This is a genomic window from Streptomyces sp. NBC_00344 (assembly GCF_036088315.1).
Taxonomy (GTDB): Bacteria; Actinomycetota; Actinomycetes; order Streptomycetales; family Streptomycetaceae; genus Streptomyces.
Genome location: NZ_CP107997.1, coordinates 1 through 57,011, shown reverse-complemented (window position 1 = coordinate 57,011; position 57,011 = coordinate 1). Strand labels below are relative to the sequence as shown.

General features: G+C 66.9%; 56 protein-coding genes and 1 pseudogene (1 of these 57 running past the window's edge). 36 read left to right on the top strand and 21 right to left on the bottom strand.

All coding sequences use genetic code 11. The features are described 5' to 3' along the window. Positions 1–832, bottom strand: the 5' portion of a protein-coding gene (gene dnaB, locus OHS16_RS31970) for a replicative DNA helicase (RefSeq protein WP_443042814.1). 623 nt of this gene lie to the left of the window's left edge; only the first 832 of its 1,455 coding nucleotides appear in the window; it begins with the start codon at positions 830–832; its stop codon lies off the left edge, out of view. A gap of 18 nt (positions 833–850) precedes the next feature. Between dnaB and OHS16_RS31965 the strand changes: the two are divergent. Continuing rightward, a pseudogene (locus OHS16_RS31965) lies at positions 851–1,604 on the top strand (transposase family protein). Between the two features lie 537 nt (positions 1,605–2,141). On the opposite strand, the gene OHS16_RS31960 reads toward OHS16_RS31965, so the two are convergent. Beyond that, positions 2,142–2,753 (bottom strand): flavin reductase family protein, encoded by a 612-nt coding sequence (locus OHS16_RS31960; protein WP_328541126.1) that lies wholly within the window; start codon positions 2,751–2,753, stop codon positions 2,142–2,144. A 235-nt stretch (positions 2,754–2,988) separates the two neighbouring features. Next, the gene (locus tag OHS16_RS31955; RefSeq protein WP_328541118.1) at positions 2,989–4,230 is read right to left on the bottom strand and encodes an ISAs1 family transposase; all 1,242 of its coding nucleotides are present in this window, start codon (positions 4,228–4,230) and stop codon (positions 2,989–2,991) included. Positions 4,231–4,987: 757 nt separating this feature from the next. On the opposite strand from OHS16_RS31955, the gene OHS16_RS31950 reads away from it, so the two are divergent. Continuing rightward, positions 4,988–5,317: an acyl-CoA-binding protein gene (locus OHS16_RS31950; protein WP_328541117.1), complete on the top strand. Its 330-nt coding sequence runs from the start codon at positions 4,988–4,990 to the stop codon at positions 5,315–5,317. Between the two features lie 308 nt (positions 5,318–5,625). Continuing rightward, positions 5,626–6,186 (top strand): hemerythrin domain-containing protein, encoded by a 561-nt coding sequence (locus OHS16_RS31945; RefSeq protein WP_328541116.1) that lies wholly within the window; start codon positions 5,626–5,628, stop codon positions 6,184–6,186. Positions 6,187–6,313: 127 nt separating this feature from the next. Here OHS16_RS31945 and OHS16_RS31940 read toward each other — a convergent pair whose 3' ends face one another. Further along, complete coding sequence (locus tag OHS16_RS31940; RefSeq protein WP_328541115.1) at positions 6,314–6,694, bottom strand: hypothetical protein; 381 nt, start codon at positions 6,692–6,694, stop codon at positions 6,314–6,316. Between the two features lie 397 nt (positions 6,695–7,091). On the opposite strand from OHS16_RS31940, the gene OHS16_RS31935 reads away from it, so the two are divergent. The 4 genes from OHS16_RS31935 (at position 7,092) to OHS16_RS31920 (ending at position 12,330) form a co-directional block, all read left to right on the top strand. After that, complete coding sequence (locus OHS16_RS31935) at positions 7,092–7,961, top strand: helix-turn-helix domain-containing protein (protein ID WP_328541114.1); 870 nt, start codon at positions 7,092–7,094, stop codon at positions 7,959–7,961. 879 nt (positions 7,962–8,840) lie between these two features. Further along, a complete protein-coding gene (locus OHS16_RS31930; protein WP_328541113.1) occupies positions 8,841–10,298 on the top strand; it encodes an ice-binding family protein in 1,458 nt (485 codons plus the stop codon). Between the two features lie 123 nt (positions 10,299–10,421). Further along, positions 10,422–11,171: a DUF5819 family protein gene (locus tag OHS16_RS31925; protein WP_328541112.1), complete on the top strand. Its 750-nt coding sequence runs from the start codon at positions 10,422–10,424 to the stop codon at positions 11,169–11,171. Continuing rightward, complete coding sequence (locus tag OHS16_RS31920) at positions 11,161–12,330, top strand: HTTM domain-containing protein (protein ID WP_328541111.1); 1,170 nt, start codon at positions 11,161–11,163, stop codon at positions 12,328–12,330. Before OHS16_RS31925 ends, OHS16_RS31920 begins: the two co-directional genes overlap by 11 nt. Before the next feature lie 145 nt (positions 12,331–12,475). Here OHS16_RS31920 and OHS16_RS31915 read toward each other — a convergent pair whose 3' ends face one another. The 3 genes from OHS16_RS31915 to OHS16_RS31905 all read right to left on the bottom strand — a co-directional run bounded on the left by OHS16_RS31915 (position 12,476) and on the right by OHS16_RS31905 (position 14,172). Continuing rightward, positions 12,476–12,850, bottom strand: coding sequence for a thiol-disulfide oxidoreductase DCC family protein (locus OHS16_RS31915; protein ID WP_328541110.1), 375 nt, complete (start codon positions 12,848–12,850; stop codon positions 12,476–12,478). A 453-nt stretch (positions 12,851–13,303) separates the two neighbouring features. Further along, positions 13,304–13,747 carry a hypothetical protein gene (locus OHS16_RS31910; protein WP_328541109.1) on the bottom strand — a complete coding sequence of 148 codons (444 nt, stop codon included), beginning with the start codon at positions 13,745–13,747 and terminating at the stop codon, positions 13,304–13,306. A 164-nt stretch (positions 13,748–13,911) separates the two neighbouring features. Further along, positions 13,912–14,172 (bottom strand): hypothetical protein, encoded by a 261-nt coding sequence (locus tag OHS16_RS31905; RefSeq protein WP_328541108.1) that lies wholly within the window; start codon positions 14,170–14,172, stop codon positions 13,912–13,914. Between the two features lie 721 nt (positions 14,173–14,893). Between OHS16_RS31905 and OHS16_RS31900 the strand changes: the two genes are divergently transcribed. From OHS16_RS31900 to OHS16_RS31885, 4 genes are all read left to right on the top strand, one after another. Continuing rightward, positions 14,894–15,301, top strand: coding sequence for a tyrosinase cofactor (locus tag OHS16_RS31900; RefSeq protein ID WP_328541107.1), 408 nt, complete (start codon positions 14,894–14,896; stop codon positions 15,299–15,301). 17 nt (positions 15,302–15,318) lie between these two features. Next, positions 15,319–16,179, top strand: a complete 861-nt coding sequence (locus OHS16_RS31895) for a tyrosinase family protein (protein WP_328541106.1) — start codon at positions 15,319–15,321, stop codon at positions 16,177–16,179. Positions 16,180–16,988: 809 nt separating this feature from the next. Beyond that, complete coding sequence (locus OHS16_RS31890) at positions 16,989–17,642, top strand: hypothetical protein (RefSeq protein ID WP_328541105.1); 654 nt, start codon at positions 16,989–16,991, stop codon at positions 17,640–17,642. A 310-nt stretch (positions 17,643–17,952) separates the two neighbouring features. Beyond that, the gene (locus OHS16_RS31885) at positions 17,953–18,186 is read left to right on the top strand and encodes a transposase family protein (protein WP_328541104.1); all 234 of its coding nucleotides are present in this window, start codon (positions 17,953–17,955) and stop codon (positions 18,184–18,186) included. Positions 18,187–18,281: 95 nt separating this feature from the next. Here the strand turns inward: OHS16_RS31885 and OHS16_RS31880 are convergent, their stop codons facing one another. Next, positions 18,282–19,838, bottom strand: coding sequence for a zinc finger domain-containing protein (locus OHS16_RS31880; RefSeq protein ID WP_328541103.1), 1,557 nt, complete (start codon positions 19,836–19,838; stop codon positions 18,282–18,284). Between the two features lie 767 nt (positions 19,839–20,605). Between OHS16_RS31880 and OHS16_RS31875 the strand changes: the two genes are divergently transcribed. Further along, a complete protein-coding gene (locus tag OHS16_RS31875) occupies positions 20,606–21,274 on the top strand; it encodes a hypothetical protein (protein WP_328541102.1) in 669 nt (222 codons plus the stop codon). Between the two features lie 361 nt (positions 21,275–21,635). Beyond that, positions 21,636–22,778 carry a three-Cys-motif partner protein TcmP gene (gene tcmP, locus OHS16_RS31870; protein WP_328541101.1) on the top strand — a complete coding sequence of 381 codons (1,143 nt, stop codon included), beginning with the start codon at positions 21,636–21,638 and terminating at the stop codon, positions 22,776–22,778. 53 nt (positions 22,779–22,831) lie between these two features. On the opposite strand, the gene OHS16_RS31865 is transcribed toward tcmP, so the two are convergent. The 4 genes from OHS16_RS31865 to OHS16_RS31850 form a co-directional block, all read right to left on the bottom strand. Further along, complete coding sequence (locus OHS16_RS31865) at positions 22,832–23,578, bottom strand: DUF5131 family protein (protein WP_328541100.1); 747 nt, start codon at positions 23,576–23,578, stop codon at positions 22,832–22,834. A gap of 163 nt (positions 23,579–23,741) precedes the next feature. After that, entirely contained in the window at positions 23,742–24,299 is a 558-nt protein-coding gene (gene tpg / locus OHS16_RS31860) for a telomere-protecting terminal protein Tpg (RefSeq protein ID WP_328541099.1), read from the bottom strand. A gap of 111 nt (positions 24,300–24,410) precedes the next feature. Further along, a complete protein-coding gene (locus tag OHS16_RS31855; protein WP_328541098.1) occupies positions 24,411–26,069 on the bottom strand; it encodes a hypothetical protein in 1,659 nt (552 codons plus the stop codon). A gap of 391 nt (positions 26,070–26,460) precedes the next feature. After that, positions 26,461–26,733 (bottom strand): helix-turn-helix domain-containing protein, encoded by a 273-nt coding sequence (locus OHS16_RS31850; protein WP_328541125.1) that lies wholly within the window; start codon positions 26,731–26,733, stop codon positions 26,461–26,463. A gap of 175 nt (positions 26,734–26,908) precedes the next feature. Here OHS16_RS31850 and OHS16_RS31845 point away from each other — a divergent pair, with 175 nt between their 5' ends. Continuing rightward, positions 26,909–27,562 (top strand): HAD family hydrolase, encoded by a 654-nt coding sequence (locus OHS16_RS31845; RefSeq protein WP_328541097.1) that lies wholly within the window; start codon positions 26,909–26,911, stop codon positions 27,560–27,562. Positions 27,563–27,566: 4 nt separating this feature from the next. Then, positions 27,567–28,406 carry a DUF1932 domain-containing protein gene (locus tag OHS16_RS31840; RefSeq protein ID WP_328541096.1) on the top strand — a complete coding sequence of 280 codons (840 nt, stop codon included), beginning with the start codon at positions 27,567–27,569 and terminating at the stop codon, positions 28,404–28,406. 7 nt (positions 28,407–28,413) lie between these two features. Here OHS16_RS31840 and OHS16_RS31835 read toward each other — a convergent pair whose 3' ends face one another. From OHS16_RS31835 to OHS16_RS31825, 3 genes are all read right to left on the bottom strand, one after another. After that, entirely contained in the window at positions 28,414–28,974 is a 561-nt protein-coding gene (locus tag OHS16_RS31835) for a phosphotransferase-like protein (RefSeq protein ID WP_328541095.1), read from the bottom strand. Beyond that, positions 28,971–30,008: an AAA family ATPase gene (locus OHS16_RS31830; protein ID WP_328541094.1), complete on the bottom strand. Its 1,038-nt coding sequence runs from the start codon at positions 30,006–30,008 to the stop codon at positions 28,971–28,973. Before OHS16_RS31830 ends, OHS16_RS31835 begins: the two co-directional genes overlap by 4 nt. Before the next feature lie 182 nt (positions 30,009–30,190). Beyond that, the gene (locus tag OHS16_RS31825; protein ID WP_328541093.1) at positions 30,191–30,946 is read right to left on the bottom strand and encodes a GntR family transcriptional regulator; all 756 of its coding nucleotides are present in this window, start codon (positions 30,944–30,946) and stop codon (positions 30,191–30,193) included. A 379-nt stretch (positions 30,947–31,325) separates the two neighbouring features. Between OHS16_RS31825 and OHS16_RS31820 the strand changes: the two genes are divergently transcribed. The 19 genes from OHS16_RS31820 to OHS16_RS31730 all read left to right on the top strand — a co-directional run bounded on the left by OHS16_RS31820 (position 31,326) and on the right by OHS16_RS31730 (position 46,439). Further along, positions 31,326–32,141 carry a hypothetical protein gene (locus OHS16_RS31820; protein ID WP_328541092.1) on the top strand — a complete coding sequence of 272 codons (816 nt, stop codon included), beginning with the start codon at positions 31,326–31,328 and terminating at the stop codon, positions 32,139–32,141. 178 nt (positions 32,142–32,319) lie between these two features. Continuing rightward, positions 32,320–32,853: a WhiB family transcriptional regulator gene (locus tag OHS16_RS31815; protein ID WP_328541091.1), complete on the top strand. Its 534-nt coding sequence runs from the start codon at positions 32,320–32,322 to the stop codon at positions 32,851–32,853. Beyond that, positions 32,850–33,158, top strand: a complete 309-nt coding sequence (locus tag OHS16_RS31810; protein WP_328541090.1) for a hypothetical protein — start codon at positions 32,850–32,852, stop codon at positions 33,156–33,158. The genes OHS16_RS31815 and OHS16_RS31810 overlap by 4 nt, the downstream gene beginning before the upstream one ends. Next, complete coding sequence (locus OHS16_RS31805; RefSeq protein ID WP_328541089.1) at positions 33,155–33,292, top strand: hypothetical protein; 138 nt, start codon at positions 33,155–33,157, stop codon at positions 33,290–33,292. The genes OHS16_RS31810 and OHS16_RS31805 overlap by 4 nt, the downstream gene beginning before the upstream one ends. Positions 33,293–33,518: 226 nt before the next feature. Further along, positions 33,519–33,686, top strand: coding sequence for a hypothetical protein (locus OHS16_RS31800; RefSeq protein ID WP_328541088.1), 168 nt, complete (start codon positions 33,519–33,521; stop codon positions 33,684–33,686). 15 nt (positions 33,687–33,701) lie between these two features. After that, positions 33,702–34,019, top strand: a complete 318-nt coding sequence (locus OHS16_RS31795) for a hypothetical protein (RefSeq protein ID WP_328541087.1) — start codon at positions 33,702–33,704, stop codon at positions 34,017–34,019. A gap of 119 nt (positions 34,020–34,138) precedes the next feature. Then, complete coding sequence (locus tag OHS16_RS31790) at positions 34,139–34,507, top strand: hypothetical protein (protein ID WP_328541086.1); 369 nt, start codon at positions 34,139–34,141, stop codon at positions 34,505–34,507. A 56-nt stretch (positions 34,508–34,563) separates the two neighbouring features. Beyond that, entirely contained in the window at positions 34,564–36,765 is a 2,202-nt protein-coding gene (locus tag OHS16_RS31785) for a hypothetical protein (protein WP_328541085.1), read from the top strand. 124 nt (positions 36,766–36,889) lie between these two features. After that, the gene (locus tag OHS16_RS31780; RefSeq protein ID WP_328541084.1) at positions 36,890–37,381 is read left to right on the top strand and encodes a hypothetical protein; all 492 of its coding nucleotides are present in this window, start codon (positions 36,890–36,892) and stop codon (positions 37,379–37,381) included. Further along, entirely contained in the window at positions 37,378–37,608 is a 231-nt protein-coding gene (locus OHS16_RS31775) for a carbohydrate ABC transporter (RefSeq protein WP_328541083.1), read from the top strand. Before OHS16_RS31780 ends, OHS16_RS31775 begins: the two co-directional genes overlap by 4 nt. Positions 37,609–38,085: 477 nt before the next feature. Beyond that, the gene (locus OHS16_RS31770) at positions 38,086–39,858 is read left to right on the top strand and encodes an ATP/GTP-binding protein (RefSeq protein ID WP_328541082.1); all 1,773 of its coding nucleotides are present in this window, start codon (positions 38,086–38,088) and stop codon (positions 39,856–39,858) included. Between the two features lie 15 nt (positions 39,859–39,873). Next, on the top strand, positions 39,874–40,290 hold the full coding sequence (locus OHS16_RS31765; RefSeq protein WP_328541081.1) for a conjugal transfer protein TraB: 417 nt from the start codon (positions 39,874–39,876) through the stop codon (positions 40,288–40,290). Positions 40,291–40,408: 118 nt separating this feature from the next. Beyond that, positions 40,409–42,505, top strand: coding sequence for a chromosome segregation protein ParM (locus OHS16_RS31760; RefSeq protein WP_328541080.1), 2,097 nt, complete (start codon positions 40,409–40,411; stop codon positions 42,503–42,505). Positions 42,506–42,587: 82 nt separating this feature from the next. Next, positions 42,588–42,776: a hypothetical protein gene (locus OHS16_RS31755; protein WP_328541079.1), complete on the top strand. Its 189-nt coding sequence runs from the start codon at positions 42,588–42,590 to the stop codon at positions 42,774–42,776. Positions 42,777–43,134: 358 nt separating this feature from the next. Then, a complete protein-coding gene (locus OHS16_RS31750; RefSeq protein ID WP_328541078.1) occupies positions 43,135–43,671 on the top strand; it encodes a DUF6197 family protein in 537 nt (178 codons plus the stop codon). Between the two features lie 608 nt (positions 43,672–44,279). Next, positions 44,280–44,702 (top strand): ferrous iron transport protein A, encoded by a 423-nt coding sequence (locus tag OHS16_RS31745; protein WP_328541077.1) that lies wholly within the window; start codon positions 44,280–44,282, stop codon positions 44,700–44,702. A 405-nt stretch (positions 44,703–45,107) separates the two neighbouring features. Beyond that, entirely contained in the window at positions 45,108–45,764 is a 657-nt protein-coding gene (locus OHS16_RS31740) for a GGDEF domain-containing protein (RefSeq protein ID WP_328541076.1), read from the top strand. Beyond that, complete coding sequence (locus OHS16_RS31735) at positions 45,761–45,988, top strand: hypothetical protein (protein ID WP_328541075.1); 228 nt, start codon at positions 45,761–45,763, stop codon at positions 45,986–45,988. Before OHS16_RS31740 ends, OHS16_RS31735 begins: the two co-directional genes overlap by 4 nt. Before the next feature lie 100 nt (positions 45,989–46,088). After that, a complete protein-coding gene (locus OHS16_RS31730; protein WP_328541074.1) occupies positions 46,089–46,439 on the top strand; it encodes a hypothetical protein in 351 nt (116 codons plus the stop codon). Positions 46,440–47,015: 576 nt separating this feature from the next. On the opposite strand, the gene OHS16_RS31725 is transcribed toward OHS16_RS31730, so the two are convergent. The 4 genes from OHS16_RS31725 to OHS16_RS31710 all read right to left on the bottom strand — a co-directional run bounded on the left by OHS16_RS31725 (position 47,016) and on the right by OHS16_RS31710 (position 50,361). Then, positions 47,016–47,297 (bottom strand): hypothetical protein, encoded by a 282-nt coding sequence (locus tag OHS16_RS31725; RefSeq protein WP_328541073.1) that lies wholly within the window; start codon positions 47,295–47,297, stop codon positions 47,016–47,018. A gap of 194 nt (positions 47,298–47,491) precedes the next feature. After that, positions 47,492–47,830 carry a hypothetical protein gene (locus OHS16_RS31720; protein WP_328541072.1) on the bottom strand — a complete coding sequence of 113 codons (339 nt, stop codon included), beginning with the start codon at positions 47,828–47,830 and terminating at the stop codon, positions 47,492–47,494. A 204-nt stretch (positions 47,831–48,034) separates the two neighbouring features. Further along, complete coding sequence (locus tag OHS16_RS31715) at positions 48,035–49,210, bottom strand: ParB/RepB/Spo0J family partition protein (RefSeq protein WP_328541071.1); 1,176 nt, start codon at positions 49,208–49,210, stop codon at positions 48,035–48,037. Then, positions 49,207–50,361: a ParA family protein gene (locus tag OHS16_RS31710; RefSeq protein WP_328541070.1), complete on the bottom strand. Its 1,155-nt coding sequence runs from the start codon at positions 50,359–50,361 to the stop codon at positions 49,207–49,209. The genes OHS16_RS31715 and OHS16_RS31710 overlap by 4 nt, the downstream gene beginning before the upstream one ends. A 483-nt stretch (positions 50,362–50,844) precedes the next feature. Between OHS16_RS31710 and OHS16_RS31705 the strand changes: the two genes are divergently transcribed. Continuing rightward, a complete protein-coding gene (locus tag OHS16_RS31705) occupies positions 50,845–51,069 on the top strand; it encodes a hypothetical protein (protein ID WP_328541069.1) in 225 nt (74 codons plus the stop codon). A gap of 442 nt (positions 51,070–51,511) precedes the next feature. Beyond that, complete coding sequence (locus OHS16_RS31700; RefSeq protein WP_328541068.1) at positions 51,512–52,897, top strand: replication-relaxation family protein; 1,386 nt, start codon at positions 51,512–51,514, stop codon at positions 52,895–52,897. 221 nt (positions 52,898–53,118) lie between these two features. Here the strand turns inward: OHS16_RS31700 and OHS16_RS31695 are convergent, their stop codons facing one another. Both OHS16_RS31695 and OHS16_RS31690 read right to left on the bottom strand, forming a co-directional pair. Beyond that, positions 53,119–53,979 (bottom strand): hypothetical protein, encoded by an 861-nt coding sequence (locus OHS16_RS31695; RefSeq protein ID WP_328541067.1) that lies wholly within the window; start codon positions 53,977–53,979, stop codon positions 53,119–53,121. A gap of 46 nt (positions 53,980–54,025) precedes the next feature. Further along, on the bottom strand, positions 54,026–56,479 hold the full coding sequence (locus OHS16_RS31690) for a DEAD/DEAH box helicase (RefSeq protein WP_328541066.1): 2,454 nt from the start codon (positions 56,477–56,479) through the stop codon (positions 54,026–54,028). Positions 56,480–57,011 lie beyond the last annotated feature (532 nt).

Here is a 57,011-nt window from a genome sequence, read left to right as displayed (position 1 = left end):
ACAGGGCGCCGGTCAGGCCGTGCTTGATGGTGGCGGAGCGCAGGAAGTCCACGGCGAGGGTGGATTTGCCCATGGCGGGGCGGGCTGCGATCACGATGACCTGGCCGCCGTGGAGGCCGTTGGTGAGGCGGTCCAGATCGGTGAAGCCGGTGGGCACGCCTTTGGTGATCTCGCCGCGGCTGCGGGCCTCGAGACGGTCCATGAGGTGGGCGGAGCGCTCGCGGGGGCGGAAGCTGGCACTGGATTCGTCGATGGCCACAGCGGCGTTGAAGAGGGCGCCGGCAGTGTCGGTGAGTTCGTCTGGGTCGCCGTCGCTGTAGCCGAGGTTCGCGATGGCGGTGCCCGCTTCGGCCAGCCGGCGCAGGCGGGCCCGGTCGCGGACGATGTCCGCGTAGTACGCGGCGTTTCCGGCGGTGGGCACAGCCTGGGCCAGGGCGTGAAGGTAGCTCGGGCCGCCGATACGCGACAGGTCGCCGCGGCGGGCCAGCTCGGCGGCCACCGTGATCGGGTCGGCCGGCTCTCCGCGCCCGTAGAGACCCAGGACGGCGGTGAAGACCGTCTCGTGAGCAGGCCGGTAGAAGTCCGCGCCGGTGACGATCTCGATGACCTCACCGATCGCGTCCTTCGACAGCAGCATCGCCCCGACCACGCACTGCTCAGCATCGAGATCCTGCGGCGGCACCCGGTCAAAGGCCGGGGCGGGGCGGCCGGTGTCGTCGTACGGCTGAGCAGCAATGAGCTGTTTCCAACCTGAGGGGTGGTTGGACCGGTGGCCCCGGCAGGGGGCATGAAGAAAGCTCCTGGTAGACGGGTTCACGACCAAGATCACCAGTTCGCCAGGAGCTTTCGCGTGCTTGTCTACCCGTCCGGTATCGATCTGTCCAGCCGCACCCTGCAACACCTCTCCGCTCTCCTCGCAGGTCATCGCCGTCGGATCGGCTCCCGGTGGCGTCGCCTGACCTGCGGCCGACAGGCAATGCTCGTCCTGGCCCACCTGCGCTGCGGCGACACCTACGCCCGCCTCGCAGCAGGTTTCCGCATCGGGATCGCCACGGCCTACCGCTACATACGCGAGGCCGTCGACCTCCTGGCGGCCTTTGCGCCCACGCTGGAACAGGCCATGCCAACTGTCCGGAAGAAGGCGTACGTGATCCTCGACGGCACCGTGCTGCCGATCGACCGCATCGCCGCAGACCGGCCGTACTACTCCGGGAAGAAGAAGCACCACGGGATGAACGTGCAGGTCCTCGCCGATCCCGCCGGACGCCTGATCTGGGTCTCGGACGCACTGCCCGGAGCCACACACGACCTGACCGCGGCGCGGGCCCCTGGCATTCCCCGGCGCCCTCGCCGCAGACAACATCAAGTGCTGGGCCGACAAGGCATATCAGGGATCAGGCCCTGCGATCCGAGTCCCGATCCGTGGCAAGCACCTGCGCGGCTGGCGCCGACGTCACAACCGGGACCACGCGAAGATCCGCAGCCTCGGTGAACGCGCCATGGCGATCCTCAAGTCCTGGCGGCTCCTGCGGAAGCTCCGCTGCAGCACCACCCGGATCACAGCCGTCGTCCGAGCCGTCGTAGCCCTCGAACTCGCCGCCTGATCAAGATGGAAAAGGCTCACTGGCACCTCCACCGCGATCGCCGCCCATATCAAGACCCGCAGACCCCGCAACGCGCCCCGCTCGTTCATCCCTTGGCCCTCCAGCTTTTTGTTCAGCCAGGAATATCTCCGGCGTTATTCTTTCCCGCCACCCAACCATAGGCGCGCTCAACGCGAGCTATGCGCACCTCGTATGAGTCGTACCACACGTCACGACCAAGGCGCTGGACTCGGCGGTGTTCGAGATTATCGCGCCACATCCGGATCGCTCTTTCGTCCTCATAGTAAACAATCGTCTGGTCGCGCCCGTCCGAGCTCCGTGTCGTTTCGCGGCTTATATAACCGGGTATTTGTTCCGCAAGAGAAATCATCCTCCTCTCCGCCTCAATGTACCCGCTGGTATCTCGACCCGAAAGACGGGTGGTCAGTATCGCCGCATAATACGGCCGATCAAGTCTACCTTTATCTGTTCGAGACCTAATGATCCGCTCCATACTTTAGGGTGAACAGGCTGAAATTCGCACTCCCCTTTAGGGAACTATGGAAGTAGGGACAACCTCTGAGGCATGCCCCAACCACGCGCGAGGGACGAGGGTTGCAGGTTTTCACCACGTCCATAGTATTCGCAGAATTTCATGATCAGTGGATCCCATTTGTCAGCGTCCACATGGTTCCGACGATCAGGAACAAGTAGCTCCTCTTGTACATGGGCTCGCACTACTCGCGCATCGAAGGCCAACAGCCCGGAATCAGCCTCGCCAAAGGGGTGAATGCGATCGATGGAAGCCTCGAGCTGGATTGGACACTCAGCCACGCGCGGTGGTTCCACTTCATCAGAAGAAATGACAGTGAGTCCCGCTGCGCCGAATTTATCCGGCTCACATCTATAACCCTTCCGCAGCTTGTGCTGCGGAACATTAAGAGTCCCAGTAACAAGTGCCAAACGGTCGACTGCATCGACCAAGCTCGAAGGTACAAGATTGATCACGCACTCTTTGGTCCGGACAAGATTCTGAGTTGTCTTGGATGTTTCATCAAGTCCCAGCATGCAGGATTGGCCGACCCACCATACGGATGACATCGGAGCCAAATTCGGCGACCCGTCCTCATTTTGAGTGCTAATCATCACAACCGGTGTCCCGAAATACATTACTCTCGGCTCAATAGCCACGTGCATTCTTTACTCCACATGCAGGAATTACGGACGGAGGCATTCTCCAGCGAGAACTCGCGGAGCCTGTTCATACGTTGGCACTGCGGCTCGAGGACTGCTGGCGGGAAACGGACATCGAGGTGGCGACCTACTCAAGAGAAATCCCGGCAGCACTTTCGACACCCACATTCAAGATCCGGAAGGTGGTGCCGCCGTTCGGGGCAGGGCTTGATCAAGTTTCGTAGGTGTCTGGATTGTTGGTGATGCCCAGGATGGGGAGTGCTCGTTGGGGTTCGTCGCGGATCGCCCGGGTGGTTTTGGCGATGTTGTCGGCTCCGAGGATTTTCAGCACGCCGATGGCGAGGTTGCGGAGGGTCGCCATGGCCCGCGGTGCGGTTCCGGCGTGGACGGTGGAGGCGTCCTCAGCGAAGGTGACATCCCTGATGTAGTGCGAGGAGTTCTCCACTCCCCAGTGCCCGCGGATCGCGGCGGCCAGGTAGGCCGGGCCGGCCTGATGGGCGTCGAGGCTGGTGACGGCGTAGACACTCTCACGGGTCTCGCGCTGGCCGGTCTGCTTGCGGCGGCGGTGGACGCGGATGGCCAGGCGGGCGTGGGGAAAGGCGATCCCGCCGAGTTCGTCCGCGACGGCGCAGGTCTTGATCGAGCGGGACTCGCGCCTGCCGCGCCCGGTCCCGGAGGCTGTGTGCTGGACGGCGATGTCCCGCCACGGCAGGGCCGCGAGCTGGCTGTGAGCGGTCGGCTGGTTGGTCTTGATCACGGCGATGTAGTGGGCCTTCTTGGTCTCGACCAGCCAGGAGACGTTCGCCTTGACCGAGTGCAGGGCGTCGAAGGTGACAACGACGCCGGCCAGGTCCAGCGGTGCCAGGAGCGGTTGGAAGTGCGTGGTTTCGTTCGTCTTCGCGCCGACCTCCACCTGAGCGAGGGTCACGACGGTGCCGTGCGTGACCGCGGAGAGCAGATGCCGGTGCGTCGCAGTGAGACGGGCTGATCCCTTGAGTGCTTTGCCGTCGACAGCGATCACGCGCGGCCGCCCAGACGCGGAGGGCGACGGTGTCTGGGTGGGCTCGGTGGCGGCGCGGTGCCGGTCGGCCAGGTAGGCGCCCACCGCCCGGTCCAGGGCATCCCCGTCAACAGCCCCCAGCACACGGCCGATCGTGGCAGGCGACGGAGCGCGCCGCCATCCCAGAAGATGGCGCCGGATCCCGATCACTGTCAGCAGAGCGTTCGGGGCACGATGGCCCCACTCGGCGAGTTCGTCGATGCTCCTCGCTCCCGAGACGACCGCGCAGGCACACACCAGCAGGATCACGGTCAGCGAGTACCACCGGCCCCGCCGGGAGCGCGGGTCGGGCACCGAGTCGAAGTAGAGGCGCAGGTCAGCGATCCGACCGGCATCCAGCGGCCCCAGCTTCACCAGCACGGCGGGAATGGGAGAAGATACAGCGGCAGGCACGGGCCACCTCATGATCATCGGGCTTAGACACCACAATGATCACGAAGCCCGTACCTGCCCTGTTATGCACCCCAACCGGTCACAACCCGACCAGCCGCACGCCCCCGGAACTTGCAACCGCCCTGCCTTTCCACCCAGCGCGCTGCGAGCGGGTGGCCCGGGGCCGGGGAACGGGCGATGGCACGGCCTGATCACCGGCACCGCCACTGGGGTGAATCCGGCGGCGGGCCCCGTGACTCGCAGCGGTCCGGACCTGTTGCCCGGGCGACGCGTGCCTGCTGTCCATAGCCACGGAAGGCGCGTCCTGTGGGGCCTCCGACCTGCCCGGCCAGGAGGCCCCACACACCACGCCGCACGCCGGAGCGGCGGGCACGACAACCGCCCGGGCGGAGTAGCCCGGTCGCACCTTGGGGGAAGATACGACCGGGCGCGAACACCGCGCGGAGGCCATGTACCCGGCCGGCCTCCTGCAGGTTCAATCCTCAGCGTGCCACCCACGCAACGACCCCGCCACGCAGACGCAAGCGCGCAGACGAACAGGCTCCAGGGCAACCGTGAACGCCGCATCATTGAGGCAGGCGCAAAGTGTCTGGGCATGGGAGAGGCGATGACACTCCCATCGAGACGAGTGGACGGACCTTGAGGGACGTCCTCGGGGAGTGCGGCCCCGCCCTGATTCTCGTCGAGGAGCTCCGCGCTCTGGCCCCGCTCTGGCCATGAGGATGAACCATCAGGTGATCGACAAGAGGTGCTCACGGTGTCCGGGGTTTCGCAGGAACAGTTCAACAGGGCAGTAGAAATCATTCAGGAGCTGCCGCACGATGGCCCTCTCCAACCGAGCCCGGAAGAGGGGCTGTATCTCTACGCCTGCTACAAGCAGGCCACATCCGGCGACAACATGAACCTCAAGCCCGACCCCTTGGACCATGTGGCCACGGCAGAGTGGAACGCCTGGACTCAACTGGCGGGCACGCCCCAGGCAGAGGCCCAGAAGGCGTACGTGACGAAGACACTCGAACTGCTGAAACGGCACAGCAGCGACCCTGCCACCCGTCACCGGCTCGAAGAACTGGAAGCCACCACCTGAGCGACACCCCGGGCGGACCTCCATGTCCGGGCTGTGGAGAGCGGTCACTGACGCCGAGCAGCATCCCGCGGCGATCCTCGTGCCGCACCGGAGCGCGACGTACTCCTGCGAGATCAAGAGGCCGCTGCTTGAGCAACCTGGCCCGGCGTCGTCATCTCTCGAATCACCCGGCCTGCCGGTAAAACAAGCGCGGCGGGCATGACGGGGCGCTTGCCGCCTGGCCCAGGCGAGCCGCTGCGCGTGTTGAAAAGGCGCCCGGGTACCCGCTGTGGAACGGTGAAGACCACGCAAGCGGAGGGATTGCCCCTATGGGACACGGCGGAAATGTGATCGCGGAACTCACCACCGACCACCGTGAGGTCGACGAACTGTTCGAGAAGATCGAGGGCCAGCCGGTCGGCGACCCGCAGCGCCGGAGGCTGGTCGATGAGCTGACCATCGAGCTGGTCCGCCACTCCGTCGCCGAGGAAATGCACCTCTACCCGGCCGTGCGCGAGCACGTCGACGGCGGCGACAAAATCGCGGACAAGGAACTCTCCGACCACGCCGAGGTGGAACAGCACCTCAAAGACCTCGAAGGCCTCGACGCGGACGACCCGCAGTTCGACGACCTGGTGGCGAAGCTGAAGTTCGAAGTGAGCGCGCACGTGCGTGATGAAGAGAGCCGGCTGTTCCCCCTGCTCGCCGCGGCCTGCACATCCGAGGCACTCAACGAGCTGGGCGACAAAATCCGCACCGCGAAGAAGACGGCCCCCACACGCCCGCACCCCTCCGCCCCGGGCACCCCTCCCGGGAACAAGCTGCTGGGCCCCGGAGCCGGACTCGTCGACCGGGCCCGCGACCTGCTCACCGGCCGCGGCAAAAACTGAAGCCCCACCCCAGCCGTCAGACCGTGACGCCTCCGGCCGCCACCCGGCCGGACCAGGAACAGCGACAAAGGGAATCAGACCGCACGCGAGATGACGAGCGAGGCTCGCCGAATGCATCGGCGCAGAGTCAGGCGTCGTCGTCTGGGTCATCCAGATCGATCGCGATGTCGAACCCCGCTCGCAGCCGAAGCTTTTCACGCAGCGCCGCTGCCGCCTGGGCCCGCGTCACCGTCAGGGCGAAGTCATCAAATGCCCGCGCCTGAACCGCCTCGACGGTGACCACTACCAGGTCGCCCGGCGCCGCCGTCCGGCGCGCCACCGTGATCGCCCAGTCCACCGCGCACACCAGCCGCAACCGGTCATGCTCGGCCGCCCGCAACCGCAGCCGCTCTTCCCGCCGACGCCGACCCCACGCACACATCACACACCCCACCATCCGAAACACGGCGAACGCCCGCAAGCGCTGACCCCCTCCGTACAGGGAGCCGGGCGCCTTGTGATTGAGCACGATGCGGCAGCATCGGAGGGGTACCCGTACCCGTCTGTCCGTCGCGGCGGCAGGCCACCCTCCGCGTACTCGCGGATTCCTGCTCCCGCCCCGACAGTCGGTGAGCTCCACGTTTGGTCGATGGTTCTGGGCAGTACGTAGCGATCACAGGCCTGGAGATGTCGATGAGAACCAGCACCGTTGTGGACGCGCGGTGTCTCCGCCTCGGGTCTGTGGCGTGAGCGTCTGTTTCGCATTTCAACGAGGGCTCCGGCGCCGCTCGAGCTGGGCAAATGCCAGCGTAAGAATCTGTTTGTGCTGCCTGTGATCGCAACGGCATGGCACGTGTCCGGCAGCCCTTGCCCCATGGCAGCCTGCGGGTCCAGCACAACAACTTGAAACCGGAGGTACGCCGCGCGTGTGGGCGAAATCCAATCCCACCGTCAGGAGACGCCGTCTTGGAGCCGAGCTTCGCCGGCTCCGCATGGCCAGTGGGCTGAAGAGCAAAGAGGTGGCCGAGCGGCTCATGGTCTCTCAGCCCAAGATCAGCCATCTGGAGAACGGCAACCGCGCCACCAGCCCCCGCGACGTGCGTGACCTCTGCGCGATCTACGGAGTGATCGACCAACAGATCATCGACTCTCTGATGGAGATGGCCAGGGAATCCGGTGAGCGGGGCTGGTGGCACACCTATGGCGACCTCTCCGACAGCGCCTATATCGGCCTGGAAACGGACGCCTCCTCCCTTCACGCCTACGAGCCCATGGTGATCCCCGGCCTGCTGCAGACCCCTGCCTACGCTCAGACGGTCATCGAGGAAACGATCCCTCTGCTCACTGTCGAACAGGCCGCCACGCGCCTCAAGGTGCGGCTGCGTCGTCAGCACCGGATCTACGACCCTGCCTGCCCGCTGCACCTGCGGGTCGTCGTGGACGAATCGGCTCTGCGCCGCGTCGTCGGCAGTCCTGCCGTCATGCGCGAACAACTGGAGCACCTGAAAGCACTCAGTGGCGAGCCACACATCACCGTGCAGGTCCTCCCCTACACGGCGGGCGCCCACCCGGGCCTGTCAGGACAGTTCTCCATCCTGAGGTCCGCCGACATCCCCGACGCAGTGGTGTTCCTGGAGCGGTGCACCAGCGATCTCTTGCTGGAGAAGCCATCCGACGTGCAGCACTACAGCATGATGTACGACCACCTCCAGACCCAGGCTCTCGACCCTGCCAGCAGCCGCGACTTCATCACCGACGCCACCAGCACGTACATCGACGCAGCGATCCAGCCCTGAGTGCCTGGATTCGATCCCTGGCGAGCGTCTCCACCGCGATATTGGCACCCTCGCCTTCGGCAGCACAGGCTCACCATTCTCGGCTGCCAGTCGGCTGTTTTCCGGCGTGTCCGCCCCCGACGCCGCCGGTGTCCTGTGCCCCGTCACCGACCTCGCCGACGCCGTGCTCAAGGCACCCGACGGCAAGCGGCCCGCCCAGACGCCAACAAGCTCGGCATGCAGGGTAAGGACGCCCTCGCCGGGGTGACCGAGGCTGCCCCCGCCACGCCCGGCGCCGCACACCATCCGGGTCTCTCGCCATGGCCGGCTGGGGGACGGATCTGAAGGTGAAGGCAGCGGCGGACCTCCAGACCAAGGTCACCACACACTGATTCCGGAAGGCGGTCAAGGGGCCCCAAGGCAACCGTCGCCGCGGTCCAGAACACGATCACCGACCAGGAACGTCCTGGCGGCATCCAGCTCGCGGCGGCCTCCCGGCGACCAGTATTCCGGGCCTCCCGAAGCTGCCGACCATTCCAGGTGTACCTGCCCTTGCGACTCTCCCGGCCGCCACCCGCTCGCCTCAGCGCTCGAGCACCTAATTTCCGGACGACGGGGCCGCGCCGAATCGTGCGGCCCCGTCGTCACGCCACCCGCCGACCGGCTCCTTCCCCTGTACGGAAAAGCAGTCCAGGCCGCCATGTGGTGACGGACGTGACTCTGTCGCAACCGAGTCAATTTCTCATATAAATATATATATTCCCGACCTTGCTTTTATTCACCCTAATGCATTGCAATTCGTCGAAATTTACTGCGTAATATGCGGGGCGACAGAATTGGGGGTTTGGATATCCGAACTACCCGATCCGCTCTCTCGACGCTCTCAGGAGTGCACCTTCGATGACGTCTAATCGTTTGAACGCGACGCACCGGCGAAGACTGCCGATCTGGATCGCTGCGGTAGTCACTCCGCTGCTCGCCGTGTCTGTCGTCGCAGTGGCTTCGCCAGAGGCGAGTGCCATCGCGACCCCTGTGCCTCTGGGAACGGCGGACAGTTTCGCGGTTCTGGCTGGTGCGTCCGTCACCAATACGGGTCCTTCGGTGATCACCGGAGACCTCGGGGTAAGTCCGGGAACTGCTATCACCGGATTCCCGCCCGGCCTCGTGAACGGCGCCCAGTATTCCGCGGGACCTGTGGCTCTGCAGGCACAATCCGATCTGGTCGCGGCGTATAACGACGCGGCTGGGCAGGCCACAGACGGGGCGCTCCCCCCGGACGCCGGTGGGCTGACGCTGGTCCCCGGCGTCTACACCGCCTCTTCCACTCTCGGGCTGACCGGCACGCTGACCCTGGACGCCCAGGGTGACCCCGACGCCGTGTGGGTGTTCCAGGTGGGATCGGGACTGACCACGGCGTCTTCCAGCCGGGTCCTCCTCATCAACGGTGCCGCGCCGTGCAATGTGTACTGGCAGGTCGGTAGTTCGGCCACGCTGGGCACCGACTCCACCTTCGTGGGCAACATCCTGGCCCTGACCTCGATCGGTGCGACCACCGGGGCAAGCATTGATGGTCGGGCCCTGGCCCGTAATGGCTCGGTGACGCTGGACAACAACAGGATCACCCGGCCCACGTGCAGCCCCGGCACCACTGCTGGCACTACCGCGGGCACCACCACTGCGGGTACGACCACCGCCGGAACCACCACCGCCGGCACTACCGCAGGCACCACCACCGCCGGAACCACGGCGGGCACCACCGCTGGAACCACGGCGGGCACAACCGCCGGAACCACCGCAGGCACAACCGCGGGCACAACTGCCGGAACCACCACCGCCGGCACTACGGCCGGCACAACCGCCGGAACCACCGCAGGCACGACCGCGGGCACAACTGCCGGAACCACCACCGCCGGCACTACGGCCGGCACGACCGCCGGAACCACGGCCGGAACCACCGCGGGCACGACCGCGGGCACCACTGCCGGAACCACGGCCGGTACCACCGCGGGCACAACCGCGGGCACAACTGCCGGAACCACGGCGGGCACGACCGCCGGAACCACCGGCGGCGGTGGCTATCCCCCGCCGCACCATGGCCACGGCCACGGGAAGCCCGGTCACGGCTACGAGCACGGGAAGCCCGGTCACGGCTACGAGCACGAGAAGCCCGGTCACGGCGATGACCACGGCATTCCCGATAACAAGTACGGCAAGAACGTCAGCGAGTCCGCTAACGAGTATGCCAAGCACCTCGTATGGCAGGCGCGCGGCGAAGACAAGGAGCAGGGCGACCAGGGATACGGCGACCAGCCCAGCGACCAGGGTGATGACCAGGGTCAGGGTGATCAGGGATGGTGAGCCCGCAGAAGTGAGTGCTGCGCCGTCTAGGACGCGCGTAACCGCTTAGCGGGTTGGCGGCGTGTGGCGGAATCGGCATTGATTCCGCCACACGCCGCCGTAGTGGACTGCCAGGAAATACGGATGCAAACAGCCGAGTCAGAAAGTCCGGGTGGGGTTGTGCCGGGTGAAATGGAAACAGCAGATCTCAAGGAACGACAGCAAGCCATTGAGCCGGTGCCGGAAGAGCGCGATAAATCCGATGTGTCTGCAAGGCCGGCCGGACTGCAGGGTTCTTTGAAGACGGTAGCGGCGGTTGTCACTGGCCTGTTTGTAACGACCTCATTGGTCCATGTTCTTCTAGTGTTTTTATACGTCGCCCCATCAAATGCGGTGTCTCAGCGATACAGCCGCCAGGTCAACGCATGGGTCTACCCGCTGTTCGAGCAAAACTGGCGGGTCTTCGCACCGGATCCGGAGGCCGTCAACCAGCAGATCTCCGCGAGAACCGCGCACACCTCCGCCGACGGCAAGATGCACGTCAGTCCATGGTTCAATCTGACCGCCGTAGACGACTCCGCCGTCGAACACGACCCCTTCCCGAGTCACACGTCCCAGAACATGCTGCGCCGGGCCTGGTCCTCCTACCTCGACTCACACGGAGGAGACGACCAACCACGTTCAGCGCGCGCCCTGATGATGCAGCAGTACCTGCGCAATATCGCCGTGCAGCGCAGCGAGGCTCACCGGCGCGGCGCGATCGAGTCCGTCCAGCTTCGGGTGCTCATGCTGCACATCGCCGCGCCCGGCTCAACGAACAACACCAGCCGGAGCGCGCCGCCCGGAGAAACACGCTATCTGCCCTGGTGGAAGGTGACCTCTCATGACAACTGACCAGGCGCCCTGCGTTGCAGGCGCACCTCAGCGGGCCGCCGACCGGCCGGCCGGTGCCATCGCACAATGGCTCTTCGACCGGATCACGGCGCTCCAGAGCCTCCTGATCGAACATCCGGTGTCCCTGTATGCGGCTGCGGCGCTGCGGATCGGCTATGGATTCCTCTACTTGTTCTTCCTGTTGCGGGAGTTCCCGAACCGCGACGAGATCTGGGGTCCCGGGTCGCCCTGGACGCCTGGGCTGGCCAGGCAACTCTTCGGCCAGACGGGCTGGTCCAGCATCCTGACCCTGTCCGACAGCCGGCTCTACTTCGAGTTCTGCTACGCGGCCGCCCTGATCATCTCCGCACTGCTCATGCTCGGCTGGCGGACCAGGGCGGTATCGGTTCTCTTCGCCCTCATCGTGGCGTCATTTCACGCCAGGGCCATCTTCATGACGGACGGAGGCGACAATCTCATCCTCCTCATGGCCCTCTACCTGACGCTCACAGCGTGCGGCCGGCGCTGGTCCTTGGACGCGCGCAGGTCCAGACTGAAATCCCCGCCCGCCGGCCTCCCGCAGACGGATAGTTTCGGCTGCCAACTGCGCTACGCACGTGCCACGTTGACCACCGTGATGCACAACTGCGGAATGTTCATCATCGCCGTCCAGGTCTGCTTCCTCTACGGATGCGCCGGCCTGTACAAGGTCCAGGGCAGCTCCTGGGGCAACGGAACCGCTCTCCACTACGTCCTGAACCTGCGGCTCTTTCAGCCATGGCCCGCACTGTCACACATGGTGGACGAACACTCGGTACTGATCTCCATCGCCGCCTATCTGACGGTGCTGCTCCAGGTCTCCTTCCCTTTCGTGCTCTTCGGCAGGCTCAAATACCCGGTCCTGACCATGCTGCTGGGCATGCACCTGAGCATCGCGCTCCTCATGGGACTGCCCCTCTTTTCGGGCGCCATGATCATCGCGGATGCCGTGTTCCTTCCGGATCGTTTCTACCGAGCACTGGCACCCCTGTGGCAGCGCGCCTACCGACGCACTGGTGTGGGCAAAATCCGGCTTCAGCGGGGACTTGAACTGCACGCTTTTCCGAAGGCCCGGACAGACAAACTGGACTGCACGCCCACCCGAGACGGGGCAGTTGCGGGTCGGAAACACACACCGTAGGTGCTGAGATCGGCTCCGTGCGCCCGCACTTTCGACTCCGCGCGGCACGACTGCCCACTCTGTAGCAGTATCGCCAGCCCTGTGCGGCGAGCCGGACGCTCCACCAGTCACGGCCCAGGTGCCGCGCAGGGCAACTGCGCGGCACCTAACCCGGAGGGAGCGCACAGGACGGCGTACCGCCCGGCATGCGATCGCGGTTGTTCGCGACGATCCGGTAGACGGCGCGGGCCATCCAACGCAGTGGCGGAAGCCTGAGCAGCGCTCCCAGCACCGCCCAGCCCCTGCCCGCACTCAGAAGCAGCTTGGCAACGGCTTGTGCGCCGCCGTACACCGCTCCTGCGGGCGTGACCCACAGCAATTCATACGTCGCCCGCTCTTCATGAACACCGAGGGGGCCCAGATCCGTGAACTGCCACGGGGTGATCTCGCAGCGGGGCCGCACGTACCGCTCGGCGAACTTCACAGACGTCGTACAAAAGGCGCAGTCGCCGTCAAAGACGAGAACAGATTGGGTCCGCATGACTCCATCATGCCTCCCTCCGTCACCCCGCCACCCATCACGCGCCGTGGATCACCGGCATACGAGGAGCGTGACCCTCCTGGCAACCAGACACGGGTAACGGATCACCGTTCAGCTGGACGAACGGCGTTCCTGAGGCGGCAACACCAGCGGCGCCAACTCACGGGCATACGCCTCGGTCCCGCCACCCGTCACAGCATGCGCAACCACCGTGACAGGTGGCAACCGGCATCACCGGCGATGGCCCGGACGCACTCTGACAACCGGAGGGAGAGCGACCAGTCAAACGCCCCAGCCCGAAGGAACAGGCCAATACAGAAATTGCCTCAGGCAATTGCTGGATGCATCATCAGCCTGCCACCACCCACCCCACGATCACCCCGACACGCCGGTACCCAGGACCGGCATACGAAACAGGACCCAAGCGACGAGCCTTCCTTGTGTGGTTGCCGTTCAAGTTTCCTCCGGGGCATGCAGGTCAGGGAGTTGCAGGCGCACCTGGTCCACAAGGTCCTCGCTGGGCTTCCACGGTCCGAGCGCGCCCGCCGGTATGGGGATCGGGAGGGCGAGCGCCTGGACATCGGTGAAGACCAGGTGGAACCGGCCGGGTTCGGCCCACGGAGTGCAGCGCCCGTCGTCCGGGTGGACGGTGGCGAGGCGGGCGACACCGATGACCGCGCCCCGCTCGAGGTGGCGACCGCGGATGGTGGTGGCGACCAGCGGCAGGTGCAGCGCGGCCCGTTCGACGACGGCGAGTCCGGCGTGCAGGAGGTAGAGGCCTCGCGGCCAGCCTGGTGAAGCACGGTTCTCGATCGTCTTGGCACCGGTGAGGAGGCAGGTCGCCCAGGGCTGGCGGACCGTGATGCCCCGGATCCAGTTGACGCGTGTCTGGTTCATGCGACCCTCGCCACCACGCGGGTGCCGATACAGCCAGCGCGGCGGCCGATGACGCTGGCCCCGTTCGCGTGCTCGAGGCCGGTAATGCGGTGGTCGCCGGTGTTCCAGTCCATGTCCAGTGCCCTTCGCGTGGTGGTGACGAATCGAGCAGGTCAGCGGTGGGTTCAGACGGTGGCGTTCGCGCTCTGGCCCTCTTCGCGGGCGGCCTCGTTCTCGGCGTGCCGGTTCTGCAGAATGACTTTGCCGAGGAACTGGTGGGTGACTTTCTCGGCTTCGACCTCCAGTTCGGCCTCGATCCGGTACAGGCGACACGTGTCACGCTTGGACAACACGTGGGCGCCCATCTCGTGCGGGTCAAGGAAATGCAGCACGGCGCCCCGCGCGGTGGCGGCGCGGCGGGCGATCGGTTGAAGGCGCAAGCTCACGTCCGCACCGGCCGGGGCGTGCGGCCGGATAACCGCCCTGCCAGTGCGCCACCAACGGCTCCGCTGCACAGGCGGAAGCGGCAGAGCTCCGAAACCGGGCTGCCCCGTCGCCGGCTCCTGGCACTGTCCACCCTGCTCTGATGACACCCGTTCTGGTCCACCGTGCCCGGCGGCGCGCCAGCCGCACGCGAAGAGCTGCACCGGCTCGCCTGCACCGGGCCCGCATGCCTGACCCGTGCGCAGAGGCCCCGCTCGGAACGCCGCACGCTCCATGATGTACGCGGGCCGGTCAGGGCGCCGGAGCGCGGCAAAGGCTTCCAGACGCGCGGAGTGCGGCAGTTGCCAGAACGCGGGTCGGCCACATTCGCCCTGGGGCTGAGGTGCGTGCGGCACTGCGGACTGAGCCGGGACACTCATGGGCCGAACACCTTGGTCCTGTACAGGTACTTCCGGCGGTCCTTGTGGCGTATCGAAAGGGGGTCGGTGGCACGTATTGGTCCCGGGCGTGAAGTTCCACCGGCGGGTGAGCGGATTGGCCCGTACAGCCGCAGGGCCGTGAAGTCCCCGGTGACCCGGACATCCAAGTGCGGCATATGCAGGCTTTTTGTGTGTAGAACTGTTTTTTATCGCGGTCTCGTTGTCACGGACGAGGCGCGCCCGCCCGTGCACCCCTGCATGGCGGACCGCACAGCTCAGCGGAGCCGAATCGGAGGGAGCCGGCATGGAAGCGTCCAGTCCGAACAAAGCCGGGGTGAGGTGGCTGTCGTATGTGCCGCGGCGAGCCGTTCTGCGGGGGGTGTTCGCACTGAGTGTCGTTGGGGGCACCGCCGGAGCTCTTACTCCGGTGATGGCGGCGGACGAGGACGCCGCGCAGACCCCGGCGCTGGGGCTGCGTCACCCTTTCGACGAGATGTACCGGGGTCGGCACATTCACGGCGGCGCCACCGTGGACGGCACGGAAATCCTGGTCGACGGCAGGCCGTTGCACGTGATGCGGCGGGCCGACGGCAGCTACCTCAGCATGGTGAACCACTACGAGTCGTACCCGACGCCGCTCGATGTCGCCCGCGCCGCGGTCGACGAACTGGGTTCGGCTGAACTGTCGTTGACGTCCATGCAGACTCTCTGAGGGGCAGGTCGCGCAGCGTGTACACCCGCAAGAACCAGAGGGATCTCAGCACCGCGGAGAAGAGACGCTTCGTCGGTGCCGTACTCGAACTCAAGCGCTCGGGCCAGTACGACGATTTCGTCCGCCTGCACGACCGTTACTACGTCACTGACGGCTCCGAGGGGCCGCGGGTCGCCCATATGGCGCCGACCTTCTTCCCCTGGCACCGCCGCTTCCTGCTGGAGTTCGAGCGCGCTCTGCAAGCCGTGGCCCCCGGGGTCAGCGTGCCGTACTGGGACTGGACAGTGGACAGCACACCGGCCGCTTCGCTCTGGTCCGACGACTTCATGGGCGGTAACGGCCGTCCCGGCGATCGGCAGGTCATGACGGGCCCCTTCGCATACAACCGGGGGAACTGGGACATCCGGGTGGGAGTAACGAACCGCAGATTCCTCACCCGCAACTTCGGCCGCCCCGCCGACCCGGTCGCACTGCCCACCGCGGCCGACGTGGCCAGTGCGCTGGAGCAGCCCGTCTACGATGCGCCTCCCTGGGACTCCACGGTGGCCTTGGGTTTCCGCAACGCCTTCGAAGGCTGGTCGGTCGCCGGCGGCCCGAAATGGCGCAACCACAACCTGGTACACCGCTGGGTCGGCGGTCTGATGAACTCCGGGACCTCACCCAACGACCCGGTCTTCTGGCTGCACCACTCGTTCGTCGACCTTCTCTGGGACCGCTGGCAACAGGCACACCCGCACGCGGGTTTTCTGCCCGTGATGAAACTGTCGTCCCAGGACCCGCAGAGCGACCGGGTGTACAGCCTCAACGAGCCCATGCCGCCGTGGGACGTCACGCCCTCCGCACTGATGAGCCATCAGGGGATCTACGCGTACGCGTAGCACCACACATCTGTGCAGGTCACAGCCCAGCCCAACCGACTACCGTGGCCACATACCGACGGGGAGAAGGTCAAGGACTGTGCGGCCAACTCCGTGGTGACTGTCGTGATCGCGAGCGTGACCGTCCCACCCACATCAACGGCCCCGACACAGCCGCCGCCCTCTACAGCAGTGATCGCAGGAGGCAACAGGGCCTGGCAGGGCTGTCACACCCATCAATAGGCAGTCTCCGGCGGTGCCATCGCCCAGCCGCTCAACATGAGCCCCTACATCCGTTCCCGCCTGGCCCGAGGACATCGAGAAGCCCTCCCACGCATTCGCTGAGCGGATCGCCGAGAAGCCTGACCGTGCCACTGTCACCAGCGTTTCCAGTCGAAACGGCGGCCACAGCTTCGGGGGGCGATGTAACGCCGCCTTCAGCTACTGAGCTGCTGGCCGTCGACCGGTGACGCCCCTACTCGGCGACGTCGGGCCGCGCGAAGCGCGAAACGGATGGGTCCGCTCTGGTCGGTCAGCGCTTGCGCATCATCCATCGCGGAGCGATTCGAGCCCGCCCTCAGGCTGGAGGCGCGCGACCCTTCCCGCGCTCTTCCTTGGTGAACCGGCGACGGGATTCCTGCCGAAGATGCGCCGCCCCGTGGCACGGAGGAAACTGGAAGGTAGGGGACGTGGGGATTGTTGTCGTTCAACCGGCGCTACTCCCCCTCTTTTACCGCACGAGAGTGCGTCCTCCCCGACGTCTGTGCCCGCGATTACGGGTACAGACAGCGGCGGGGGCATCGAGCGCCTGCTCTACAAGGGTCATTGTTATGGATAGCAACAGCAAGGCAACTCTTGCCGCCGGCTTCGCGGCCGGCTATCTGGCCGGCCGGACCAAGAAGGGAAGGCTGCTCCTGGGACTTCTGTCCCTGGCGGCCGCCCGTGGCTTGGATCCCACAACAGTGACCAGCCAGGGAATCAGCAAGCTCACAGAGAATCCGCTGTTCGAACAGCTCAGCGAACAAATCCGCGGCCAGCTGCTCGATGCAGGACGTGCCGCTATGTCAGCAGCGGTCAACCGGGGTCTCTCATCCCTCGGCGGCGCCCTCCAGTCTCGGACAGGATCCGTCCTGGACAGCGAAGTTGGCGAGGAACCGGAAGACGAAGAATCGGACGAGGAAGCTACGGACGAGGTTGAAGACGACACCGAGGACGATCAGGACGACGGCGACTACGAGGACGAAGACCAAGACGAGGACGAAGAGCCGGAAGAGGACGAGGAACCGGAGCCGCCCCGTCACTCCAGGCGCCGACCAGCGAAGAAGCCGGAGAAGCCCACCGACCGGAAGCCGGGGCCGAAGAACCCTCCCGCCAAGAAAGCCATGGCCAGGAAAGCAGCGGACAGGAAAACAGCAGCGAGGAAATCCCCCACCAAGGGGGCAGCGACCCGCCACGCATCCACTCGCAGGGGCAGGCATACGTGACGACGTCCCCGCACTCGGGTAGCTCCCACAGGTCGCATCCCGGCGAAGTTGACCTTGATCGGCGCCAGGCCCGACCGCCTGCCCGCCTCCGGCCGGGCGGGCATCACCTCTGCCACGCCCCGACAAGCCTGAGTAACCCCCCTCAGGAGCTCCCGCCATTCACGAAAGCACGTTCCGCTTGAAGCAGGGCCCCGGGGAGAATCCCGTCGCTCCCGGTTTTGACCGGTTGATCATCGATGCCCGGACATGAGACGAGCATGGCTCTTGTGGATCATGGAGTTCTCTACGCTCCCAGATCAGCAAGGCTGCCATGCTCGTCGCTCCATCCTCCCTCATGTCCGTGTCCCTGGGCACGTCGCCCTGCTCGTCCACCGGTGTGGTCGGGAAAGTGTCGGCGGACGGGCTGCTCCAGGCGCTGGCCAAGGTGCCCGACCCGCGTGATCCGCGGGGCGTTCGATATCGACTGGCCACGCTGCTTGCGATCGGGGTGTGCGCGATGACGGCGGCCGGGCAGGCTTCCCCAACGCCGGGACGCCTTGCCTAACGGTCGGCCACCAACGGCGACCGATCCTGTGACAGACCCAAGCCGATGGCCGATGCCCCTGCCATGACCCGACCACGACTGCCGCATGATGACATTCAGTGAGATGGGAATCGGCGGCTGAACTGCCTCACACGGGGCTGGTGCGGGCGGCCGTCGGGTGTTCTACAGCGCGTGCCGGGTGCTGCCTCGCAGGTAGGACAGGCGACATCCACGACCTGCCACGAAGGCGATTGCTGCTGCGAGGGCGGGCGCTGGGTGCTCTGCTCGGCTCGGGGCTTGCGTTCGTTCTTGGACCACGAGCGGCGCTCCACCTGTTCGTGCAGCGGCGGCTTCCGCTTCGGTGACGCGCGCTTAGCTGGCGCCGCGGTCCGGCGACTGGCATTCGCCGGCGGCCTTCCGATGCCGGCACGGGTCTTCCAGATGCGAATCTGTTCCTGCTGGCGGGAGTCGATACGGCCACTGGCCTGTACCGCCGCGTACGTGAGGTCCTTCACCAGCTTGCGCATCGTATTCCGCGGCTGACTGATTCCGCGCCGCTCCAGAGCCGCCAGCAGTGCCTCCACACGCTCGGCCGCCCGCCTCGCCGCGCTGTCCTCCTGCTTGGCCCGTTTGGCCGCTGCCGCAGTCTGCCGTTGCCGCGCGAATGCCGCAATACATTCGGCGGCCGCGTCCGCAATGACGTTCTCGTCTTCGGTGCGGTCGTGACTCGAGGTCGCGTTGACACGCACCAGGAGCTGACGGACCTGATCCATGGTCCTCGATGCGACGGCCTCGCTTAAATCGGAGAACAGCTTCCGCCGCACATCGGCCTGCGCAACCAGCCAGCGCTCCGCGTCCGAGACGGCGTTCGTCAGCTGCGCCTGCATCTCCTCCTCCATGCCGGTCACAGCGGCTATGTCACGGCACACCCGGGTCACGACGACAACGGACCCCACCTTGCGGGCGTCGGCCAGCTTGCGCAGCAGCACCTGCGCTCGCGCCTGTGCATCCGGGACCCTTTTGGTCCTGCCCACGGCCCACGCTGAGACAGGGCGGGTACGGCGGGAACGGACGATCTGCTCCACTGCCGGCGTCGACAGGCCTCGTTCCGTCATCGCGCACTCGTCCAGGGCGAACCACTCGATGGGCCTCGCGAATGCCTCGGTGCCGATACGGACCCGGCGGGCAGTGCCTTCGCTGTCCAGACGGATGCGGTGGACGTACCAGCGGTGGATCAGCGTGTCCCGATCCACCGGCACCGACATCCCGAGCACGGGTTCACGGCCATCCTCATCCCACACCGGCGCCACCGCCTGGTCCAGGTGCACACGCAGCCCGCCGTGCTTGAACCGGATGTCGACCACCGAGCCGATCGCTGCGCCGCCGGGCTGGGCGAAGTCGAAGTCAGCCTGGTCATCGTGGTCTCGGAGCCAGGCGGCGGCCGCGGACTTCACATACAGGTGGTCGGCGCTAGCTACACCCCGGGCATGGCGGCCGCAAAGGTGGGGCAGCCCGTCCGCGCCTGGGTAGTGAGCAAAGTGGCAGACCCGGTCGGTGTAGAGCTTCGTTGTCAGCTGAACGCCGCAGCCGCCGAGCAGCAGCCCGCACCAGAACGTGTCGTGCTCGTGCCGGCGACGGAAGACGTCCAGCTCGATCGCCTCCAGCGGCAGCATCAGCGGCTCCTCCGAGTCGTCACTTCCCAGGACCGCCGTCTGAATCTGCCGCCTGTCACCCCGCACGAACCGCCACCTTTCTTCCCAACTCATCGTGCCACTCGGGTGTTGGTCCCACAGTCCATCGCCGTGATCGTGCCGTAGCAGCGGGGCAGGATGCACGACAACAGCCGCGGTCTTGGCCTTCTGGGCGGCACGCTCGGCACGGGCCCGCCGCTGGACAGCGGCCTCGATGGCAGGCCTGGCGACGGCGCTGGACGCGGGCTGCATCGATGGCCGAGGCATTGTCCGGCACCGTCTCCGGCTCGGGAAGTGCTCGGACGCTGAACTCGGCGTCGCCCGCGGCTGTCGCTCGGCTGCTTTGGCGCTCGCCAGCAGGCGGCGCCAGAACCCGAGAAACTACCACGTGGGCCTCATGAGTACTCCGTCTCGACATAGTCGATATCGGTGAATTCAACAAGCAGCTCATTTGCCCGGCGCCTCCGTCTTTGAAATAGATCTCTTGCAGTCCTTCGGCGACAATGTCGCTTGATCCGGTAATCAGCCGGGTACGTCCGTCGTTGCGGGCGCTGCCGTGAACCCGAAACGGGCCCGGGTCTCGATCGTGATGCAGGTAGCGGTCGCTGCCGGCCGACCCGCTTGCGGACCAACGGCTGCCACCTTGCGGACTTCAGCAGCGAGACGCTTCCGGGGGAGATCGGTTGACAGGGCGTCTCGTCTTACCGAGCTTGCTCTCCAGCGGCTTCATCGGGTTCTACAGTGTGCGGGTGACCAGCTACCTGATCTACACCGACGACTCTGGTGACGAGATATCAAGCCTGTACACCGCGTTACTGGTGCCGATGGAACGCTGGTCCAAGGTGCTGCGTCAGTGGCTGTTGTTCCGCAAATGGCTCTATAGGAAGCACGGTGTGCCGGCGGACTTCGAACTGCACACCTACGAGTGGCTCAAGGGCCAGGGCGAGCCCGTGCCGGATCAGCCGGACAACCTGGTCAACAGTAGCCAGGGCTTACGCCGCGAGATCGCAGAGAAAGCACTGAAGCAGATCGGTGTGCTGAAGGATCACCACGTGCGGATCCTGACCTGCGAGACGCCCGGGGCGGTGAAAGCAGACGCCTACGTGGCACTGATCAAAGCCCTGAACGCGGAGCTGGAGAAGGAGGATGCGTGGGGCGCAGTGATCGTCGACGGGGGCAAGGACAATGTGCAGGACCCTCATGTGCGGGCTGCTCATCGTGGCCTGAAGCTGGACTCAAGGCGCGTGATCGAAGATGGCTGGTTGCAGCCGGCCCAGGCGAGTCAACTCGTGCAGATGGCAGACCTGGCCGTGCACTGTGCCTATCAGGCAGCCCGCAAGAAGCGGAGCAGGCAGTTCATGTGGGACTGGTACGCCCAGTATCTGCATGACATGGAACTCTCCTGCAGATGTCCATAAAAAACAGGCCCCGGCGTGAGCCGCGGGCCTGCTGTCGATCAGCCTAACCGCAGGCTCTGCGTACGCAGGAGCGGTCTGGCCCGGCAAGACTATCAACGACTTACTTAAATGTCTACGGGGGAGCGTCAGGAATTTTTGTGTTTGCCCAGCTCAGAGGTGCGGCGAGGCATCCGACAGGTAGCCAAGCCACGGGTCCTGCCACGGTGGATGCCCCGGTAGCTCTCCGTGGGGGAACCGCCCGAAAGTCTCCCTCTGCCTGAGTGTGCCTTTGAGCAGGCCGCTTCAGGTGGTCTTGCCCGAACTTTGCCGCTTGCTTCACTATCTGTGATGGAGCCGACACTGATGTGGCAGGGGTGGGGACATGTCATCTGGCACGGGCGGGGCCTACTGGCAGGGCAAGGCGTTACCGAGCGTCTTCAAGCATGAACTCCTCAAGCGGTATCTCCCGCCTTTCGGCGGGATGACGGGAACGCAGTCGCAGGACAAACGCGTCGTGTACCTGGACGGATATGCAGGTGAGGGCCGCTACGCGAGCGGTGAGCCCGGCTCTGCAGAGATAGCCCTGCGAGTGGCCTCCCATCACCGCAAGCTCGGACTCAATCTCTCGTGCTTCTTCGTCGAACAACAGGCGAAGTCGTTCGCACGGCTGGAGGAGGTCGTCAGCGGTTACCGCAACCGCGGCGTGCAGGCCGAGGCGCACCAGGGCGGTGTCGACGACGTGCTCGATGACGTGGTGCGGCAGGCTGCCGGGGTGCCGTTGTTCCTGTTCCTGGATCCGTGCGGGCTGTGTCTGCCGATGGATCGCCTGGTGAATGTGCTGGCGCAGCACCGGCGGGAGCGGCGGCCGGCGACCGAGCTGCTGATGAACTTCAGCATGATGGCGGTGCAGCGGCTGGGCGGGCACGTCCGCTCCCCCAAGGGCAACGAGCGGTCACTGGAACGCTTCGACGAAGTTTGCGGCGGCCCCTGGTGGCGTGAGTACTTCGCTGCCGGCCGGCCGGGGCAGGATGCGGCGCAGGCGGTGGCGGCCGAGTACAAGCGGCGTCTGGCGCTGCGGACCGGCATGTTCGTGCAGTCGGTGGCAGTGGCCCATTCGCCGACTGTGAAACCGGTGTATCACCTGGTGTTCGCGACCCGCAGCCAGTATGGGTTGTGGGTGTTCGGCGACACGGTGGCCCGTGCCCGTGACGAATGGTGGAAGACCCTCGAACTACGCGAGGATCCGGCGCTCTTCTCCATGGCGCCAGATCCCAAGGAAGTCGAGGCCAAGGCTGTCCCCAAGATCGCAGACAACCTAGAGGAGCTGCTGCGCCGCACGGGCCGGCCGGTGAAGCTGGTCGACCACACCCTGGAGATCTTTGGCAAGTACTACGGGCAGGTCACTGAGCCCGCCGTACGCAAAGCGGTCCGGCTGCTGCACGAACGGGGAAGGACACCCAGCGACGGCGTGGGTCAGCGGAAAATACGCGAGATCGTCGTGCGGCCCGGCCGTCTTGCCGCCTGACACGCGAAGGCCCTGGCGGATGCACCCGCCAGGGCCAGTGCTCTTTGCGTGGGTCAGGCTGCGATCGGCAGGGGCATCTCGTCCCAGGTGCGGCCCGCCAGGATGCGGCCGCCGGCCTTCGGCGTGCGCCCGCCCCATTGCTTGAAGAAGAACGCCACGCCGGCGTCCTGGCAGGTGTCGCGGATCCCGGTCACCCAAGCCTCGTCCAAGGGGCGGTGGCCCGCTCCGGATTCGCCGCCGGCAATGACCCAGCCGATACCGTCCAAGTCCAGGTCGGGCAGGGGCCCGAGCAGCGGCTCACAGGACAGGAACCGCACAACTGCAGGCACGTGGCGCAGGTCGTCCACGCGCGGCAGCTCGGTCTCCGTCTCGAGGGACACGCCCATCCACAGGTTCGCCGGCCAGTCCAGCTTCGGTGCGATCTGCCGCAGACGCCGGGCCCGCTTGGTCAGCACTTGGTAGGTGTGCTGCGGCGTATCGGCCATGACCTTGAACACCTCACGGACGAAGTCCAGCGGCACCCGCGCATGGAAGAGATCGGACATCGAATTGACGAACACCACCCGCGGGCTTTTCCAGCCGTAGGGGACGCTCAGCGCGTCCGGGTGCAAAGTGACGTCAAAACCGGGGCCGGACGTGCGGGGGTGACCGTCGTTCTGGTACTTCGCCGCACCCATCGCCTTGAGCCGCTTCGCAAGCGTCAGGGCGTAACAGTTGTCGCAGCCGGACGAGACACGGTCGCAGCCGGTGGTCGGGTTCCAGGTCGCCTCGGTCCATTCGATGGCGCTGCGGTCGCTCACCGTTCTCCTCCTGCTGCTGCCGTACACACGATCACGCCACGACGGGCGGGCGTGTGCTGCCTAACGATGCCCCGGCCAGGGGCGTACTGGGCCCCACAGTCCGGTATACGCAGGCTTCGGACCACTTCTCGTAACCCCATAATTCGAACCTCCGTTCCAAAAGCTAGTAGCCAAGCTCGATGTAGTCGATATCGGTGAGCTCCACCACGAGCCCCTCGGCCCGGCGGCCGCGGTCCTTGAAGTACTGCTCCTGAAGCCCTTCAGCAGCAATGTTCTGCAACCGCTGCTCGGTGGCGCCCTGCTCTTGTGCGGCGAACAGCCGGGCCGCGTAGGCGGGTGGGAGGTGCTGGGTAATCAGCCGGAGGCGTCCGTCGTCCGTCGTTCCGGGCGCTGCGGTGAACCCGAAGCGGGCCCGGGTCTCGATCGTGATGCCGCCCTCGGTCGCTGCCTGCTTGCGGGCGCGTTGGCGGATCAACGGCTGCCAGTCCTTGCGGACTTCGCCGGCGAGGCGTTCCGCGAGGTCGGGGCGGGGCTTTTTGATCTGGCCGGTGAGGTAGCGCTCCACGGTGCGCTGGGAGATGCCCAGGCGCTGGGCGACCGTGCGGGTGGAGCCTTTCTCGTGCTTCACGAGGAAGCGGATCTGGGCGCCGGCGGTTTTCGGGATCGGGCGGGTGAACACGTTGGTTGCGGCTTTGTCGAGGCTGTCGCCGATGATGCCCATTCAGGGTCCTTTCGCTGCTGCACAATCGTCTGTGTGCCGCCGTGAGCGCCGATCTCGCCCCCGTCGGCGCGGTAAACCGCACTGGCGGGGCGATCGGTGCCTGACGGCCGCTCAGAACGGCGCCACGGATGCTGCGGGCAGAGTTGCAGCGGCTGCTGCTGTGGTGGCTTCGGCTACTTCCTCGCGCCAGTTGGATTCTGACCGGCGGCGGGGTTCTGTCCGGGCAGCCTCGCAGCGCCAGCACAGGCCACCGACCGTCTGGACCGGCCGGCCGCACAGCTGCTCGTCGTGGCCGGGGCATTCCTCGTCGTGCTGGTCCGCGTTCACGCACGGGATGCAGTGGGCTCCGGGAGCGGTCACGGCACGGCCGCACCCGGCGGCACAGACCGGATCGTCTCCGTGCAGGCACCGGGAGCAGAAGGTCTCGCCAGGCAGAGCGAGGCGATCGCACAGTCCGCCGTCTCCGACGCAGCAACGCATCGCTGTCTCGCCCCGGACCACAGCGTCCAGACTGGCCTGGAGCTCCGCCACGGGCGGCGGCGTCGGCGTCGGCCTGTTGGTGCCACCGCGCTCCGGGCGGCTCGCGGACTGCGCGGGGATGGGACGGGCGCGGCTCGCGGGCCCGGCGGTCAGCAGGTCCTGCAGTCGGCGACCGACGATCGCGCCGACCGAGTGCGTCAGCTTCTCCGGCAAGGGCTTCGAGACCAGGACGTGCCGGATCTCCTGAGCTGTGAACCCGCCGGCAAGCATGCCGGTGACCGTGCGGCCCTGGTCAAGCAGCGTGCTGCCTGTCAGAGTCCATTCCGGCACCTCTGCCGCGATGGCCCGCAGGACCTCCATACCGGGTGTCATCGTCACAGCCACCTCACCGACCACAAGCGCCGAGCGCTTTTCTGTTGCTGCTTTGTTGATCGGCGCGGCGCTAGCTGACGCCGTTTCTCTACCACCGGCCGGGCCGAGCTCCTGCTTCTCCTGGTCCTCGATGACGCCGCGTCCGTCCGTCCCTCCGTCCCCGGTTTCGCTCGCGCGGTCCCCTACCGAAACGGATGGACGGACGGGAGTCGGACGTGAGCGGGAGGACTGAGTGGAAGGACTGAACGGGAGAACGCGATCTTGCAGGTCAGAGCCCGGATCTGGGCTAGAAATCTGGCCCGACGGGCTAGAAATCTGGCCCGACGGGCTAGAAATCTGGCCCGCTTCCATGTGCGGGCCAGAAATCTGGCCCGCACTTTCAACTGCACGAGCCGCTTTTTTGGCTGCCTTCCGGGCAGCCTCTCGCGCCGCCTCTTTGCGGATAGCCGTCGTTGCCGCATCGGCGGCCGCAGGCCGCACGGAGTCCAGAGCGGCGAACGCGTTGCGAGGCCCTGCATAGCCGGGGAACGGACGGTCATTGATCCGTAGGCGCAGTGGTCCTGCCGAGGCGTTGGCGCGGGAGGACGTTTTGACCTGCTTGCCGTCCGGAGTCGTGACCAGCCCCACCTTTGTCAGGTCATCCAGCAGCGAGCGGATCCGGGCGAGGCTTGACGGCTTCACTGTTTCTCCTGGAGCCGCAGGCTTGGCGGGCAGCAAATAGCAGAGCTGGAGCAGCGTCAGTTTCCGCACCGGGCCGTGCTTCTCGATCACGAGTGCACGCATGATCCAGTACAGGCGGATAGCGGAGTCTCGCAGCTGGGGGCACAGAGGAACCCAGTCCAGCAGGTTGGAGCTGTAGAACCCAGTGGTATCAGGGGCCAGCATCTCGACGGACTGGCTGTCGTCATTCGCGACCATCACTTCACCCCCGCACCAGGGCGGGAGCAGCAGCCTCGAACAGCGCTCGCATCCGGAGTGACGCAGATTGCAGCTGGAGGCAGACGCCGATGGAATTGACTGTGCATGCGGTGCATCTCCCCTTGTAGGGGAGTCGGGAGCAGCGAATGTGACCAGACAATTAGGGTGAAAATGCGCCCTGTACTGGCTATCTGGTGGCGGATGCCTATTCTGGGGGTAGGTGACCGCGCGGATCGTAAGATCCACGGGCATCACCCGGCAGAGAGGTCACCTCACTGCTCACGACTCGAGAGTGTCGAAGCTCGGGCGAGTCGATCGCTAGGAAGCGGTCCCCGTTGTGGCGACGGGGGCCGCTTCGCGTTTACGGACCTAGGGCAGTCATGACGTCTTTCTAACTTGCTTCGGCTTGCGTGGATTCGTGCTCGACAGCGGCAGGATGCTTCGCTGCCAGTCCCTCCAGGAGGCGCGTGTAGGCCGCTCGGTGCCGCGGGTGGGGGGTGGCAAGGCCTGTCTCCCAGCGCTGGAAGGAGAGACGAGAAACGCCGAGCGCTGCAGCTACCTCCGCTTGAGTCAGCCCGTCGGCGCGGCGCAGGCGTGCGCGTACGGGAGGAGGGAAGGCAGGACGCGCCAACAGGGCGTCAACTGCATCAAACAACTCTGACATCATGAGCCCCCTTACTGATCCGTAGACGCGAAACTATACATAGCGCTGTGCCTGTACGGGCCGCAACGAGCAAGCGAATTGACGGCGTGTCGCCAAAGTCGACAGCAAGGTGGTGGGTGGCCTGCCATCGTCCGGCGCACCGAAGGCTGCTGACCAGCAATGTAGTGTCTTTGACGTGCAGCGCCCTCTTGCCCTCTTTGACTTGGACGGGACTCTGGTCGACCGGAATGCAGCATTCATCAGTGCGGTGACCAGTGTCTGTCAGGGTTTCGCCCTGGGCCCCGAGATCGAGAACTGGATACTGGCGGAACTTGCCGACCGTGTCAGCGTCGCCGACTTTGTCCGGATGCAGGAAGCCTTCGCGCTGACCATTCCTTGGGAGCGTCTGTGGCTGTCGTACGTCGAAGGCATGGTGGCCGCCACCTCCTGTCGGCCCACCGTCGTTGAGGGCCTGACCCAACTGCGTGCCGACAACTGGACGATCGGCGTTGTCACCAACGGCGCCAGCGATATCCAACGCGCCAAGCTCACCGCGGCCGGCCTTACGGGTCTCGTGGACGGAGTCGCAGTGTCCGGCGATATCGACGTTAGGAAGCCCTCTCCCAGACTCTTCGAGCTCGCGGCCAGACGCTGCGGCTCCGCCCTTCATAGCCGGGCATGGATGGTCGGAGACAACCCCGCCGGGGACATCGGCGGCGGCCACCGAGCCGGGCTGCGCACCATCTGGGTGCGCAGCCGCCTTTGGTCTTCCGACGTTCCAAGCCCCGATCGCACCGTTAACGATGTCGTCGACGCGATCGGCATTCTGCTCAACACCAAACCGGAGTAGCAGCGTGAACCAGCAGACCATCGGCATCCTGCACCCAGGCAGCATGGGCGCTGCCGTCGCGGGGTGCGCGGCGACCAACGCGTCAACCGTTCTCTGGTGCACCGCAGGGCGTAGCCCCGAGAGCGTTGCCCGTGCGGAGCAGCATGGTCTGGAACCGGTTCCTACCCTGCAGGAGCTACTGGACCGGGCGGACACGGTAATTAGCCTGTGTCCGCCTGCGGCCGCCGAAGGCCTCGCTCGCGACGTCGCCGCATGCAATTTCTCCGGGGTGTATGTCGAAGCGAACGCCATCACCGCCGAACGGACACAGCGCATCGCGGCACTGCTTTTGCGGGCCGAAGCGGTAGTCGACGGCGGCGTGGTCGGCTCTCCACCGGTAAACGGTAAAACGCCAACGCTGTACCTCTCTGGCCCAGCTGCCGCGACCGCGGGCCTCGAAGCGCTCTTCAGCGGCACGGCCGTACGAACGAATTGCCTGGGGAGCGCCATCGGACAGGCTTCCGCACTCAAGCTCGCGTACGCGAGCTTCCAGAAGACTTCGCGGGTGCTAGTGGCACTGTCGATTGGGCTGGCTAAGGAACATGGAGTCGAACAGGAGCTCGTCGACATCGCCTCGCGCCGCAGCGACTCGTACCTTGCTGAGCCTGAGTACATCGCGAAGACTGCGGCGCGCGCCTGGCGGTGGGGCCCGGAGTTGGAGGAAGCCGCCGACATGCTTGCGGCTGCTGGCCTTCCGCCCGAGCTGCTACGCGCGGCCGCGACAACGCTGGCGCGGTGGGACGACGCCAAGAACAACAGAAAGCTCACGCTCACCGACGCCCTTAGCAAGCTCACCCAGCCGTAACCCGTTGTCACGTTGCCGCTCCCGCCCTCTGAGCCAGCAGCTGGTGGATGAGCAGCGCCGACTGATCCGGCGTCGTCGTCACTGTCTCCACCGTGAGGTCCCAGAGCACCTCCGGGTGCGCATCCAAGTCCTCGCGCGTCTCCTCCCATGCCGCCAGGCGTGCGGCTGAGTTGGTGTCTCCTCGCGCCTCGGAGCGCTTTCCGGTCACGACCTTTGAGCACCACAGCACCACCAGAGCCCAGGCTGCCGGACAACCATCGACCAGGGCATGAATGCCGTCAATCTGACCGAGGTGCACCACCGGCACTCCCGCATTGAACGCGTTCTTCAGGCCCGGGGTGTCGATCACGTACGTGTTGCCATACCGGCTATTGGCATAGATGACGCTGCCCACGGATTCCAGCTCTCGCAGCTGCTCTGGCGTGCCCATCCGGTAACCGGCGCTCTTGCCTGAGCCAACCTTGAGCCGTGAGAACTGCCGATACCTTGCATCAAGTCGTGCCAGCGCAGCGGTGACGGTGTCTTTGCCTGACGCTGGCGGCCCGTAGAGGATGACGCCCGGCTTCATGCGTACACCGCCCCGATCGCATGCCGGGCCTGATCAGCCAGAGAAACTGCGGCCCCGAGACGGTTGTCGACAACCACGTGCGGCACGGCCGGACGTAGATCCAAATTGATGGTCGAGAGGTACTCCTCCCAGCGCTGCAGCTTCCACGAGTCACGGGCCGCGGAACGGAAGGTGATGTACTCGTGCATCGACTCCAAGTCACACTGAACCCAGATCGGGAATACGTCCACGCCCTGGGCCCCGCATTTGTTGATCAGGCGCTGCATCCACTCCGTGTTCGTCATTTCCGCAATGAACGGGGCGGTCAGAACGGTGCTAATTCCGCAGCGGGTATTGGCGAAAGCGGCCTGCATCAAGCACTCGTACTCCACCGGACGCACCTGCTTGCGGTAGAGCTCCGTGTGCCGGTCGTTTTGGTCACCGCCCAGGGCGACCAAAAGCCTCTCGACCAGTGGACGGGTCTGAGGATCCTTGTCCAGCAGGGGCCAGCCCGTTAGCTGGGTGAGGAAGCGTGCGAACTCAGTCTTGCCTGAGCCGGCGAACCCGCCGACCAGGACCAGTACGGGCCGGTGAGGATCGCCGCCTGTGTGCCGACGCTTCCAGGCGTCGAGGATCCGCTGCTGCAGACCCATGTGATCTGCGGCGTCAATGCCGGGAGCAATCCGGTGAACCGCTCGCTCCACAGCCAGGACATGGCCACCGTTGCGCTGGTCATCCAGGGGTGTCAGTTTGAACTGGGTGTCCTCGCCCGGCAACGCGTTACGAAAGCCGAGATCCGGATCAGTCCCCCGGTAAAGGAGACAATACGCCCGCCGATAGTGCGGCCCCGGGTAGACCTCCCCCTGCTCGTGTTGCCACAACGTCTGGGGGTTCGCTGCCGGGATTCCTCGCAGCTTCGCCTGTTCGGCAACCTGACGGAGCCGCTCGCCAGCCCTCTCCAGGGTCAGCCCGTGAGCCTCACGCATCTCGCGCAGTTTCTCAGGCCGCCACCCCACGTGGTGCTTCCCCACCCTCTGAGCCTCCGTCATCGCCATGACCGGGAGCCTAAGACCAGACTCCGGAATCCCGTGTGTACGCGGATGTTGAAAAGACGCGCACGGGCGTGCGCACAGGCTTCGACAATCCGCTGTGATGTTCCGCAGAAGCACCAACCAGTGTGATTGGCCCCACAAGACGAACTAGAACAAGCGGGGTCACTGTGCGGGACATCGAGCTGCTAGGCATCGAATTCGTAATCGAGCACGTAGCTCGAGCTGTCGAGCGTCATCTCGTTGATCTCAACGGCCCGTGCGTCGCTGTCGAAGGCTGTTCGGCAGAGCTTCATCACGGGACGCTCAGCCGACATCCCGAGCACAGCAGCCTCAGCGGCCGTCGGCAGCCGGCTGCGGATCTCCTCGCGGAAACGCGTAACTGTGTGACCGAGGTCCGAGAGGCGCGCGTAAATCCCGCCTGGCCCGGTATCCGCCTGAGTGATTGCCGAGCCTTCTACCAGCTCGTACGGCAGATACGAGATGGCCGACATGACCGGACGGCCGTCCACTACGTAGCGCCGCGAGCGGACACACGCAGTCTCAGATTCCCCGAGCCCCAGCACCCGAATGATGTGCTGCGGGGGCACGAGTTGATCGACGCGAACCTGGTCAACATCGAGTGGCCGATCGTCATCTGCGGACCAGATCGACCTTCCCGCACCCCATTGATCACGTGCCAGCCGCGTAATGCCGTGACGCCGGATAGGGCGAAATGCCTGGACGAACACGCCAGCGCCACGTCGGGACTCGGCCAGCCCCTCGTTCTTGAGCGTTCGGAGCGCTTGACGGGCAGTCAGGGCTGCGACCCCGTACATCGAAGCCAGCGCATTCTCCCCCGGCAGTCGTTCTCCGGGTCCGTACTCGCCCGCCTCGATCGCCGCTCTCAGGGCTTCCGCGATCCGCTGGTATTTGGGCAGCTCAGCGCCCGTTTTGTCCGCCATGCGTCTCCCTACCTCGCTAGCGATCTTACGGCGGCTGACTATCGCAATCTCGCAGGGGTGCATGGCCAAGGCGAGAGTCGCACTCGCAAGATACCTCGTTAACGAGGTTCTTGACATCTATGCCGTACAAGGCTTTCACTTAAGTCCTCGACCTCGTTAGCGAGGTCGAGGAGATGCACCGCACGACCGTAGGAGCCGTCCACCCTCACCGGTGGCCGGGGTGATGGCTGGACCAAATCCCCCGGGTTTCTCGACCTACCTGCAAGCACGTCGCAGCGCAGATGCGCTGTCCGTCCGTCAGGGCGCCGGGCCTCCCGTGCGGCCTGGGGGGGCGGAGAGAGCACCGTGACGCAGCCCCGACCATTGCAAGGAGCGCCGCATGTCCCTACCGACGTTGGAGCCCACCGCTCGTCTTCGGAAGAGCCGGACTCGTACCAAGAAGGTCAGCGCCCGTGAGGCGCTCGCCGTGTCCACTCTCAAGCCTCACCAGTACGACCTGCGGCCTGCCTGCGCGTCGCTGATCTGCCCTGACTGCAAGACCTGGTGCCCCATCACCGGCATCCGGGCCAAGGTCCAGAAGCTGGTTCCGCACCACGCTGGTACTGCCAACGAGGACAAGGCGATCCGCTGCTTAGGCAGCAACCGCCGCGTCATGGTTGACGTGACGTACGAGGCGTGGCGGCGGCGCCTGGAGACCGGGTTCGCGGAGACCGACGGTCGCCGTTCCGCCCGGCAGTACTACAAACCGCTCCCCGTGGCGGCCAAGCCCATCGCCAAAATGACCCGGGCGCCGGTGAGCGGGGACACGGCCCTCAGCGCATACCGCGAGCACCTGAAGAGGTGCCGGATCAGCACCATGGCCGATCGCTGCGGTGGTACTCACCGCTGCGCCGACGGGGCTCGGCTCGCCGCACTGTACGAGCAGCTGCTGCGCACCCAGCCCCGCCGCGACCGTGAGCAGCGGGGCGACGCCCGCCTCGATGCGCTGCTCACCCGCTATCAGGTGGCCACGGCCACGAAGCGCACCGAAGCCGAGTGGGCGAAGCACCGTGAGGACACGGTCGACGCGAAGAAGTCGACGGCCAAGCGCAGCGGCACCACCGTCGAAGAGGCCAACAACACGTGCAAGAGCCGCCCGGACGACACGGTCTCAGAGTTCCGCGCCCCCAGCCTTCCGCTGCTCCGCGTGAGCTGAATAACGCCGACGAACGACCACGGCCGCCGCTACCCGGACGAACGGGTGGCGGCGGCCGTGGCTGCTCGTAGCAGCCCGGGGCCAACCGGCCCTGAATACGACGAACCCCCAGGGCTGCTTCCCCGGGGGTTCGTCTTCGCAGCTCACCCTCCACAAAGGGGAACTACGCATGCACAGGATGACATCCACTCAGGCCCGGCATACACGCCGGGCTGTACTCCAGGCCGCGGTCGATGCCGGCGCACGCTGCGCCGGTACCGACCCCGACAAGTTCTTCCGCGCCGATGGTGAGACCTACATCGAGTGGCAGGCCCGACGCGCTGAGGCGATCCGCTTCTGCAGCGGCTGCCCGATGCGAGCTGCGTGCGAGGAGCTCGCCCTGCGGGATGGCGACGGTGACGCTCAGGCGGATGAGATGGTCCGCGCGGGTCTCACGGGCCAGGAACTCGCCGCCGTCCGTGCCGCTCAGGCTGAGCGTCTGACGGCCGTGGTCGACGCCGACCGCGACACCGAGGGGCGTCAGCTGGACGCCCTGGTGACGGAGTTCTACGCGGAGGCGTGCAAGAACCCGGACTCCTCGCGCAATGGCGGGGCTCGCAACTCTGTGCTGAGGCAGTCTGCGCAGACCGAGCGCATGCGTTCTCTGGCCGTCCAGGCGAGGACGATCCGCATCGCCCGCCGTGCACGGTCCGGTTGGGGCGTGGCGGCATGACCCACGCCCACGCACCGCGCTCCGAGTCGTCGACGGCCGTGTTCCACCAGCTGGTCCGTCAGCTCACTGACGACGGCGACAACCGCGCCCGGTCCGCCGGCCGCCAGGCGCGGCGCACCCTGGCTGAGATGGCTCCCGGCTTCGAGCGCCAGCCGGTACTGCTCCTCACCAGTCCGCTCATTTTCCGGGCACCAAACGACGCGTGCCCGCTGTGCGGCTTCTGGACGTGCCGGTGCGGGGGCTCAGCTGCCCCGCAGGCGGCCTCCGCTGTCCAGCGCAACAGCGTGATGGGGGTGGCCCGATGACGTGCACCTCCTGCGGCGGCACTGGCCAGCAGATGGTCACCGTCAACCACGTCGGCGCGGACGGCACCACCTACCAGGGTGTCGAGTACCAGACCTGCAGCCCCTGCGGCGGCACTGGACAGCGGCAGGGCTGAGCACTGCACCTGCACATACGCGCGGCCCGTACCGCACAGACCCACGCGGTACGGGCCATCACCGCACGCGGCCTGGCCCACCCGCTCACCCTCGTCCTGCTCGCGGCCGCCGCCACGACGGCCGCGAGGGCGTGGGACGCCGGCTACCGCGTGAACGACACCCACCCCACACCGCTCTCCACCCGAGAGGCACCACCGCGCATGCCCAACCACCAGGTCGGCCCCCGTGGCTGATGACCTGCACACCCGCTACATGCAGGCCAGCGACGCCTGGCATACCCACCACAAGGGCTGCGAGCCCTGTCAGACCGAACAACGCTGCCCGACCGGCCGTCAGTTCGAGCGGTTCGCCCGCCTGCAGGACGCCTACCTGAATCGCCGTCGCTCCACCTGACCCGATCGGAGACCGATGCTCACCCTCGAACAGTTCCGCGACGACCACGGTGACCCGGCCGACTGGACGCCCGCCGACATCGACAGCTACCTCGTCATCGGCGAGATCGCCCCGCCGGCCCCGCTCCCCTACACGTTTGCGGAGATGCAAACCATCGCCGACGATCACCAGCAGTCCGCCGATCATCAGCAAGCGGTCGCCGACCGACTGGCCGCCGGCGGTCACGACACAGCCGCGGGTATCTGGCGGCGCGGCGCCCGGGACGCCCGCGAGGTCGCTGCCGCCGCACCGTTGGGCTGGCCCGCTTTCGAAGCCGTTCTCAACGGCTGGTGACAGCACGATCTGCAGGCTGCCTGAGCCGCGAAGCCCCACCCGCCAGTCCACGGCGGGTGGGGCTTCGCGGTGATGGGGAGCCGGACAGCCCGGATCACCTGAACCGCCGAGGAGTCACCGTGTGCGACAGCGCCCAGAGAAACATCCCCGCGATCACGTTCCAGCGGGGCCAGTTCGTCCTGTACCGCGACCCGGAGATGTTCTGGACCGGGAATTCCGGCCACACCGTCGTCTGCCGCGTCGACCGGGTCTGCGTGGGCGGTGCCTACGACCTGGCGCCGCTGCCGTCGGGCAGCCCGATCTACTTCGCGAACCCGGACTACATGCGGCTGTTGCCGTCCGCCGACGCGATGCGTGACATCGACACCGCCCCGCTGAACGCCGACGGCGCGGCCGACGACATGACCGCGGCCGCCATCGCCTGGCTGACCCAGCAGCACGCGACCGCCAACCAGCGGCCAGAGCTGCCCGCCCAGCGTGACAACTGACTGACTCACCCGTGAATCGCCGCCCCCGGGCGGCACTCGACCTGGAAGGAGGCGGCGTGTCCGCCACCCGAACCCGTAACAAGAGGCCCACCGCCCGCAAGAAGCCGGCGGCAATTCGTCCGGCTCCGCAGCCCAGCGTCTCCCCAACCCCGGACGCTCCCCCGGCCCCGGCCGGGACGACGAAGACGGAGGTGGACTTCGAGGCGCTGGCCCGCGTCGCGGACGCCCGGGACCGTGGCGCCGACGTCATCGACACCGCGCGCGAGCAGGCCGCCGCCCTCCAGGCGGAAGCCGAGACCGCCGCCGCGCGCACCGTCGCCGACACGCACGAGCAGGTCACCGTGCTGATGTCCGAGGCGCAGACCCGCGCCGCGGGCATCACCGCCGACGCCGACCAGGAGGCCACCGCCCAGCGCGAGGCCGCCAAGGTCGACCTGGAGGCGGCGCGCGGTGAGGCCGACCGGCTCCTGACCCAGGCCCGGAGCCGTGCCAACATCCTGGTGAGGGAGGCCCGCGCGCAGGTCACCGACCTCACCGAGCTGGCCGCCACCGACCGCGATGCGACCGGTAAGGCGGTTGCCGAGCTGTGCCGCCTGGCCGAAGCCGACCTCGCCGAGATCAGCACCCTGGTCGATCAGCGCCGCATCGACGCCGGCCGGATCCTCGCCCGCGCTCAGGAGCAGGCCGACGACCTGGTGGCCGCGGCGCAGCGGGAGGTCGAGCGGGCCCGGGAGCGGTTCGCTCAGCTCGCGGCGACGGCGGCTGAGCAGTACGACGGGCGCCGTGCGGAGGCGGAGGCGCTGTACGCGGATGCGGTGAGCGCTGCCGACGACCGGCGCCGGGAGGCCGATGACCGTGTCGCCGCCGCGCACACCGAGGCGGAGGAGGTCCGCACCGAGCTGCGGACGAAGCTGCGCGAGCTCACCGACCAGTTCGATACGGAGGCCGCCACCAAGCGCAAGGTCCTCGCCGACGAACTCGCCGGGCTCAAGCAGGCGTGTGACAAGCAGCGTGAGCGGCTGCGGGAGGAAGCCAAGACCGTCACCGCGCAGCTGCGGGAGGGCGCCCAGAAGGAAGCGAGCCGCATCACCACGGAGGCGGAGCGCAAGGCGAAGGCCGTCACTGAGCGGGCACAGGCCGATGAGGCCCGCGCCCGCCGGCTGCTCGATGAGGCTCGGGAGGCGAAGAAGGCCAACTCCCGCTGGAACGGCTGGCAGCACAACATCAGCCGCAAGGCGTGGAAAACCGCACCGTGGGTCGCGCTGGCCGCCGGCGTTGGGCTTGCCGCTTCCGGCGAGTACGAGCTGGCCCGCATGGTCGGCATCAATCAGTACGTCGCCCCGCTGCTCCCGGTGTCGATCGACGTCTACTGCGTCACCGCGTTCCGCGCCAAGAAGGACATTCCCTATGCGCTGCTGCTGATGGCTTCGGCGAACGTGACGTACCACTTGTCCGAGCAGGCCCACATCGTCCAGGACGGTCAGTCGGCGCCGTGGCAGCTGACGACGTTCGTCGTGCTGATCTTCGTGGCCGTCATCTGGCGCGTCCACACGCTCATGCACGACTCCAGTACGGACGGGCACAGCGCTACGGCTGCTGCGGACGGCCGTACCGGTACGGACAACACAAGCGGAATGCCCGCTCGTACAGGTACGCACCGGCGTACCGACGGTACGGACGGCACGTCGTCCAGCCGTACAGGGGCCGCCAGCCACGACCTGTACACCGCTCACGGCTCGGTACGACCGGACGGCACGGGCGCCGAAAGGGACGGTACGGACCCTGTACGCCCCGCCTCCCACCCTTCGCACGATGGCGGCACCGAAGCGGCAGTGATCAGGCCGTACAGCGACCGTACAGACGGCGTACACACCATCCCCGGCGGGGCGGCGCGTACAGGTACAGCGGCTGCGAGGCGTACCGGTACGACCAGCGCGGCCGTACAGGGACGTACCGGTTCGGTCAGTGTCCGTACACAGTCCGGCGGCGACGGCGTACCGGGTGCCCGTACAGGTACAGCTGCCGCGACGTCTCCTGCAACCGGAACCGGGTCACCGGGTGCGGACCGTACCGGCACAGGTGTACGGACGGACGCCGAACTCCTGCCCCTCGTACAGAAACTGCCGCGCGACGACAACGGCTTCGTCACCCTCTACCAGGCCCGCACCAAGCTCAGCGTCAACCACGCCCGCGCGGTACGCCTGCTCTCCGAGGCCGGCCTGCTCCGCCCCGAGGACGCGGACAAGTACCTCACCTGATCCAACGTCCGGCACCACCAGTGAAGGCCAGCCCACCGGTAATGGGCTGGCCTTCGCTGCGACTGCCGGAAGCAGTCCCAGATCCCCGATTACAGCAGATCCGACAGCCCACGGAGGACCCCCTGTGAATCCCGACGACAGCCGCTCCGCATTCGAGGGCACCTACTCCCCCCTGCGCGACGTCGCGCAGAACAGCGAGGCGTTCGCCCGCTATATGGCGGACTTCCAGCGGGTCCTGCTCGACATGCAGGCGAACCTGGAGATCCTCCAGCGCGAGACGCGCGTCCACTGCCGCGGAAAGCGTGTGGAGGGCGACCTGTGGGGCCAGGCCAAGCTGCGCGCCCTCCCGGTGGAACGGTCCCTGAACGGACTGCTCCGGCACATCAATTCCCTCACCTCTGGCCTGGAAAAGAGCGCCCATAAGCGCCACGCCCACGACGACACCATCAAGGAAGTCGTGAAAAACCGGAAGGAAAAGGCCCTGGCCAAGGCGCAGAAGAAGAATCAGGCGGCTCTCAAGCCCGCACCGCAATCTCCGCAGGGCAGTGACACCGGCCGGAATCCGGGTTATGGTGGTCCCGCGTCGATTTACGACCTCGGAAAGAGGTCGGCGTGACGCGTCCTCTCCTGAAGTCCGAACTCAGGGCGCAACGTTCCCGCGACTATCTGATGGCGCAGCGGAACGCGTTCATTGAGAAACACGGTGAGGATCTCGGCGCTTTCTATTTCCTCGTCATGCTGATTCAGACGCACGGCAGGAAAGCGCTCAAGCGCGGCGACACCGTCGCCCTGCGGTCGCTGGCACACGACCTGCACGCCCTCTACGTCAAGCACACCGCGTAACCACCCTGCGGGTCCACGAGGGCCGCCGCTCACCGAGCGGCGGCCCTCGACCCGTCTCCAACGCCCAGGCGCCCACAGACCCACACGCCCAGGCGCACGCACGCGTACGCGAGACGGTCACCCGTTGTCAAGCCCCAAGGAGGGAGCAGCGTCGTGTCCCACGACGACACCGAAGGACAACTCATCAATTTCCCCGTGGCGGACGAGATCCTGGGCCGCCCGCCCGAGCTTCCCGACCCCTCACGTCTCTTCCCGCCGGTACGAGACGAGTCGGACATCGTTCCGGAATCCCCGGAAGAAACCACCATGCAATTGCCGGTAATCCCGCACCCTATGAACCCTGCGGCGGCATTAGCGTCCGACGGAATTGACCCCTCTGGAATGGATGGAGAATTCGATGACGAATCCGAGGGTGAATATGTTCATCGCCGATCGCTAGCCGAAAGGCTCGGTGACTGGCTCGAATACCGGATCGCATTGGGGCAGTCACGGATCGAGGGCGAAGCCCCGTACCGGGAAGCGGAAATCGCCCGCAAGGTAGAGCTACTCAACGCGAAAACAGCCCGGGAAACCGGGCTGCTGGAGCAACAGAACAAGCTGCGCCAGGCGCAGTTGAAGGGGCGGGCCGCCTGGGCGGCCGCGCAGAGCAAGTCCGACGCGGCCGGTCTTGGAGCGGACAAGGGCCGCTCCAAGACCAGAGGACCGCAAGGGCCCGCCCCCAGGCAACAGCCGAAGCAGCAGGGCCCGGCGCCGAAGCAGCAGCAGGTGCCGAAGCCACTACCGCCCAAGCAGCAGCCGCCGAAGCAGCAACCTCCCGCGCCCAAGCAGCCGAAGCAGGGCCCCGCGCCCAAGCAGGCGCCGAAGCCCCCACCGCCGAAGCAGCAGCCCAGGCAGCAGGGCCCCACGCCCAAGCAGCAGCCCAAGCAGCAGCCCAAGCAGCAGCCGAAGCAGCAGCCGAAGCAGCAAGCTCCCGTCCTGAAGCAGCAGCCGAAGCAGCAGGGCCCCACGCCCAAGCAGCAGCCCAAGCAGCCGAAGCAGCAGTCCAAGCCGCAAGGTCCGGCCCCCAAGCAGTCCAAGAGGGATGACAGGACGCGGCAGAAGGACGGGGCGGGAGGCCGAAAGGTCGACCTGTCCAAGGGCGACCGCCTGAAGAAAACACCCGACGGCCCCAAGGGCGCCGGCGGCGGTAGCGGTGGGAAGAGCCCGGCCCTGGGTCCCAAGGGCGGCACGGACGGCAAGGGTGAGCGGGACCGCCGCAAGATCCGGTACGACAAGCCGAAGGAGCTGCCTCCCGGAGTGCGGCACGGGAGCGCGGAGGCATACGACAAGTATCAGTGCCGCTGCCGCCGCTGCGTGAATGCCGCTCACTGGGCTTGGAAGCGCGCTGAGGCAGAGGGTGACGCGGCTGGAACGAAGGGCCCGGACACCACGGGAACCGACAGCAGGAAAGCCCCGAAGAACGGCCCTGAACCCACCTCAGACGGCCCGAAAGAGAACTCCGGGCCGACGGGGCCGGAAGGCGCACCCAAGGGCGCTGAACAGCCGTCAGGCGGTTCTACCGCTCCCGGTTTCGGTACGTCGAAGAACAGCCCCGGGCCAGGGGCTGGTGGCACGTCAGCGGATGGTCCGGGCTGGCCCGGAAACCGCACCGTGACGCCGGAGTGGCCCGGTCACGAAACCCGCAAGCAGCCCCCGCCGTCCCCGGCCGGCGGTCAGGACGACTACCCGGACGCGGTCATCGTCGAGCCCACCGCCCTGCCCCCCGCTCCGGAGCCTCACACCGCTCGCCCCGGCACCACCCGACCCGCTGCACAGGAGCCGCACGTGACCAACCCGACTACCACGGCATCGGCGCAGAGCGGTATGCCCGCGCAGCACCGCACCGACATCACGTTCGACGAGTACCTGATGGAGATCGCGAACATCGCGGTCGCCGCCGGCGCGGATAAGGAACGGGCCGAGGCGCTGGCCGAGGCGCTGGGCACGGTCGCGGACGCGCTGCGGGACATGGCCATCGACCTGGTCGGTGACCACAACATCTCGACGCAGGTCACTGAGCTGATCTCGGACCTCGCCGACGCGGCGGCCCGCATGAAGATGCAGGCCGAGCGGTGCGCGAGCGAGTGTGAACTCGCCTCGCAGGCTGCCACCGTCGCGGCCGTCGCCGTCGGCCGGACCTACGGCGAGGACATCAAGGCCATGGACGACGCGGGCCTCACCCACGCCTCCTCCGCCGCCCACCACGACTAGAAGAAGGGTCCTCAGATGAGCAGCGAACTGATCCCTCAGCAGGGCAAAGCCGCCGCGCCGACAGACGGCGACAACCGGTACAAGGCTGTCCAGCACAAGCTCAAAACTATCGGGAGGGCCATGGACAGCGCCACGGCCGAACTCGAAGGTCTGCAGCGGGGCATGCGCACGAACGCCGACCGCGCCTATGTCCTGGCGGAGAGCATCGCCAACGCCGAACTCGACAAGAAGTTCGTCGAGATCACGAACAGTGTGTCTCTCGCGCTGGGCGGCGCTGCCGTCGAGGCCCGCAAGCTGCACGCCACGGCGGAAGAGGTCGCCGGTTTCGCGCACGAGACCGCTCGCACCCACTCGAAGCTCTACGACGGCCTGGACCAGGTCCGCTCCTCCCGCAAGGAACGCACCCCCAAGCCCGGCTTCTTCGCCCACTGACCCAACCACCCGGCCCACTGACCCAACATCTGACCCACCCCCGACCCACCCCCCATTTGATGGGCGGTCCCGCCAACCGGCGGGGCCGCCCATCACTGTTTCGAAGGGAAGAATCCCGGTGTCCACGCCCCGCAGCGTCGTGCTGGAACGCATCGCTTACACGCTGGCCGCGCCGGTCCTCGCCGCAGCCCCGAACCTTGACCCCACCGGTGCGGTCAACACCGTCGCCCTGCTCGCCGGCGCCGTCGGCGTCGGTAGCTCGGTGCTGGCGGTCACGAGCGGTGAGGGCACCGGCCGCAAGCTGATCCGCTGGTCCCCCGTCACCCTGGCGGCGGCCGTTGACGTGGCGGCCCAGTTCACCCCCGGATGGGGGTGGGACGCCGTTCTCGCCGCCGGGTGGGCGGCCGCCGGCCTCTTCGTGCTCCCGTTCTCCCGCAGCGCCCGCCGCCGCTTCCGCCCCGCCCTCGGCTACACCCCCGCCCCCCAGCTGCAGCCCGCCCCGGAGCCCGCCGCCACCGTCGTGCCCGACGACGGCGCAGACCACTTCACCCGGGAGGTGCGCCTGCTGTGGGAGCGCGCCGGGATGCCAGGGCGCACCGTGGTGGTGAAAACCGTGCCGCACCCCGGCATGGAGCACGACCTCACGATGCTGCTGCGCGCCTCGGAGCCCGGCCGCCCGATCTCTGGTCTGTCCGAGGCGGCCGTCGCGGCCGCGTTCGGCATCGGTGAACGTGACGTCACGTTCGCCCCCGTGACGCAGGTGTCCGGCCGCCAGGGCGGGCCGGGCTGGCTGGAGGTGCACCTGACCCCGGATGAGGCGGTACGGCGCCGCAAGGCGCCTACCGACCAGGAGTGGTGGGCCGATGCGATCGGCGCCGACGCCATCCCCGGTTCGGTGTTCGTCCGCAAGGTCCGCAACAGCGAGCGCGGCGTGACGTACTGGACGGCGCACATGCCGGACTCCATGGGCGAGCCGCGGATGAACCTGCCCGCCCTGTGCAAGGCGCTCGGTGCCTCCTACGAGGACGGCACGGTGTTCGTCACTCTGGACGGTCCGGACATCCTCGTCTCCGTGTGGGACACCTCCCCGCTCGCCAAGGTCTACCCGGCCACCCGCGAGCTCCTGACCCCGGATGCGGAAGGCCGTTGGGTCACCGGCTACCTGACGAACGGGCAGCCCGCCCGCAACCGGGTCTTCACCGACCGCGGTGCGGCTCACGGCCTGTATGTCGCACCGTCCGGCGGCGGCAAAACTCAGCTGATGGCGCTCGCCGTCGCCGCCGACGCCCTGTACGGGGCGGTCGTCTGGCTGGCAACCCAGGCCCCGGATGAGAAGACCCGCGCGCTGGGCGAGCACATCAACCGTCAGGGCGCCGGCTCCCTCTACATGATCCGGGCCCTGCGGGCGACGCTCGCACTGATGGAGATCCGCGCGGAAATGGTCTGGGCAGACGGCGAACTCCACGACTGGAGTCCAGATCTTCAGGGATGCCCGTACTCCCCGCTGAGCCTGTACCTGGACGAGTTCCTCTCCGCCGCCCGCGACGGCGAGTACGGCGCGGACATCATGGACCTTGCCGAGCAGGTCTCGGTCAAGGGCCGCAAGTACGCGATCGGCGAGAAGGTCGCCGGTCAGTCGATCTTCGTGCAGGACGGGTTCACGCAGCTGCTGTGCGAGAACCTGCGCGAGAACTGCATCCCGGTGGTACTGAAGGTCGCCGCGAAGAAAGTCGCCGGGATGTTCAAGGACCTGGGCATCGCCCCCGACGACATCCCGGACCCGCTGCCGCGCAGCTTCTCCAAAGCGGAAGCAGGCCGCATCGAGCGGATCATGAAGGGCGAGCCGGAGCCCGCCGCCAGCTCGAATACCGGCGGCGCCGGCTGGATCGTGGAGAACAAGAAGCCCGAGACCCTGCGAACCCTGTACATGGACTTCAGCAAGGACATCAGCCACCTGTTCCCCGACAAGATCATGGAGCTCACCGCCCACGAGATCCGGGAGCTTCAAGCCCGCGACCTGTGGTTCGACTGGAACGAGCCCCCCAGGCCCGGCGAGTTCGGCCCCGAACCAGACGACGACGAGGACGACGACGGGGACGCGCCCAAGTCGAAGGGCAAGCGCCGCAGCCCCGGCACCAAGCCCGGGCCGCGCCGCGACACGGTCACCTCCCCGCGCCAGGCCCTGGAAGCCATTAAGAACCTCACCAACGCCTGAACACCCCCACCCCTCCACCCGGGGCCGGTCCGCCCGAGCGCGGCCGGCCCCTACCTGATCCTGTGAAGGAGGAACCACCGTCGTGGCCCTTTCCCTCTCTGCCGCACTGCTGCTGGGCATCGTCGTCGTTGTCCTGCTCAAGGGCGGCTACGTGCGCGCCGGCTCCATGCTGGCCTGCACCCTGTTCGGGTTCACCCTCGCCGCCACCGGCCTCGCCCCGGCGATCAACACCGGCCTCGCCTCGCTCGCCGGACTGCTCTCCAGCCTGTAGGTCAATCGGCTGGCGTCCACGGGCCGTAGGGAGTCGTGCTCGTGCCCCCGCAAGACCAGCAGTCGAACTCCTCGGGATCCTCGAACCGATTTCCCCAGAACCCCGTGCGCGGGCAGAACAGCACATTTGTCTCGTCGCACCAGCCACACACGAATAAGAAGTTCATCCCGGCTACCTCTCCCCTGTCCGGCCCGCCTGCATACAGGCTGCCCGCCCTGCCTGCGCGAGAGCAACACCGCATCCGAGTGGGCGAGTTGCACCAGGCCCTGGCCGCCCCTGTCATCTCCGTGCCCGCCCTACGGGCGCCAACGACATCCCCTTTTCGTGGCGCCCGTTGCCCTGCCCTGCCTGGAGCCCGATGCCTCACACCACGCTCTCCCCCGCCCCGACCACCCGAGCCACCGCGCCGCCGGCGGCCCTGTCTCTCGAGGAACGCCTCACTCTCGTCAACACGCAGATGACCCTGCGCCTGGACGAAGCGGCTGTCGCCTACGAGGTCAACACCGCGCACATCCCCACCGAGCCGGTCGACCTGGACGACGTCGTCACCCTCCCGCTCACCCCAACCCTCCAACCGCCGCCCAACGCGTACCCGACGCCGGTGGCAGCCCTCCTCCAGCGCGCCCACCACCGGCTGCTCACCGGCGGCTGGTGCAGCGGCGCCTTGGTCGACGCGGAAGGCGCCCGCTGCCTGTACGGAGCCATCCGCGCCGAAGCCCGCGGCGACCGCGGCCTGGAGAGCAGCGCCGTCACCGTGCTCATGGACGCCATCCGGCGCACGTTCGGCGACGACGTCGACTCCGTACCGGGCTTCAACGACGCCTGGACAAACGGCCGTATCCCGATGCGGATGCTCGACCAGGCCGCCGGCCTCGCCGACGCCCGCGGCCTGTAAATCGCGCTCCGGTCCCCCTGCCTCGCACCCGAACCCCGCACACAGGGGTCGGGCGCGGGCCAGGCCGCCCGGCCTGCACCACCCGCACCCGCCCGGCAGGCCCCTCCCATTTCCGTTATGGCAAAGGGGCCTGGCCCTGTTTGTTGAGAGGTCCTCTTGGCGAAGCCGCCTGCCGTGATCGGCATCCTCACTGAGCCCGTCCCCGCCAGCTGGTGGAAACGCAATCGGCACGTGGCGTTTCTGTGCGTGGGCCTGTTCCTCGGCTACCAGCTGTGTGGCACCAGCGAAGCCGCTCATCAGCCCCACCAGCACCCGAGTCCGGCACCCGCGATCACCGGCTCGCCCACGGTGAAACCACTGCTGCCACCCCAGCCGAGCAGCCGATCGCACAGCGCACCGCACACGCACTGACCTTCCGGCGGGCGGGCCCGCGAGCCTCCCCAGGCGCTACCGGCCCGCCCCCGCGCCCCCTCGCATCCATGAAGGAGCCCAGCCATGATCACACCCCGGCCCCGGCGCCGCATAGGCCGCCCTCGCCCCACACTCCCCGGCCCCCGCTACCCCGCCCCTCCCGCCCGCTTCGCCACCCCGCACCTCCAGAGCCGGTAATGGGGCGGGCACTGGAAGAGGTCACAGAGGTCGACCCCTACGCGAAGCCGACCGAGGCGGCGACCATCCCGGTCTTCGCCCGGTTGCAGGCACCCGAGGGGCTCGCCACGAAACGGCAGCTAGACGCTCTGGGGTTACGCCCGGGCGGCCAGGACCCGGTGGCCGAAGTCCAGACGCGCGGGCCGAAGAACGGGCTGCTCTACCGCATCGACCTGGCTCTGCCGAAGCGGCCGATGACGCTCGCCAAGGAGTACGCACTCGACAAGGCCATGGCAGCCAGACAGACCTGCGGCATCTGCCACCGCCGCTACCACTACGTCCTTCCGACCCGCCTGGACAGCTGCCTGGAGTGCCACGACGGCACCCCCGCCGACCCGGCCAGCTACATCGCTCCCCCGGCCAGCCACCACCTCGCCGCCTAAGCCCCGCGCATCAAAGTGCCCGGAACAGCCGCCGTGACATTCCCTGATCCCCACGACTGTTCCGGGCTTCCCCCCGCGGCAGAAACGAGAGGAAGCCCAGTATTGGCATATCTCCCCTAATCAGGAAATACCCCTTTACATCATCGTGATAGTCGCGCTGCTGGGTCGGCCACCGGATCGAGCACCCGCACTGTGCCGAGCCCACCGACCCCTCACCCCGACAGTGCGCTGTGGCAGCTGCACCGCGAACAACTGGTTCGGCAACGATGCGGCACGCCACGCTCCCCCCGGCCGATCACCAGCTCGCCCCCTGAACCCCCAGAACGCAAAGCGCCCAGGGCAGCCGTCTCAGCGACCGCCCTGGGCTTTCCAACCCGTGCATCAGACGAGAAGGAAACCCCCAGTATGACCACCCAGGCGTTACCAAGGACGCTCCACATCACCGCCATGGCCCTCCCCCTGGCCGGATGGACCCTGCACACCACAGTCCTGCGCCGCCGCCTCATCCAGGCGCAGCGCGACCCGCTCACCACGACCTGGCGCCGCGAGGCGTTCACCGACCGCGCGCACCGGTTCCTCGAACGCCACCCTGACGAGGTGGTCCTGGTCCTCGCGGACGCCGACAGGTTCAAACGGCTCAACGATTGCTACGGCCATGCCGCGGGCGATGCCGCGCTCGCCGCGATCGGCACCCGCCTGACCGAATGGGCCGGCCACCACGGAATCGCCGGCCGCCTCGGAGGCGACGAATTCGCCGCACTGACACGCATCGAGCCCCGCCACCAAGACCTGCGCCTGGAACATTTAGCCCGCCTCATGACGCGCCCCGTCCCCTATGGAGACGGACTGCTGCCACTGGCCGTCTCCCTCGGCGCCGCCACCCCGACCGGCATCGGCAGCGCCGATCTGCCGACACTGATGCGCGCCGCCGACACCGCTATGTACGAGGGAAAACACCGCGGCATCATCGTCCAAGCCCGCCCCGGCCATACCCGGGCGCGCAGCATCAATGGCCGCCGTGAAGGCCGGCCTGGCACCAGCCGCACCAGCACAGCGGCATGACCACCCCCGGCAGGCCGGTGCTGCTCGACTGGCGCGCAGCCATCCATTTCCGCCGGGACGCCCCTTGCGTGCTGTGCGGCAACCCCACCCCGCTGCGCTCACACGACGGGGAAGCGGCCCACGAAGTCTGTGCCGAAGCGTGGAACGCAGCGCACCCCGGCAAGACCCGGTTCGTCTCCGACGCACAGCCCCGCAAACGCACCAGCGGCGGCGATCACGCCTGAGCACTCAGCAATGCCCCCGGGGTGGCTGTTCCGTCACCAGCCACATCGCCAGCCAGCCGCCCCGGGGAAAACCCAGCCTTGCACGATCTTGGAGCCCACCATGCATTCCTCACTCCTCCCCCTCGACCTCCTCATCGGCCCCGAACGAGCCGGAGCATTCATCGGCGCCCTGGTCCGTGACCTCATCACCTCAGACCTCCTCCCCGAACCCGCCGCCTACCGACTCGTGTGCGAAGGAGTCCTGGCCGGAGATCCCTGGCTGCTCGCCGACCCAGGACAGATGTGGACCCTGCGGCCGGAGGTCACCGACACCGACGTTCCCGCGCTGCTGTTCATCGTCCATCGCGACACCACACACCTCACCGTCGAGGACGAGAACGGTCAGCGCACCCAGATACCGCTGTGCGCGCTGTCCGCCTACCAGCTGGACCAGTGGTACTGGGCCCGCTGATACCGAAGCCGTGTCCCTGGCGTGAGCTAAGGACAGGGCTCCGCAGCCGACCCCGCTCCCGAGATCGTCATCGACGCCACCCTCGCCACCAGGGCGCCCTTACCACGAAGCGGCCCTTGGCCTCCGGAAAGTTCCGGAGAGATCCGGCCGCAGCACCGGCAAAAGGCCGGCCGCCCTCTCCTCACCTCTTCGAGATCAGGAGAGGTCCAGCATGCAGCATCGTCCCGCTGCTTCGCGGCCCTGATCGGACTGACCCGCGCGGGTAGCGCGATCGGTGTCCTGCTGGGGATCGGAGTCTTCTGCCATGGCAACATCACGCGGGCGGTGTAGCGCACAGGCGACCGGACAAGCACGGCCCGTACGGAAGAGGCCTGTGCCCGCGGACTCCGCGGGCACAGGCCTCTTTGTGTTTCAGCACTTGGCCGGACACCGTTAGTGAAAGCCATTAGGTCAGCAGCGAGACGGCTCCCCCGTGTTGACCGCGGTCAACACGATTTGTTCTTGGAGCACGTCGCGGCGAACTCCTTTTCTTGTTGACCGCGGTCAACAACAGAGACCAAGGGACCCCGCCCACCGCTACTCCTCCTCCAGCTTCTTGCGGAGCCGGTACTCCTCCATCCGCTGCCACACCTGGTGCGCATGCGTGCCCGCTTCCCGATGTTCCTGAGCGCTGCCGTGACCCTGGCCAAACCGGTGCGTCAGGTCCGCGACAAACGGAGCCACGAACTCTTCTACTCCGGCACTGGCGGGGGAGCCCGCTCCCGCGTACTCGAGCATGTGCAGCAGGGCCCGCAGTTCCCCACGTCGGATCGGCAGATCGACGATCTGATCCTCGCTGGGCAACAGCGCTTCCATCACGCGACGTCGGTACGCCGTGCCCTGCACGGACCGGAAGCGGTACTCATAGTTGTGCAACTTGTACTGGTCACTGGGCGCGAAGCCTTCAAGCCGCCGAAGCAGTTCGGAGAGGCCGGTCCGGGGAGAACGGTAGAAGGGACGTTCCGTACTGCCCGCACTCCGGCTGTCCAGCTGGACCGACGAGACAAACGCGGCTACCCGATCGGGAGACGGCAGGAGACCATCGCCGAGCCAACGCGCGCCGGTGTACACCGACGATTGCCCCTCGGGTAGTAGGAAGAAGCACCAGCCGGATGGGCCCGTCCAAAGGAGCCCCGCCTCGCCTCCAGGGATGATGCTGTGCTGAAAAGCAGCGGTGAAGTCGACTCCCCCTCAACATCGTCGGGGTCCTTCTGGGTCGCGTCGTCATAGGCCCCATAGGCATGGACGGACGTGACGGGAAGCCCTTCGGTCAGGAGTTTCTCTGCGACGGCCGTGACGTAGTGGCCGATGGCGGACTCAAGGTCCTCCTTGAGATTTTCGGTGTCTGTCATCTGAATCCCCTCCGATGAGACAGTGCCCCCCGATCACACTCTGCCGCACGCAAATTGGGCGGGAGGGGAACTGTCCAGCAGCCGTGTGGCTCAGCTCCGGGGACTTGTCCTCACATCCACTGGCGCGCTGGTTGTTGACTGCGGTCAACAACAGTGGCCCCCGCCGGAACGGAGGGGGCCACTCTGAACGATCAGGAGCGTGCGCTACATGTGGGCGCGAAGCGCACTGACCAACTCGCTCAGCTCCGGCATGCTGAGCGCCGAAGCGATCGTCCGCGCCTGCTCCGTTGGATCGTCACCGAGTTCCTTCATGAGGACCTTGGCGTACTCAGTGGCCTCGCCCGCCGGGCTGTCCTGGTGCGGCAAGACGGGGCCTGACGGCGGCGCGGAGACCGAAGAGGCGGGCTTACCGGCTGTGTCGCGCTTCGGTGCCGCCGGGGGAGTCTCGGTGTTGACCGCGGTCAACACCGAGCGGGTGGGCGCGTCGTCGGTCGGTAGCACGGAGTCGTTGACCGTGGTCAACACGGTCGACTGACCGCCCCGGCCCTCTTCGACAGGTACTTCGTTGTTGACCGCGGTCAACACAGCCGTGCTCTTGGCCGCCCGCAGTAGCTCTTTCTCATCCTCCCGCTTACGGGCCTGAGACTCCCGGGACAGGGCCAGGTGCTCCATGAGGTCCGCGGAGCTCAGATCGGGGTGCGCCTTGTAGTGGCGGGCCAGCAGGCGTCCCTCGCGCTCCGGCAACTCACCGGAGCTGAGCTTCTCTTGGATGTCATCCGGCAAAATCAGCAAGGCCAGCTGATTGGTCACCCACGCCCTGGACTTACCCAGCCGCTCGGCCGCCCGGGTCTGGGCGCCGGCTTCGCTCTCATAGGCGCATACGGCGACGAGGGCCTGGACGCCGCGCGCCCTTTCCACGAGGTCGAAGTCCTCACGGTCCAGGTTTTCCTTGAGGAGGAAGTCTATGAAGTCTTCCCTTGAAGAGGCCAGGTCGTTGCGCACGACGAAGTCGAGGGCTTCCAGCCCGACGTGATCCGCGCTGCGGTAGCGGCGCTCGCCGTTGACGAGCACGTAGTCGGCCTTGCCGATCTCACTGGAATGCTCGGGCCACAGTCCCAGATAAGTCTCCCGGGAGACCGCCACGCATGCGGCGAGCTGGACAGCGCGTAGTTCCTCGCCGAACCGGGACTTCTCTTCATCGGTGCCGAAGTTCCGGCGCGGATTCAGGGGAGTGGGCGCGACTTCGTTGAGATGCAGGCGCACCAGTTCGTAGGCCGGGACATCGCCTTGCGTGATGGCCTTGGCTCGTCCGCGGTCGCTCCGTCCGCGTGGCACGTTGGTGAACGAGGACCCGGCACCCAGCCGGTCAGCGGCCTTCACCCCTTCACCGCCAGGGCGATGGTGCGCATGGCTTCGGACTGCTCGCAGTCAGGCGCGGAGGTGAGTAGGGGAGCCTTGAGGCGGTTCGCCTCGCGCTGTTCCTTCCGCTCAGGGACCACGGCGAGGACCGGCGGATCGCCGATGGTCTTCCAGCTGTCGAGGGACGAGGTGGCGATGTAGCCCTTACGGCTGTCGTACATGTTCACCACGAAGCCCAACTTGGTGATGCCGACATCCAGGTCGGCCGTGAGGTCCTCGATCTGATCGAAGAGCATGTCGTACGCGTCGGCCGAGCTGTCTTCGGCCAGGACGGGGATCACCACACCTGACTCGCTGGGTTCTTCGGAGTCGCGGGTGCGTGCGTAGTAGAGGGCGGTGTCCATGGAGTAGCCGAGGCTGGGCGGGCAGTCGATCACGATGAAGTCGAACTCGCTCTCCAGCGGCTCCAGGGCCTTCTCCAGTGCCGTTTCCTTGATGCGGACGTGGCGACTGGTGGCCAGTTTGGCATCCAGCAGGAACGCGTCCTTGCAACCGGGCAGTAGGAATAGCCGGCCGCCGAAGGAGCCCTCCTCTATGGGCACGAGCAGATCGCGGAGCGCGCCATTTCCTTCGCCCAGCATGTGCTTGGCGAGGCTGGGGTTGTCGATGCCGAGCATCTCGTAGCCGAGCTGCTTGGTGAGGTGGCACTGCGGGTCGAAGTCGACGAGGAGAACGCGCTCGCCGCCTTCCGCGAGGGCCTCCGCGACGCCGGCCGAGGTCGCAGTCTTGCCCACCCCGCCCTTCTGGTTGCCGAAGATGAGTCGGCGGGCGCCGGTCGTGCGGGGAACGCGACGGGGGGAGAGGTTGCTGTCGAGCCACAGGCGGATCGACTGGGCAATGCCCTGGTTGAAGGGGATGTCCCGTTCCTTGCAGTCGTTCTTGAACTCCGCGTACAGCCCGGTCGGAAGGTAGGTGGCGAATGAATTGCCTCCAGACGTGTTGACCGATGGGCGGGGCCCGTCGGCGTCTCGCCAGGCGTGGACGCCTTCCGTGACGGCATCCTTGATGTCCACGCCCAACTGGGCTGCTCGGACCTTGAGTTCCTGCCGCAGAGAGGCAGGAAGCTTGGCAACTACCTTTTCCCGTTCATCGGGACTGTAAGGGGCGGTCATGCGGGTACCTTACTCACGGTTGGAGTGGCGGGCAGGCAACACTCCCGAGGACCAGAGGAACAGGTGTCTCGTCCAGCGGGGTCGCAGCGCCAGAAGTGAACCGTCCAGCGTGACATCCCGCCCACGCGGCACCGGTGGTCGACGACACTGGAAACAGCGGCGGCCCCCACTTGTGTGGTGGAGGCCGCCGCCGCTGTGTGTGCAGTCCTCATACGGCGGTTGCCAGGGGCTGATGTAGGCGGTGCTCGTCTCCACCACGGACGTCACCACGCAATTCAGTGCTGACTTTGAGACTGTGGCCGCGGGGATCCTAGAACCCGTACTTCGCAGGTCGTTGATTCGGATGGTCTGGGCGGCGAGGCGGTTTCCAAGGCTGAGGTGACGTATCCAGGTCCGCATCCGCGGTTGGCGGATGCGGGCCTGTTTTTGTGAGGGGGCTGTGCGGGCTCGCCGGGCACGGTTGCGGGGGGCACGCTGGGGAGGGTGAGGAGCGCGCCGATTGTTGTGCACCGGCCTTCCCGCACGGGAGGCCGGAGAGTCACTGTGCATTCCCGGGGCCGGGATGAGATCCTCGGCACCGCTTACAGTGATCACGATCTGGTGGTATTCCTCGAGGGCATCGGCGTCCCGGATCCCGACAGCATCCTGGACGATGACCGGTGGATCGAGTGGCGCGGCGCCCGGGCGCACCAGTGGAGTGCTGCCTGAGCTGTTCTCCACCACCCATAGGCGCTGTTATGGCCTGCGGCGGCACCGGCCGTGCGGCCTGCCGGGCGGCCATGCCGTGTGCGAGGTCGGGCGGCTTCCTCCTGGAAGCCACCCGGCCGGCGTGACCAACTCCGGCCGGCGTGACCAACTCGGTCCGGTGGGCAAGCCGCTGAGAGGGCGTGGTCGGCCCTGCAATGTTCCCTATGTTTTCCCCTGCGGTCTCCCCTACGGTGTCTTTCACAGATGATGTGAGCGTTTACGCAGTTCAGACCCCTTGCCCAGCCCGTTTCCGGTGTCTCGACCGACCCTCTTTCTCACCTTCTCCTGTCTGTAGGGAGTGGTAGGAGTGGTGATCATCGGGTTCCGGGGGTGCCGGGGCTGGCTGTCGCCGGCCACCGCGGGCGGCGGCCGGGCGGGCAGGGAAGGTGCGGGGGGTTAGCAGGTGGGTGGGACGAAGACGCGGCCGTATGGGTCGACGACGAAGACGCGGACGATGGTGCTCGCCGGGCTCGGGGTGGTGAAGGTCGCTACGGCTGAGCAGATCCGGCAGCTGATGTGTCCGGGCACCGCGGATGCGCAGACCGTCCGTAATGGTGCGAAGGATCTCGTGGTGGAGGGCTTGGTCGTCTCGCTCGGTTCGGCGACCCGGATCAACGCGAAGGGCAACCGGGTCAGCGAGAAGCTGTGGAACCTCACCCCAGCCGGCCTGGCGGCCGCGAGCGTGGTCCTGGACCGCGAGGTGAAGGAGATGGGCGGCACGGCGAAGGCATCGGTGGCCTCGGGTGCTCCGCACGCGCGGAAGGTCACCGACACGATCACCGCGTTCCTCCAGACCGTCCCGGAACCAACCAGCCCGGTTGTCCGTAAGAAGCTGCCGGCCCCCTCCCGTCCGGACCCGGTCCTGGAAGGTGGTCCGCGCCCGCCGGGTATCGGCACGCTGCCCGGGTGGGAGACCGAGGTAGTGCTGCCGGTGACGGGGACGTTCACCACGCCGGGCAGGGGCAGCCCTCGCGCGGACGCGGTCTTGACGGCTCCTCAGGCGGGGTTGCCGGTGCTGTTCGTGGAGGTCGACAACGGCACCGAGGACCGGCCGACCGTGGCAGGGAAACTCGTCAAGTACCGCCGGTTCTTCCGCCGTACCGTCAAGGACACGGACGGGCGGGACGTCCCCCTGTGGCGCACCCTCTACGACGACAGTGGCCGCGGCGGGTATCCGCCTCTGGCTCTGGTGTTCACCGCCAAGGTCGGGCGGGAGGCGATGATGAACCGTATCAAAGCCGTCCGCGACCTCTCCCAAGAATGCTGGAAGGGCCACTGGCACGGCGGAAGCCTCTATGGAACCGGGACCACGGGCGGGACCAAGGATGGTTACCGCGACTACACGGGCACCATCCCGGTCATCGTCACTACGCTCGCCCGACTGCAGGAGCACGGCCCCCATGGCGTCATCTGGTGGCGCTACGGCCACTCCCATCTCGAATCCCTTGAAGTGGCCCTGGACAACCCGGACGACTACCGCGCCTTCCACGCCCGCGAGGAGCAGCGCCGCCTGACGTCTCGCGCCGAGCAGGAGCGCGGGCAGCGTGAGCGGGAAGAGACGAAGCGGCGACGGAAGGCCAGCGCGTGGGCGTGTCCGACCTGCGGCCGTGATGTCTACCCGAGCGATACCTGGCAATCCGTACCGCCGGGCAGTGATTGCACCGTGTGCACCTCCGTCAAGGAGGGGAAGCGCCAGGAGGCCGAGGAACGGGCGGCTGAAGCGGCTCAAACGAAGGCGGAAGCGGAAGCATGGCGTAAGAAGAACGGGTTGTTCGGCTTCCTGCGCTGAGGCTTCCGAGCAGCGGAGCTCTGCCGGTCACACACAGCCCCCGCTCAGTGCGGTGTGTGGGGCCCTGGCCGGGCAGGACAAAGGCCCCACACGATGGCGTCTCCCGTGGCTGTTCGCAGCGGGCACGCGTCACCTGGCCAACACGGCCAGCCCGTTACAGGTCACGGGAGCGGGCGTCGGATTCACCCCGGTGGCCGCGCAGCATGCTGCGGTGGGCTCGGTCAGAGCCAGGTGCCTTCGAGGGTGCGGCGGTCGCCGGTGAGGGCGTAGCGGCGTACGGCGAGGATGGTGTCCACGTCGCAGCCGACGTCGTTCGCGTACCGGGCGAGGACCGTGTCGACGGCTTCCTGTTCGGAGAGGTATGCGGGGGCGAGTTCGAGAGCGATCTGTCCCAGCCGCCCGCCGGCCGCGGCCATCTCGTCGACCAGGTGCCGTATCACCGCAGTGTCAGCGGGATGCCGCTGCGCGTCAGCGAGTGCCTGCTCCATCCCTCCGCCGTCATCGGCCTCACCAGCGCTGGCAACGCCGTCATCAGGGTCATCAGCGGTGTCACGGGCTGCCCGGGGCGGTTCGTGGCGGAGCTCCTCGACGGCCTGGCCCACGATGCTGCTCACCACCGGGGCGTCCAGTGCCCCGGTCTGGGCTGCTGCGGTGAGCCGCTCGGTCACGGTGCGGCTGAGTTCATCGAGCCGGCCGTGGACCTCGCGCAGCGCCCGCTGTGACAGCCCCACATCCACGAGACCACCCGTACTGGTGTCTCCCGCGGGTGACACGGGTGCCAGGGCCCCGGCCGCGCCGATCGCTCGGTTCAGCGCGCCGGCCGACTCGGCGATATCGATCAGCCGGTACGCCTGCGCTCTGCTGATCCCGAGCTCACCGTGTGCGTAGGCACCCCACCCGGAGTACCCGAGCGGAATCCATACCCGGGCCCGGTGCGCAGCCTGCACCCGCACGGCCAGCACCACCGCAACCTGCCGCGCCTCCCCGAGCGCCGCTCGCAGCTCTTCGGTCAGCCGGACCGCATTAGCCCGCCCGACCGGCTCCAGCACGCCGCCCTGGCCCTTTTCATCCTGGCTAGCCACAACTCCATGGTGCGCGCGGCGAGACCCTGTTGTCCCGGCTATCCGCTCATGCCCAGTCGAGGCCGAGTTCGGCAAGCGCGGCCAGCTGCTCCTCGCTCAAGCGGTCGCGGCGTGATTTTTGGTTGCTGAGAAATACACCCAGCCGTACGGAGGTGCCGTCGGGCAACCCCTCAATGTGAGCTCTGCCGACCACAGTTCTCCCCTCGCGTGCGATGAACTGCTGCAGGGCCGCTACGCCCCGTGTGAACGCATCGGAGCCCTTGCCTGCCCCCGTCTTCGCGCTGGTCCGTGCCGACGCCGTCTTCGCCCGTACAGCCGGTCCCACCCCCAGCTCTCCCAGCCGCCGCTGCTGCTCGGGGTTCAGCCGTGCCCAGTCCCTTACCTGCCGGGCCCTCCAGCGTCCGATGTCGTCGCCGCGGTAGGTGACGCCGGGCAGGATGTCCTCCAGCGTGCTGCCGGCCTCCAGGAGCGCGCGCAGCCCTACGTGGTGGCGTTGCCAGTCCACGGTCCAGCCCAACTGCCCAGGGTTCCAGTCGGGGTCGATCGCGGCGAGCAGCTCGCCGCGTCGCTGCGCCCGCCCGGGGTCTTTGCCGAGCCCGCCGGGCCGGCGGAGGTTGGTGAGCCATTGCCCCACGGGCTTGTCCAAAGCAGTGGCGTGCCGCGGGGCGGCCAGGGTCCCAGCTTCGGCGTAGTAGGCGCGGGCCGCGGCGAGGTTCTCCTCGAACCCGGCGTCAGCGGTGTCCCACACCATCCCGAGCTCCTCCAGCTCGTCCGCCCGGGTGCTGGGCATAGTCCCGGCCCGGTACGCCCTTCGCTGATCTGACAGCCACCTGCCCAGTGGATACGCGCCCTCCTGGTGCCCGTAGGGCACATCGAGACTGTCTTCCCGCTCTTGGTAGCGGCGTGCGGCGTCGTACCCGCGGGCCCAGTCCTGGCGTTCGGTGTCGAGGACGTGGAACTTGACCCACTTGGCGACCATCACCGGATCCCGGGGGGCCGCGAAGCGCAGCAGCAGCCGCGACTCCTCTGCGCCTTCCTCTGGTTCCGGGCCGATGTTTTCCGACGGATCTACAACCCGCTTCTGATTTTCCTGAGGAATTGCGAGCATTTCAATGGCACGTTCATCATGCGCCCGAAGCCCTTCAAGGACCTTCACCAACGGGCGATAAGAAGCGGAAGTAAACATGTCTTCCGGCCGCTCATCCGGTGCCAAAAAAACTGGCACGATCAATGTAGCAACCTTCCCCTGCCCCGGCTTCTGACGCAACGCCCGGCCGATGGCCTGAACGATATCGACCGCGGACCCCTTGGGATCGAGCAGGGCCACACTGTCCACGGCCCGAATATCCACACCCTCATTCAGAACACGACAATTCGAAAGCACCGCACGCCCGGCCCTGCGCCCGAAATCAGCGAGCACGGAGCGCCGGTGGTCCATCTCATGCTCGCCGCTCAGCCAGTCGGCCCAGACCTTCTCCGGATACCGCTCCGGATCCGAGGCATGCAGCCGCTTGGCGACCCGGGGCAGCCCCTTCGCGAACGCGGAGGCCTCTATGGTCCGGTGATGGAAGGTGATGGTGGTCTGCAGCTGATGGGCTCTCATAGTCTCCAGCAGCGCGGCCTGCAGAGTGCCCATCCGCTCACCGCGGACCCGCTCCTCCCGGCCTTCCTCCCCGGCCAGACGGGCGGGAGTCACGAGAGGATCCCTCAACTCGACCACCACGATCTGGTAGCGCGCGAGCAGCCCGCGCGAGACGCTTGACGCGAGTGACAGCTCGTAGACGACGGGGCCGTAGATCTTCGGATCGTCCATGGAGCAGGCCAGCTCCCGTGGCAGCCGGTCCCGGCCTTCGAACAGTTCGCCGGTCTCCGAGACGGCCCGCTCAAGCTTCCGAGGCGGGCGCTCCTTCCAGATCCGAGGAGTGGCGGTCATGTAGAGCCGGCGCATCGCCGGGATGACCTCCTGGTCGTGGATGGCGGCCCAGGCCTTACCGGCGGAGCCACTTGTACGGTGGGCTTCGTCAACGACCACGAGGTCGAAAACGTCCATGGGAAGCCCGTAAGCGCCCTCGTGCGCCTCAGCCAGCACCGGCAGAGAGGCGTAGGTGGCGTACACGGTGACCGGTCCGCGGCCGTGCCACAGCGCCAACTGCGGCGGGCTGGTCGTGGATCGCACATCCAGATCCCACAGATGCGGGTCATCATCGAGCGAACACACCGCCACAGCTGGACCCGTATGCCCTGCAGAGCGCCATTCCTTCACCGTCTGCGTCAGAAGATCCAAGGTCGGAAGCAACACGAGAATGCGCCCATTCCGTGCCAGGCGCAGCGCGGAATGGGCGGCAATGAAGGTCTTTCCGGTACCGCACGCCGCCACCACCGTGGCCCGCAGGCCATTACGCGGAATCCGCTTCCCGGGCGGGATATCAAGGCCGCGCACCACGGCGTCAACGGCCTCGATTTGATGAGGCCGCAACGTGATCTTTTCCGGATTCGGCATATCCGTACTCCAAGAATCGAGAAGGGCGACAGTCCCTGGCAGAGGTGGTAGCGATCCGCTCGGGATGCTACACAGAGCATTATCGCACAGGATGATGCAGATACACGGTGATGATGCGCGAGTCTCACTCTAGCGCAACCGCATGTGATCGTGGTGGTTTTCGGGTAGACTGTTCCATGCACAGATCACCTCGTGCAGAGGTGAGAGATCGTCAGGGGCGAATGGAGCAAAGCGGAGTTCGGCCCCCGGACCCTCGGGGGCCGGCACCGGCTAGGGTGACGCCTCGTCACCGCCCAGGCGTGGCTTGTTCTTCGGGATCCTACACAGGCCTGCACGGATGCACCCATCCTGTCCTGTAGCCAGCCGTTCCGGCGGAGCCGGAACAGGCAGGGGAGCGAAGCGGACCTGCCTGTCTTTCAGGAATTTAAGCGAAGCGTAATTTCCATTCCTGGCGAAGCCAGGAATAAAAGGTGCGAAGCGCCTTTCACGAATTGCGAAGCAATTCGTTTCCTTTGCACATCGCGCAGCGATG

What these genes read in the sequence shown, in the direction of transcription:
- OHS16_RS31795 (WP_328541087.1), top strand. Translation starts at nt 33,702, where the DNA reads ATGCTCACCCTCGAACAGTTCCGCGACGACCACGGTGACCCGGCCGAC.
- OHS16_RS31930 (WP_328541113.1), top strand. Translation starts at nt 8,841, where the DNA reads ATGACGTCTAATCGTTTGAACGCGACGCACCGGCGAAGACTGCCGATC.
- OHS16_RS31920 (WP_328541111.1), top strand. Translation starts at nt 11,161, where the DNA reads ATGACAACTGACCAGGCGCCCTGCGTTGCAGGCGCACCTCAGCGGGCC.
- OHS16_RS31720 (WP_328541072.1), bottom strand. Translation starts at nt 47,830, where the DNA reads ATGACAGACACCGAAAATCTCAAGGAGGACCTTGAGTCCGCCATCGGC.
- OHS16_RS31885 (WP_328541104.1), top strand. Translation starts at nt 17,953, where the DNA reads ATGCTCGTCGCTCCATCCTCCCTCATGTCCGTGTCCCTGGGCACGTCG.
- OHS16_RS31740 (WP_328541076.1), top strand. Translation starts at nt 45,108, where the DNA reads ATGACCACCCAGGCGTTACCAAGGACGCTCCACATCACCGCCATGGCC.
- OHS16_RS31945 (WP_328541116.1), top strand. Translation starts at nt 5,626, where the DNA reads ATGGGACACGGCGGAAATGTGATCGCGGAACTCACCACCGACCACCGT.
- OHS16_RS31850 (WP_328541125.1), bottom strand. Translation starts at nt 26,733, where the DNA reads ATGTCAGAGTTGTTTGATGCAGTTGACGCCCTGTTGGCGCGTCCTGCC.
- OHS16_RS31830 (WP_328541094.1), bottom strand. Translation starts at nt 30,008, where the DNA reads ATGGCGATGACGGAGGCTCAGAGGGTGGGGAAGCACCACGTGGGGTGG.
- OHS16_RS31765 (WP_328541081.1), top strand. Translation starts at nt 39,874, where the DNA reads ATGAGCAGCGAACTGATCCCTCAGCAGGGCAAAGCCGCCGCGCCGACA.
- OHS16_RS31745 (WP_328541077.1), top strand. Translation starts at nt 44,280, where the DNA reads ATGGGGCGGGCACTGGAAGAGGTCACAGAGGTCGACCCCTACGCGAAG.
- OHS16_RS31820 (WP_328541092.1), top strand. Translation starts at nt 31,326, where the DNA reads ATGTCCCTACCGACGTTGGAGCCCACCGCTCGTCTTCGGAAGAGCCGG.
- OHS16_RS31735 (WP_328541075.1), top strand. Translation starts at nt 45,761, where the DNA reads ATGACCACCCCCGGCAGGCCGGTGCTGCTCGACTGGCGCGCAGCCATC.
- OHS16_RS31900 (WP_328541107.1), top strand. Translation starts at nt 14,894, where the DNA reads ATGGAAGCGTCCAGTCCGAACAAAGCCGGGGTGAGGTGGCTGTCGTAT.
- OHS16_RS31815 (WP_328541091.1), top strand. Translation starts at nt 32,320, where the DNA reads ATGACATCCACTCAGGCCCGGCATACACGCCGGGCTGTACTCCAGGCC.
- OHS16_RS31910 (WP_328541109.1), bottom strand. Translation starts at nt 13,747, where the DNA reads ATGAACCAGACACGCGTCAACTGGATCCGGGGCATCACGGTCCGCCAG.
- OHS16_RS31750 (WP_328541078.1), top strand. Translation starts at nt 43,135, where the DNA reads ATGCCTCACACCACGCTCTCCCCCGCCCCGACCACCCGAGCCACCGCG.
- OHS16_RS31825 (WP_328541093.1), bottom strand. Translation starts at nt 30,946, where the DNA reads ATGGCGGACAAAACGGGCGCTGAGCTGCCCAAATACCAGCGGATCGCG.
- OHS16_RS31690 (WP_328541066.1), bottom strand. Translation starts at nt 56,479, where the DNA reads ATGCCGAATCCGGAAAAGATCACGTTGCGGCCTCATCAAATCGAGGCC.
- tcmP (WP_328541101.1), top strand. Translation starts at nt 21,636, where the DNA reads ATGTCATCTGGCACGGGCGGGGCCTACTGGCAGGGCAAGGCGTTACCG.
- tpg (WP_328541099.1), bottom strand. Translation starts at nt 24,299, where the DNA reads ATGGGCATCATCGGCGACAGCCTCGACAAAGCCGCAACCAACGTGTTC.
- OHS16_RS31710 (WP_328541070.1), bottom strand. Translation starts at nt 50,361, where the DNA reads ATGACCGCCCCTTACAGTCCCGATGAACGGGAAAAGGTAGTTGCCAAG.
- OHS16_RS31925 (WP_328541112.1), top strand. Translation starts at nt 10,422, where the DNA reads ATGCAAACAGCCGAGTCAGAAAGTCCGGGTGGGGTTGTGCCGGGTGAA.
- OHS16_RS31835 (WP_328541095.1), bottom strand. Translation starts at nt 28,974, where the DNA reads ATGAAGCCGGGCGTCATCCTCTACGGGCCGCCAGCGTCAGGCAAAGAC.
- OHS16_RS31855 (WP_328541098.1), bottom strand. Translation starts at nt 26,069, where the DNA reads ATGGTCGCGAATGACGACAGCCAGTCCGTCGAGATGCTGGCCCCTGAT.
- OHS16_RS31960 (WP_328541126.1), bottom strand. Translation starts at nt 2,753, where the DNA reads ATGTATTTCGGGACACCGGTTGTGATGATTAGCACTCAAAATGAGGAC.
- OHS16_RS31805 (WP_328541089.1), top strand. Translation starts at nt 33,155, where the DNA reads ATGACGTGCACCTCCTGCGGCGGCACTGGCCAGCAGATGGTCACCGTC.
- OHS16_RS31915 (WP_328541110.1), bottom strand. Translation starts at nt 12,850, where the DNA reads ATGCGGACCCAATCTGTTCTCGTCTTTGACGGCGACTGCGCCTTTTGT.
- OHS16_RS31730 (WP_328541074.1), top strand. Translation starts at nt 46,089, where the DNA reads ATGCATTCCTCACTCCTCCCCCTCGACCTCCTCATCGGCCCCGAACGA.
- OHS16_RS31890 (WP_328541105.1), top strand. Translation starts at nt 16,989, where the DNA reads ATGGATAGCAACAGCAAGGCAACTCTTGCCGCCGGCTTCGCGGCCGGC.
- OHS16_RS31810 (WP_328541090.1), top strand. Translation starts at nt 32,850, where the DNA reads ATGACCCACGCCCACGCACCGCGCTCCGAGTCGTCGACGGCCGTGTTC.
- OHS16_RS31880 (WP_328541103.1), bottom strand. Translation starts at nt 19,838, where the DNA reads ATGCTGCCGCTGGAGGCGATCGAGCTGGACGTCTTCCGTCGCCGGCAC.